Genomic DNA, 56,111 nt, shown 5'->3' with positions numbered 1-56,111 from the left:
GTATCTCCCGACACGTAGGAGCACCCGTGACCACCGCACAACCCACCCCGCCGGGCACACCACCCGCCGCCCGCACGCCCTCTCCTCAGGACTTCGTCGAGATGCAGGCCTCCCCGGAGTTCCAGCAACTCAAGAAGCGCCTGCGCGGCTTCGTCTTCCCCATGGCAGCCTTCTTCCTCATCTGGTACGCGGTGTACGTGCTGCTCGGGGCCTACGCCCACGACTTCATGGCCACCACCGTGTTCGGCAACATCAACGTCGGCCTGCTGCTCGGGCTCGCCCAGTTCGTCACGACGTTCGCGATCACCGGTATCTACGTGAAGTTCGCCAACCGTGAGCTCGACCCCCGCGCCGCGAAGATTCGCGAAGAACTCGAAGGACCCCTGACATGAGCTTCCTCGCGCAAGCCGCCCAGGCCGAGACCGTCGGCAGCCCTCTGATCAACATCTCGATCTTCGGCGTCTTCGTCCTGGTGACGATGGCCGTGGTGATCAAGGCCAGCAAGAAGAACGCCACCTCGGCGGAGTTCTTCACCGCAGGTGGCGGGTTCTCCGGCCCGCAGAACGGTGTCGCCATCGCCGGCGACTACCTCTCGGCAGCAAGCTTCCTCGGCATCGCCGGAGCAATCGCCGTCTACGGCTACGACGGCTTCCTCTACTCCATCGGCTTCCTGGTGGCGTGGCTCGTCGCGCTCCTGCTGGTCGCCGAGATGCTCAGGAACACCGGCAAGTTCACGATGGCCGACGTGCTGAGCTTCCGTCTCAAGCAGGGCCCGGTCCGCACCGCGGCCGCACTGTCGACCCTCACCGTGTCGTTCTTCTACCTGCTGGCGCAGATGGCCGGCGCCGGCGGCCTCGTCGCTCTGCTGCTCGACATCTCCGACCGCACCGGTCAGTCCATCGTCATCGCCGTCGTCGGCATCCTGATGATCGTCTACGTCCTCGTCGGCGGCATGAAGGGCACCACCTGGGTGCAGATCATCAAGGCTGCACTTCTCATTGTCGGTGCCGCCCTGATGACCGTTCTGGTGCTGGCCAAGTTCGGCTTCAACCTGTCCGAGATCCTCGGCAGCGCGCAGTCGATGGTCAGTGACTCCGCTGCGGAAACCGTTGCAGCACGCGATGTCCTGGCTCCCGGCGCCCAGTACGGCGGCTCGGCCACCTCGCAGCTGAACTTCGTCTCGCTCGGTATCGCCCTGGTGCTCGGTACGGCCGGTCTCCCGCACGTGCTGATGCGCTTCTACACCGTCCCCACCGCCAAGGAAGCTCGTCGAAGCGTCGTGTGGGCCATCGCCCTCATCGGTGCCTTCTACCTCTTCACCCTGGTGCTCGGATACGGCGCAGCGGCCATCGTCGGCCCGGACCGCATCCTCGCCGCGGCCGGTGGACAGAACTCCGCCGCACCGCTTCTCGCGTTCGAACTCGGCGGCGTGATCCTGCTGGGCATCATCTCGGCAGTGGCGTTCGCGACCATCCTCGCGGTCGTCGCGGGTCTGACGATCACCGCCTCGGCGTCGTTCGCCCACGACATCTACGCCAGCGTGATCAAGAAGGGCGAGGTGGACGACAAGAAGCAGGTCCAGGTCTCCCGGATCACCGCGGTCGTCATCGGTGTCCTCGCCATCGGCGGCGGCATCCTGGCCAACGGCCAGAACATCGCGTTCCTCGTCGCCCTGGCCTTCGCTGTGGCGGCAGCCGCGAACCTGCCGACCATCCTGTACTCGCTGTTCTGGCGTCGCTTCACCACGCGCGGTGCGCTGTGGAGCATGTACGGCGGACTGGGTTCGACGATCCTGCTCATCATCTTCTCCCCGGCCGTGTCCGGCTCGGCGACGTCGATGATCAAGGGCTCGGACTTCGCATGGTTCCCGCTGTCCAACCCCGGCATCGTCTCGATCCCGCTCGCCTTCATCCTGGGCATCGTCGGAACGTTGACGTCGAAGGACAACGAGAGCACCGACAAGGCGGCCGAGATGGAGGTGCGGTCCATGACGGGCGTCGGCGCCGAGAAGGCATCCGCTCACTGACATCTCGACCACAGTCCGATCGCGATGCGGGCCACTACGAGCACACCCACCGGCTAGTCTGACGCGGTGGCGAAACTCGAAGTGGTCCGCATCGTTCCTCTGTCCGCGGAGGTGGCCTGGAACGGCGCGTCCGACCTGACGCGATACGAGGAGTGGCTCAGCATCCACGACGGGTGGCGCGGCGAATTGCCCGAGCAGCTGACCGAGGGCACGCAGATGGCGTCCGTCGTGTCGGTCAAGGGGATGCGCAACCGCGTCCAGTGGACCGTCAAGAAGTACTCCCCGCCCCGCGAGCTCGAGCTGAAGGGCTCCGGCAAGGGCGGCGTGAAGGTGTCGCTCAAGCTGTCGGTCACGGAGAAGTCCGACGGCAGCGAGCTGAAGATGACCATCGACCTCGGCGGCGCGCCGCTGTTCGGTCCCGTCGGATCCGGTGTGGCCCGGGCACTCAAGGGTGACATCGAGAAGTCGGTCGACACGTTCGTCACCGTCTTCGCCTGAGCCTCAGGACAGGACGACGCCCGTCGCACACGCGGCGATCACCAGGACGAGGGCGACGGCGTCGGACACACCCGGCCGCCGCCGACCCGACGTGATGCTGCCGCTGCCACCCCGGACGGCGATGGCCTCGCCCATGTCCGCCGACCGGCGGATCGCGACCGACATGATGGCCGCCATGATGTCGACCAGGAACGTGTCCTGCGTCTTCCCGCTGCGCGTGGTCTTGCGGGGGCGCAGGCGTCGTGCGGCCACCAACGTGTAGACGTCGTCGACGAGCATCGGCAGTGCGCGCAGCAGCAGGGCCATCGACACGGCCCACTCGTCCACGGGCGCACCGACTCTGCGCAGGGGTGAGAGCAGCGTGGCGATGGCCGGCGCGATGTCGGCCATCGCCGTCGTCCACGCCACGGTCAATGTCGCCCACAGCAGGACGACTCCGAACAGGATGCCGCGGAAGTAGACCCACACGGCGTCCGTTCCCACCACCAGGTTGACTGCCGCGCCGAACGCGACCAGACCCCACAGCCACCACGGCGGCACCGGAACGGCGAACACGGGCACGCGGGTGACCAGTGCGGCGAGCAGCAGCACCGTCGACACGGCGGCGAGCATCGCCCACGTCGGGTACACCACCAACGATCCGCCGAGCAGCGTCACCGCTACGAGTTTCGTTCCGGCCCAGAGCTTGTGGACGGGGCTCACGGTCGGGAGTTCGCGGAGCAGCGTGCCTCTCATCGGATCACTCCGGCAGCCGACTCGACCTGCAGGGTGCCGTGGTCGAGAGTCACGGTGCGCGAGCGTACGGACGCGAGGGTGTCGACGTCGTGCGAGATGATCACCAGCGTCAGTCCTGTTCGTCGAAGATGCGCGAGCAGCGCCGTGATCTCGCGGCGCCCCGGCGGATCGAGCCCGGCCAGCGGTTCGTCGAGCACCAGGATCTCGGGCTTGCCCACCAGAAGTCCGGCCAAGGCGACTCGGCGCATCTGTCCGCCGCTCAGCTCGTCGATGCGTGCACCGGCGAGACGTCGATCCAATCCCACCTGGTCGAGCACTCGACTGACGTCGATGGTGCCCACATCGCTACCGCCGGCAGCCTCGATGTCCTCGGACACCGTGCGACGCTGCAATTGGAGACGAGCGTGCTGGAACGACAGGGCGACGGTGCCGATCGACGACGAGGTGGACTTGCCGGCCAGCTCGCACGTGCCCTCGGTCGGTGATGTCAGACCCGCCATGATCCAGGCGAGGGTCGACTTCCCCGAGCCGTTCCCGCCGATGACCAGCAGCCCCTCGCCGCGATGCACTGTCAGGTCCACGTTCTGCAGCGCCCGCGTCGCCCACGGGCCGCGGCGGTTGTAGACGTGTCCCACGCCGCGCAAGACCAGCTGCGGCGGTCCCGGAGCAGGAAACGGCGCGGTCCCGGCGAACGGCGCCGACGACATCCAGGTGGGGTCGTGCATGACGCGTCGGCCGCGGTGCAGCCGAACCACGTCGTCGGCGAGGGCGGCCTCGGTGGCCCGGTGCGTGATCAGCACGACGGCCATCGCGTGACGACGCGGAAGTGCGGCCAACAGCTCGACCAGCTCCCGTTGTCCCTGCGGGTCGATCATCGCGGTGGCCTCGTCGGCGACCAGCAGCTTCGGCTCACGTGCCAATGCGGCGGCGACGGCGAGTCGTTGCAGTTCCCCGCCGGACAGACTTCCGGTGTCCCGCAGGCCGTATTCGGCGAGTCCCACCTCGGTCAGCAGTTCCTCCACCCGCTCGGGAGTCGGACGGGACGACGTCGGCAGTCCCCAGACGACGTCGTCGGCCACGCGCGTTCCCAGGATCTGGGCTTCGGGGTGCTGCAGGATCATGGCCGTCCCGCCGACCAGCCCGAGTCCGGTGCGCCCGTACCGCTCGACCTGGCCGCCCGTCGGTTCGGCGCCCACGAGGATGCGGGCGAGAGTGGACTTGCCGGACCCGTTGGCGCCGACGACGGCCACGAAGCGGCCCGGTACGACCGTCAGATCCAGTGGCCCCAGGGCGTCGTCCTGCGCGCCGCGATAGCGGAACGTCACGCCGGTCAGGCGGACCGGAACAGGCTGCGGCGCAGTGGTATCGATGTCGACGACATCCGGAAGCTCGCCGCGGGTCTCGAGTTGGCCGAGCCTGGTGAGGGTGGCGCGCAGCACCCACCACGCGACGACGCCGCTCACGGCCGTCGAGATCATGCCCGAGACGAACACGAGAATCCACCAGTACCCCAGCGCGAACGACACGTAGTCGGCCACCGCGGTGGCCACGTCCTCGGCGGGGGCGAATGTGCCGACGATGTCCGCGCTTCCTCGGATCGAGTTCTCCAGGACGGCAAGGAACAGTTCGCGGAGACCGCTGAGAAGCAGCAACATCAGGACGGACAGCCCACCGACGACGGCCCCGGCGACCAGGGACAGAGTCAGCACGGAACCGAAGCCCCGGCCCCGCCGCACGCTGACCCCCACGATGCCCGCGAGGACAGTGGACACCGTCATGGTGAGCGCCGTGCCGAACCCGCCTGCGACGAAGGACACGAGAACGCCCGCCGTCCCGGCGACGGCCAGGGCACGGATCCGGTGCCGCTGTGCCACGACGGCAAGGGGAACGATCGCCACGATCTGCAGGGCCCCGGCGACAGGGATCAGCGAACCGATCACCGAGAACGCGACAGCGAGAGCCGTCATCACCGATCCGGTCGCCATTTCGTCCGGGTGTAGCGTGCTCCTACCGCGACCTGTGGCCGTTCTGCCTCTCACTCCTCGAGTGTGCCACCGGTGTGTCCGGTTCGTGTTCGCCGAAAGAGAGCTTCATGACGTTCGAGCCCGTCGTCGCGGCGCGTCCGCGGCGGACCCACCGCGCGTGGATCGTCGCTGCGGTGGCATTTCTGGCGCTGCTGGGTGCGGCCGGATTCCGCGCTGCTCCGTCCGTCCTGATGGTCCCCATCACCGACGAGTTCGGCTGGTCGCGCAGCGTGCTGTCCGCCGCGGTGGGCATCAACTTGTTGTTGTTCGGGCTCACCGCGCCGTTCGCCGCGGCGTTGATGGACCGCTTCGGCATCCGCACCGTGACATCCGTCGCACTGACCGTCGTAGCTCTGGGCAGCGCTCTCAGCGTCTTCGTCACGTCGCCGTGGCAGATCCTGCTCACATGGGGTCTGCTCATCGGCCTCGGGACGGGATCGATGGCCTTGGTGTTCGCGGCGATGGTGACCGACCGGTGGTTCACTCGCCGACGCGGACTGGTCTCGGGCATCCTCACGGCAGGATCCGCGACCGGGCAGCTGATCTTCCTGCCCGTCGTGGCCGTGTTGGCCGAGAACTCGGGGTGGCGTACGGCGTCACTCGTCGTCGCTGCGGGCGCGCTGGTCGTCGTCCCGTTCGTGCTGCTCTTCCTGCGGGACTCCCCGGCGGAGGTGGGGGAGCTGCCGTACGGAGCGACCGAAGCCCCCACGCCCGTGGTCGTGACCGGCAATCCGGCCGTGCGTGCTCTGAAGGCGTTGAGAGATGCGTCGTCGGTCCGTACGTTCTGGGCGCTGATGGTGGGGTTCGCGATCTGCGGCGCGACCACCAACGGCCTCGTGGGAGTGCACTTCATTCCGTCCGCCCACGATCACGGAATGCCGCAGACGACGGCGGCAGGGTTGCTGGCCGTGGTGGGAATCTTCGACATCGTGGGCACCATCGGATCGGGATGGCTCACCGATCGGGTCGATCCACGGGTGCTGCTCGGCGCGTACTACGCGTTCCGAGGAGTGGCGCTGTTGTTCCTGCCTGCGCTGCTCTCCGACGCCTTGCACCCGTCGATCGTGGTGTTCATCGTCATCTACGGACTGGATTGGGTCGCGACGGTTCCCCCGACGATCGCCCTGTGCCGCGAGGTGTTCGGCACGCAGGGACCGCTGGTGTTCGGGTGGGTGTTCGCATCCCACCAGGTCGGTGCCGGCATCGCGTCCGTCGTGGCAGGCATGGTGCGCGATGCCACCGGTGAATACACCGCCGCCTGGTTCGGCGCAGCTGGTCTCTGCGTCGTGGCGGCGGTGCTCAGCGTCGGTATCGCTCGGCGATCAGCCCCGGTAACCGGCTGATTCGCTGCGCGCGGTCTGCGGGCGGCGACGACGGCCGGAGCTCGCGGTGGAGTTGCCTGCGTGTCCGCCGCGGGTGGAGCGTCCGCGACCGGGCTGCCCCTGCTTCGGAGCCGGTGCGGTTTCCTTCGGTACGGGCTTGACGTACGCCGCCACCGCGCCGACCAGGTCCTGCACGGCGGGGGAGTCGACGGTGACACGCTGCGGTGCCGCATCGATCTTGGCCTTGCGCATCAGGACCGCCAGGTCGCGACGCTGCTCGGGCAGAACGACGGTGACGACGTCACCGGCGCTGCCTGCGCGAGCGGTACGGCCACTGCGGTGCAGGTACGCCTTGTGCTCGGCCGGCGGATCGACGTGGACGACCAGCTCGACGTTGTCGACGTGCACGCCGCGGGCTGCGACGTCCGTGGCGACGAGGACGCGTGCGTCGCCGGTCGAGAACGCGGCGAGGTTGCGGTCACGAGCAGCCTGCGACAGGTTGCCGTGCAGGTCGACCGACGGGATACCGGCTTCGGTCAGCTGACGAGCCAGCTTGCGCGCCTGGTGCTTGGTGCGCATGAACAGGATGCGGCGGCCTTCGCCGGACGCGAGGCGCTGGACGAGGGCCTTCTTGCCGTCGACACCGCCCACCTCGAAGATGTGGTGCGTCATCGCGGCAACGGGCGAGTTCTCCTCGTCCACCGAGTGCTGCACCGGGTCGGTCAGGAACTGCTTGACCAGCTTGTCGACGCCGTTGTCCAGCGTCGCGGAGAACAGCATGCGCTGACCGTGGGACGGGGTGGCCTTCATGATGCGCGTGACGCCGGGAAGGAATCCCAGGTCCGCCATGTGATCGGCCTCGTCGAGGACGGTGATCTCGATGTCGTCGAGTGTCACCAGACGCTGCTTCATCAGGTCCTCGAGGCGACCGGGGCAGGCGACGACGATGTCGACGCCGCGGTTCAGCGCCGTGACCTGACGGGCCTGCGAGACGCCACCGAAGATGGTGGTGACACGGAGGTTCGTCGCCATGGTGAGCGGCTCGAGCGCTGCAGCGATCTGAGTCGCGAGCTCACGCGTCGGAGCGAGGACGAGTCCACGCGGACGGTTGGGCTTGCGGACACCCGAGAACGTGTCGCCGAGACGCGACACCATGGGGATGGAGAACGCGAGAGTCTTTCCGCTGCCGGTCTTTCCGCGACCGAGAACGTCGCGACCCTTCAGCGTGTCGGGAAGTGTGTCGGCCTGGATGGGGAACGGTGACGCGATGCCGGCACCCGTGAGAGCGCGGACGATCCGGTCACTGACGCCGAGGTCGGCGAAGGAGAGAGAAGTCATGAAGAGTTCGAGTGCCTTTCGGGCATCTGAGCACTCCGATTGCGGAGCGCAGAATGGCGAGACTGCCGGTGGGCAGTTCCGATCGCCGTAAGAAAAATTCGTGCTGATTCCACGACGTACGCCGCGCATCGAGGCGCAGCAGCGAGACCCAGTGTAGCCGGTCGGTGGGTGTGACCGTGGTCTCGCAGTGTTCGCGGCTTGTGCTGTGGGGTGGAGTGGTTGTGGCGGAACAGGATCGGCGTGGTTGGGGTGTGTGTGCACACCCCTAGTGGTCGCTTCGTGCTGCGAATGTTGCGCTGGTTCGCGTGTGTACACCCCTTCTGGTGAGCGCACACCCCCATCCGCTGGCTGTAGGGGGTGTGCGCTTCGTGCAACCGGTGTGCGCTTCGGCCGACGGGCCCCATGTGCGGCCGGCGCTGCGCTGGTTCGCGTGTGCACACCCCCTCTGGTGAGCGAACACTCTTACCCGCTGGCTGCAATGGGCGTGCCGCGACGCCGGTGCCGCCATGTGCGGCGCTGGTTGGCGTGCGCACACCCCATCTGGTGAGCGCGCACCCTCATCCGCAGGCTGTAGGGGGTGTGCACTTCACGGAATTGGTGTGCGCTCCTGCCAATTCGCCACGAGGGCTGCCGGTGCTGCGCTGGTTCGTGTGTGCACACCCGTTCTGGTGAGCGCACACCCTTACCCGCTGGCTGCAGTGGGCGTGCCGCGACGCCGGTGCTGTCGTGTGCCGCGCTGCATCGCATTTGCACACCCCCTCTGGTGAGCGCACACCCCTACCCGCCGGCTGCAACGGGTGTGCACTTCACAGAACCCGTGTGCGCTCCGGCCGCCGGGGTCAGCCCGCGTAGGCCGCGCTTTGCGTGCGCACCAGATCGACCAGCGTCTGCTGGGGGATCGTGAGGTCGAGCAGATGCAGCCCCCATGTCGCGTTCGGCAACGTGGGAAGTGCTGCGGCGGAACCACCTTCGACCATCAGCACGTTGTCCACGTCGCACTGCGCGGTGAGGTCCGGCAGCGGGCCGGCAACCGGCGTCCGGGCGTTCGCGCCGAGCGATGCCGGGTTCGTGCAGAGAACATCGTCGCCGCCGTACCGGGAATCGGCCGGAGGAGTGCGGGAGAACGTGGAGTAGGCGACGACGCACCCCGTCTGGCTCGGGTCGGTGCACGGAACGACGGTGGTGAAGTCGGACTGCCTCAGTGTCACGCCCGGGATGATCGCGGAAACCAGCTTCGCCCGCGACGCCGGGTCGTTCTCGATGCGGTTCTGCAGGAGATTCTTCAGCATCCGCGATCCCTGGGAGTGCCCGAGCAGCACGATTCCGCGGTTCGAGTCGCGCTGCGCCAGGAAATCCGTCCAGGCCGCATCGATGTCGACGTATGCCGCGGCGAGTGCCGCATCGCGAGCCGGACCGTCCGCAGTGGCCAAGCTCAGGAGAGTTGCCTGCCGGTAGACGGGTGCCCAGACGTTGCATACGGAGTCGAAGGGTCGGGCCTGCGCAGAGGCGGCGAACATGAGCTCGGGCGACGAATCGAGATTCGCGGACTGCGCCGGTTGCAGCGATGCCGTCGGATAGACGTAGAAACAGTCGGCGGGCGCGTCGGTTCCGCCGCCGCACGGGTCGGTGGGTGCACCGGGGCGGCACAGCCACGTGGTGGACGGTGCGGCGGAGGCCGGTCCTGCCGCCACGAAGAGGGAGCCCAGTAGGGCGGCGACGAGGAGGAGGGCGCGCATCATGGTGGGAACTGTATTCGGCGAAGGGTGCCCTCGGCAGGATTCGAACCTGCGACCTACCCTTTAGGAGAGGGTTGCTCTATCCCCTGAGCTACGAGGGCCGACCCGGCGAGTACCGGCTGACGCACAGCACTCTACCGGGTCCACATGACTGTCAGGCGCTCGGCGAGATCGCTTCCAACTTGCGGGCGACCAGAGCGGCCTGCAGATGGCGCATTCCCGACGGCCGGGTGGGGTCGAAGCCGGTGAGGTGCGCGATCCGCTTGAGGCGGTAGTCGACGGTGTTGGTGTGCAGGTGCAGCTGACGCGCCGACCGCTGGCGGTTCAGATCGTGGTTGATGTGGATCTCGAGAGTTTCGAGCAGCTCGGGCGAGTTGTCCAGCGGGATCAGGACGCGCGAGAGGTAGGCGCGGCCGGGGCCGGGACGCGTGAGCTGGTACTCGAGCACCAGATCCGTCATGCGGTAGACGCCGGCGGGGCGGCGCAGCTGCTGAGCGAGGTCGAGAAGCTCGTGCACCTGGTCGGAGGCGGAGGGAACATCGTTGACCGAGCTGGTGGCGACGGTGGCGGTGACGGCGGTCTCGGCGGCGGCGGACATCCGCTCGACCAGGGTGGCCACCCATTCGTCGTCACGTTCACCGGGAACGAGGATGGTGCCGCCCTCGGCGGACAGCATCGACAGCGGGGATCGGTCGCACACGATGGCGAGCTCGGCTTGCACGCGACGAAGCTTGCGGCGAGCGGTGACGGCGCGGGGGAGCGCCGGGTTGCTCTCGTCGGGGTGAGCGGCTATGGAGACGGCGAGCACGGTGAAGGAGTCGGCGAGTTCGATGCCGGACTGCCGGGCCACCGACCGGGCGTTGTGTCCACTCAGAAGCGCGGTGACGACGGTGTGCGCGGCGGTGTGGTGCTCGCTGGCCACCGCCTGCAGCTCGTCGACGTAGCTGGACGACGCTGCTGTCGAGATGCGCTCGGACAGACCGACGAAGGCCTTGGCGACCTTGGTGAGGTGCGCGGCCCCGCCACTGGATGCGCGCTCGGACACCAGGTCCCAGCCCATCTGGATGCCCTCGTGGTAGACGCCGAGAACAGCGCGGAGCGGCACGCCCTCGCGCGCCCACTGTGCTGCACGGCCGCCGAGCTCGGCGATGTCGGCGTCGGATGCCGTGGTGGAGTCGCCTCCGACACCGACCGCCATCGACAGGCAGGTGACGGTCAATTCGGTGACGTCGGACCGTAGGCTGGCACTCAGCGAAGATGTCCGTGAAGCCGGCCCGACGGTCCGTCGTGCGACGTTCTCGAGATCTCGTGCGGACCCGGCGGGACGCCCGGCCACCAAGAGTCCGCTGGTGCTCTTCTCCATCGCAGCAGCCTGGGACGGCTGCGTGTTCTCGACACTCACGTGCTTGTTCCTTCCGGTCGGCGATCCGTTGGCCACATCGTGACGTATGTCGGTTTCTCTCGCACATACCTGCTGGAGAGGCTCATCACTCGCGCAAAACGGGGCGTAAGTACAGATTGTAGGGCAATAAAAGTTTATATGTGTAGTTTCATGCCGCGATTCGGGACACTGCTGTGATCGGATCCAGAGCCTTCGGGGGGCTCCTGCGAATGTTCCCAACATCGGCGCAAGGGTGGGTCGCTGCTCGCCGGACGGTCCTAGCGTCGGTGAGCGACGTCCGGCCAGGGCGTCCGATAGTCACGAAACATCAAGGTTCACGGGGGTAACTCATGCCACAGGCGTTGTCTCAGATCGAGTTGTTGCGCGAGCTGCAGCCGGTAGCGGAAGCCAATCTCGAACGTCACCTCGACCTCGCGAAACCGTGGAATCCTCACGATTACATCCCGTGGAGCGACGGCAAGAACTTCGCCATGCTCGGGGGTCAGGACTGGTCACCGGAGCAGTCCACCCTGTCCAAGGTGGCCAAGGCCGCCATGGTGACCAACCTCCTCACCGAGGACAACCTGCCGTCGTACCACCGCGGGCTCGCGGAGAACTTCTCGATGGACGGTGCCTGGGGAACGTGGGTCGGCCGGTGGACCGCCGAGGAGAACCGACACGGTATCGCGATGCGCGACTACCTCGTCGTCACCCGGAGCGTCGACCCCGTCGCGCTCGAGCAGGCCCGCATGGAACACATGACGGTCGGCATCGACTCGCCGATGGAGGGGGCCAACCTCCTGCACGGCGTCGCGTACGTGACCTTCCAGGAGTTGGCGACGCGCGTGTCGCACCGCAACACCGGCAAGGCCTGCAACGACCCCATCGCCGACGCGCTGTTGGCGCGTATCGCCGCGGACGAGAACCTGCACATGATCTTCTACCGGAACATGTGCTCGGCCGCGATCGACCTGGCGCCGGATCAGACGATGAAGGCCATCGCCGACGTCGTCATGAACTTCCAGATGCCCGGACTGAACCAACCCGATTTCCGACGCAATGCGGTGCTGATCGCCAAGTACGGCATCTACGACCTGCGTCAGCATCTGGACGAGGTCATCATGCCGATCCTGCGCAAGTGGAACATCTTCGAGCGCACCGACTTCGGCGCCGAGGGAGAAAAGCTGCGCGAACTGGTGGCCGACTACCTCGGCGACCTCGAGAAGCAGGCCGTGCGCTTCGAGGAATCCCGCGACCGCGCACTCGCACGTGAGCGTGAACGCGGAGAGGTCCTCAGCGTCTGAGGCTCACATCGCGACGGTGAGCAGAAAGGCGACGTCCTCGACGGCCTCCACACTGTGGCGGGCGTCGGGGACGACCAGGAGGTCACCCGCGGAGCCCTTCCAGCTGCGGTCACCGCTGACGAGCTGGAGCTGACCGCTGAGGACCAGCACCGTCGACTCGCCGTTGAGGTCGTGCTCGGCGAGGGAATTGCCGGCGGCCAGCCCCACGACGGTCTGGCGCAGGCTTCGCTGGTGCCCGCCGTAGACGGTGTGAGAGCTGCGTCCGCTGGACGCGGTCTTCGCCAACTTCAGCTGTTGCCGGGCGAGAGCTGTCAGCGATTTCTTGTCCATGGTGCTGGATTATCCGGCACGAGGACGGTGCTGCGCGGGTGATTCAGCGGGTGTACGTCACGAATCGGTAGCGGATTCCTGTGGATTCGCTGATCTGCCACGCTCCGTCCGACCGGACGAACTCGGGGGGAACCTCCGGTGCGCGGGTGTGGCCGCCGTCCACCTCGAGGTCGATCTCGGTCACCTCGACGATGTCGGCGACGGGAAGAGCCAGCCGATACACGTCGGCACCGCCGATGATCCAGGTGTCGGAGCCGTCCGCCGACAGGGCGTCCTGCACCGAGGCGACGCGAACGGCGCCGTCGGCCGACCACGACGGGTCCCGGCTCAGCACGATGTTCTCGCGTCCCGGCAAGGGGCGGAACCGGGCCGGAAGCGAATCCCACGTCCGCCGACCCATCACGACGCGACCGGTGCCCGTGACCTCGCGGAAGTGCGCCATGTCCTCGGGCACACGCCACGGGATCGTGCCGTCCTTACCGATGACGCCGCCGTGCGCCTGCGCCCACACCATGCCGACGGTCATACGGCGACGGGCGCCTTGATCGCCGGATGATGCTGGTAGTCGACGATCTCGATGTCCTCGAAGGTGTAGTCGAAGATCGACTCGCGCGGTGCGAGCCGCAGTGTGGGGGCGGGGAACGCCTCTCGCGTCAACTGCTCGCGAACTTGGTCGACGTGGTTGTCGTAGATGTGGCAGTCGCCGCCGGTCCACACGAAGTCGCCGACCTCGAGGCCCGTCTGCGCCGCCACCATGTGCGTCAGCAACGCGTAGCTCGCGATGTTGAACGGCACGCCGAGGAACATGTCGGCGCTGCGCTGGTACAGCTGGCACGAGAGCTTGCCGTCGGCGACGTAGAACTGGAAGAAGGCGTGGCACGGAGCCAGCGCCATGTCCGGGATCTCGGCGACGTTCCACGCCGAGACGATCATCCGCCGCGAATCGGGGTCGCGCCTGATGGTGTCGATGACCTGCGAGATCTGGTCGATGTGGTCGCCCGACGGTGTGGGCCACGATCGCCACTGCACGCCGTAGACCGGGCCGAGATCGCCTTCCTCGTCCGCCCACTCGTCCCAGATGGTGACGCCGTTCTCGCGGAGGTATGCCACGTTGGACTCGCCGCGCAGGAACCACAGCAACTCGTGCACGATCGATTTCAGGTGCACACGCTTGGTGGTGACCAGCGGAAATCCCTCGGACAGATCGAAGCGCATCTGATGTCCGAACAGGCTGGTGGTGCCGGTCCCGGTGCGGTCGGATTTGGCGGTGCCCTCCGCGAGCACGCGGCGGAGCAGATCCTCGTAGGGCGTCGCGACCATGGCTACACCTTAGGCTCAGCCACATGAAGACCATGCACGTGATCGGTATCGGCGCGGGTGATCCCGACCAGGTGACCGTCGCGGCGATCAAGGTGATGAACACCGTCGACGTCTTCTTCGTCATCGACAAGGGGGCGCAGAAGCAGGAGCTCGTCGACATCCGCACCCGTATTCTCGCCGAGCACGTCACGCGTGAGCATCGGATCGTCGAGTTCACCGATCCGCCGCGCGACCGCACCCCCGCCGACTACGACGGCGCCGTGGACACCTGGCACGACCTGCGCGCGCGGATGCTGGCGGACCTGATCGCGGCGGAGTCGGCCGACTCGGTGGGAGCGATGCTGGTGTGGGGCGACCCGTCGCTCTACGACAGCACCCTGCGCGTCGTCGAACGGGTCCGCGCGGTCCTGGACGAGCCGTTCGAGGTGTCCGTCGTTCCGGGCGTGACCAGCCCGTCCGCGCTCGCCGCCGCGCACCGCATCGTGCTGAACAGGATCGGCGAGCCGGTGCTGACCACCACGGGTCGCCAGCTGCGCGAGTCCGGCCTTCCCGACGGAGTCGGCGCGGCCGTGGTGATGCTCGACTCCGACTGCAGCTTCCGGTCTCTGCCCGGCTGGCACGTCTGGTGGGGCGCGAACCTGGGGACGCCCGACGAGGTGATCCTGGCAGGCCCCGTCGACGAGGTGAGCGACGAGATCGTGGAGCGACGAGCGGCCCTCCGAGAACGCGCCGGGTGGGTGATGGACACCTATCTCGTCCATCGGCCGTGACTTCCGATTAGGCTCGAGGAGTGCCGGAATTACCCGAGGTCGAGGCTCTCGCGGGCTTCCTGCGTGAGCATGCGCTGGGAGCGGTGATCGGACGTATCGACGTCGCCGCGCTGAGTGTGCTGAAAACGTTCGATCCGCCGGTGACGGACATGCAGGGCAAGGACATCACCGCGGCCGCCCGATTCGGCAAGCACCTCGGCATCGAAGCCGGTGGGCTCTGGCTGATCACTCACCTCTCCCGCGGCGGATGGCTGCGCTGGGCCGACAAACCGTCGTCGGCACCCCCGAAGCCGGGCAAAGGTCCGCTCGCACTCCGTGTCCACCTGTTCACGCCCGAAGGACTCACGCCGGCGTTCGACCTCACCGAGGCCGGCACACGCAAACGGCTCGCGGTGTGGGTCGTGCGGGACCCGCAGGACGTTCCCGGCATCGCCCGTCTGGGCCCCGATGCGCTCGCCGTGACGGAGCCGGAATTCGCAGAGATACTCTCGCGCAGGAGCTCTCGGCTCAAGACAGCGTTGGTGGACCAGCAGCTGCTCGCCGGTATCGGCAACGCCTACAGCGACGAGATCCTGCACACCGCGAAACTCTCACCGTTCGCCACCACCGCCTCGCTCACCCCTGAGTCTGTGACCATGCTGTGGAACACCATGCGCACCGTGCTTCTCGACGCCGTCGCCAGGTCCGAGGGCCAGGATGCGGCACGTCTGAAGGGCGAGAAGCGGTCCGGCATGCGGGTGCATGCTCGCACCGGCATGCCGTGCCCCGTCTGCGGCGACACGGTGCGCGAGGTGTCGTACGTCGATCGGTCGTTCCAGTACTGCCCGACGTGTCAGACCGGCGGCCGCATCCTCGCCGACCGCCGGCTGTCACGCCTGGTGAAGTAGCTACCGCTCCGTGCCGGTGCGGAAGTCCTGCGACGACTCCGCCGACGGGGCGTCGTAGCCGGTGTACCCGTCCCAGGCAGCGCGGCGTGCGCCGAGCGGGTCGTTTTCCATACGGGTCGTGGCGTCGAAGATGCGCGTCGCCCGGGTCGGAAGTTCGTACCGGCCCCAGTCCGACTCCGGCGCACCGGTTGTGGCGAAGGCCAGCCACTGGCGCTGAACCTCGTCCGTGACCCTGGCCGCGCCGCCTCGGTCCCCCAGGAGGGAGAAGAACTTGCCGACCCGCGAGCGGTAGACACCGAAGACGGCGAACAGTTCCGAGCCGTGCGTGGCGTAGAGCTTCAGCAGGTCGAACAGGCGCGGGGAGTAGTCGTATCGGTAGACGTACGTGGGTGCGTACTCGGTGTGCGCGTCCGCGATCTCGAGGGACGGCCGCCAGAATGTGAAGTCCCCGCCGAAGTCGATGGCGGACAGGCCCTTCGGGTATCCCGGGTACTGCGCGAGAATGCGGTCCTTGGCCGACGGGTCGGTGTCCGCGAACAGACGGTCGATGCGCGCGGCGTCGGTCGGCAGCGCGTCGAGCCACTTGGGGAACAAGGTGCCCTCGTGTTCGTTGCTGCCGATGATCATCGGCACGGCCTGCGCGGCGCCGGAGCGGTACGCCTCGAGCGGTGCCTCGGGCACCAGGTCGCCGTCGACGCTCGGTCCGAACGGAATCAGCCCCGGTGTCTCTCGCAAGACCTTGCCGCCCAACCGTTTCGCGGCTTTCAGCAGTGCCCCGGTGTCGGCGGTCGCCAGGGTGTCGGCGGCGGTCGCCGGGGTCGCGCCGAGGAGGCGGACGAACTCCGCGCCCCACGTCGCACTCCGATCCGACGTCGCGACCATGCCGGGTGCCGAACTCTGGGAGATGGCGCGGTGGAACAGTCCCGTCGTCGCGGGAATCGAGGTCAGCGTGGTGACCGCGTTACCGCCGGCCGACTCGCCGAAGATGGTGACGTTGTCGGGATCCCCGCCGAACGCGGCGATGTTGCGCTGGACCCACTGCAGTGCCGCGATCTGGTCCCGCAGGCCGAGGTTGCTGTCGAACGTCCGCTCCGGCGTCGAGAACTGACGGAAGTCCAGGTATCCGAGTGCTCCGAGCCGGTAGTTGAGCGAGACGTAGACGATGTCGCCGCGTCGCACGAGGGAGGTGCCCGAGTACATGGACGTCGCCGACGTCCCGAGTGTGTAGGCGCCACCGTGGATGAACACCATGACCGCGCGCGGAGTCGCGGACGGTGTGGCCGGTGCGCACACGTTCAGCGTCAGGCAGTCCTCGCTGCTGGCCTGTCCGCGCACCGGTCCGATGGGGGAGCGCGCCGTGTCCTGGACGGCGGCGTCACCCCACGAGGTGGCATCGCGGACGCCTTCCCACGGTGACAGCGGCTGCGGCGCGCGCAGACGCAACGGCCCGACCGGCGGCTGCGCGTACGGGATGCCCCGCCATTGCGCGATGCCCCGCCGGACGAATCCGCGGACCCGCCCGTCGGACGTCGTGATCTCGGTATCGGTGTTCTGTTCTCCCTGCCCCATGCGGAAGGACTATACGGACGGTCCATTAGCCTCGACGGCACAATGACCTTCACCTATCCCATCGAGATAGTGCAGCTTCTCGTGTCGCCGTCACATGCATATTTCGGTCGTAGCAAGGACGGCCCCGCCGACGTATCCACGCGGATGCCGTCGTCCGTCGACGTGGTGACCGGAAAGGGCATCCGGGGCGACCGGTTCTTCGGCGTGAAGGCGCACACCGAGGCGGCGATCACGTTCCTCGCCGCCGAGGCCTGGGACGCGGCGCTGCACCAGGCGGTCGATGACGGTGATCCCTGGGACGGGGACATCTCGGTCGCGCGTCGCAACGTCGTCGTCCGGGGTCTCGAACTCGACCCGCTCCGCGGCGAGGAGTTCGTCATCGACACCGGGGACGGGCCGGTGCTGCTGCGCGGTGGGCGGCCCGCCCATCCGTGCGCGTGGATGGACCGCATGGTCGTCGACGGTATGCGGAAGGCTCTGATCGGCCGCGGCGGTCTACGGACCGAACCGGTCAGTTCCGGGACGCTGCGCGTCGGCACCGGTGTCGTGATCTCACCGGTGCCTCTCGACGCGTCGCGTGCCGCGGACTCCGTGCGGCGTGCCCAACCGATTCGTGACTAGTCCCTGGCAGCCTCGAGCAGACGCAGCCACACCTCGCTCATCGTCGGATACGACGGGACCGCGTGCCACAGGGTGTCGAGCGGGACGGCCCCGACCACCGCGATGGTTGCCGCGTGCAGTAGTTCCGACACACCCTGTCCGACGAGGGTGAATCCGACGATCACGTTCCGTGACGTGTCGAGCACCATCGAGGCACGCCCGGCGAAGTCGTCCTGACGCAACGAGCTGCCGGCGACCGCGATGTCCATCGCGACGACGCGAACGGCGATCTTCGCGGCTCGTGCCTGCTTCTCGGTCAGTCCGACCGACGCCACCTCGGGTGTCGTGAACACGACCTGCGGCACCTGACCGTGGTCGGCGAGGGCGAGGAACCGGGTGCCGTCCAACGGTCGTCCCTCGGCGCGCGCCGCGATGACGTCGCCGCAGATGCGGCCCTGGTACTTGCCCATGTGGGTCAGCAGAGCGCGTCCGTTGACGTCGCCGACGGCGTACAGCCACTCGTCGACCGCGCTCAGGTGGTCGTCGACGGTGATGGATTCACCGGGTGTCGGTCCGCCCGGCAGGATGTCCAGTCCCAGGTCTCTCGTCGCGGGACGACGACCGGCGGCGACCAGGATCTCGTCCACCTCGAGGGTGTCGTCACCGACGGTCACCGAGGCCGGACCCCCGTGGATACGGCCGTATCCGGTATCGCTCGCATCGGGTCGCGACACCGTGGACACCTGCGATTCGAACAGGATGCGCGCACCCGCGGCGGTCAGGGCGTCGGCGACCGCCGTGCCGGCGAACGGCTCCGACCCGGCGAGCAGGGACGTGCCGCGGACGATCATGGTCACCTGGGCCCCGAGCGCGAGCAGCCAGGTCGTGGCCTCGCACGCGACGACGCCGCCGCCGATGACGATGATCCGTTCCGGAACCTCGTGCAGATTGGTCGCATCGCGAGACGTCCACGGAAGGGCTTCGCGCAGTCCGGGAATGGGCGGCACGGTCGCCGTCGTACCCGTCGCCACGACCACCGCGTGACGGGCACGCAGAGTCCGGTCGCCCACGCTCACCTGCTTCTCGCCGGACAGTCGGCCGTGGCCACGCACGACGTCGATCCCGGCGGTCTCGGCCCAGTGCGCCTGCGAGGAGTCGTCCAGAGAGTGGGTGTAGCTCTCCCGTCGCGCGAGGACGGCATCGACGTCGAGTGAGGAATCGCCGACGAGTTCGCGGACACCCGGCATCGACCGAGCCTGGTTCAGGACCGATCCCGGCAGCAGCAGCGCCTTGCTGGGCATGCACGCCCAGTACGAACACTCCCCGCCGATCAGTTCGTGCTCGACGATCACCGCTGTGCGATCGCTTCCCTGGATGGCGTACTGCGCGGCGTTCTCGCCGACGGGACCGCCCCCGATGACGATGACGTCGTACTCGTCGATGTTCGGATGGGTCACTGTTCCTCCGGGATTAGGGTGTGCGGAATGGGGAGACAGAAGATCGTGATCACCGGGGCGAGTTCCGGTCTCGGCGAGGAGATGGCGCGCCGGTTCGCCGCCCTGGGCCGCGACGTCGGGTTGTGCGCGCGCCGGACGGACAGGTTGGAGAGCTTGCGCGCCGAACTGGTCGCCGCCAACCCGGGCATCGTGGTGGCCGTGGCAGCCATGGACGTGACCGACCACGAGTCGGTGGTGGACGGCATCGCATCGCTCCGCGCGGACCTCGGCGGCATCGACCGCGTCGTCGTCAACGCCGGTCTGGGTAAGGGGGCCACGTTGGGCACGGGCCGCGCCGACGCCAACCTCGAGACGGCCCGCACGAACTTCGTCGGCGTGGTCTCGCAGATCGAGGCGGCGCTGGCGGTGTTCCGGGAGCAGAACGCCGGCCACCTGGTGCTGGTCTCCTCGATCAGCGCGGGCCGCGGACTGCCCGGGTCCAAGGCCGTGTACGCCGCGTCGAAAGCCGGGGTGTCCTCACTGGGAGAAGCCCTGGCGGCGGAACTGCGCCCCACACCCATCGCCGTCACCACCCTGCTCCCCGGATACGTGGCCACCGACATGTCCTCCCGCGCGGGTGACACCGGCTCGCTGATGTCGTCTCTCGACGACGGAGTGTCGGCGATGGTGTCGGCGATCGAGAAGGAAGTGACTCGATCGGCGCTCCCCGGCGCCAGGTGGAAAGCCATCGACATGGTGCTGCGCTTCCTGCCGCGGAGACTGACCGACCGCCTCGTCTGAGCTACTGGAGGTAGTTCTCGACCTGGTTCACCGGCTGCGCCTCGGCGTCGTCGGGGGACAGGCCCGCATCGCGCTTCGCGCGACGCTGACGCAGCAGATCCCAGCACTGGTCGAGTGCCTTCTCGAGCTGATCGAGTTGCGCGCGTTCCTCGCTGGGATCGATCTCGCCGGCTTCGGTGCGCGAGCGCAACTCGTGCTCCGTGTCCACCAGGGACTTGATACGTGCGTAGATGTCGGACTCGCTCATCGCGGTGTTCCCTTCGACGGTCGTGCTGATGCAGATCTTCACGGTACTCACCAGAAGTCGGGTTCGAGCGAGTGCCGCGACAATGCGGCGGTCATCTGCTCGCGTATCTCGTCCCGGGTATGAGCGGCCGCGGGGTCCGTGACGACGAGGGACAGGGTGTACACCTCGCCGACTCGGCACAGGTATGCGGAGAGCACGGTCGGCGACGCCGCGGCCTGCTCGTGCCGCAGACCCGGATGGATCGCGCGTGTGGCGACGCGCAGCGCGCGGCGGCCGCCGATGGTGCGGACGGCGTCGGGAAGCGGTCCGATGTTGGAGCACAACGCATCTCGCAGACCCGTCGACGGGGCGAGGACCGCGGCCGCACGCTCGGGGATCACGTGCAGCAACTCGTCGGGGAACCCTGCGGGCCCGGTCAGCGGGCTTCGGTACGCCGTCTTCGCGAGTGCTCTGATGTCGGCGAGGGAGGACTCCGGACCGATATGGACCGCGGTCACCGACAGGGCGTTCGCGCCCCCGGTCGGTACCTTCATCGGCACTCCGAGCAGAACGGTCTCGGCCCCGCACGGTGTCCGGACCGCAGCTACGATCGCCGCGACCACCGACAGGAACAGAACGTTCGGAGTCCCCTGACCGGCCGCGGCTACTCGGTCCCACTGCGCTGCCGGGACATCGGCCGTGACGGACACCTGTTCCCAGGCCGCGGGGCGCACGGCGGTGGTCGTCGTCGGTGTCCTGGATGCCCGCAGATAACCACGGAGCTCGGTGCGCCGGGAACGGCTGTACACCAACGCGGACAGGGCGAGGGTCGTCCGCCCGACGACCGTCGACACCGTCGAGACCGCATCGGCCAGATCGCTCGACCGGTCGTCCTCGACGACGTCCGAGTCGGCGCCCGACACCGCTGCTGCCGCTGCGTCGATCAGTCCACGCGCATCGGCGATGACGTGCGAGCACACGATCGACACGGCCGTGCCGGATCCGTACGGTGCCGCGCTCAGCCGCCAGCCCGGCCCGTACTCCGGATCGAGTGGGATGTCCGCGCACGAGTCCGCCCACGACAACGGGTCGTCGGTGCGCTCGGACCAGGTCACTCCGGGGCGTACGGTGGCCCGGACCCATCGCCGGCGCGCACCGGGAATCGTCGGCGAGACGATCCTCAGGCCCAGCGGACCCGATGCCACCCTGCGGTCGACCAGATCGAGGGCGTCTTCGCTCACGGGTTCCTCGGTGATCCAGATGCCCTGCATGGCAACGGGAATGCCGAAACCACGGTGGGTGCGAAGGAAGATCTCGTCGACGACGGACAACCTCGTCACTCGCGCGGCGCCCCGTGACGGCCTGCGCCGGCCGCGAACTGGCGGGCTCCGTCGAGCGCCTCGACCACCGATGCCGCACCGTGGCGGAACTCGTTGGCCATGGCCGCTCGGTGTTCGAGGCCTTCCTGCTCGAGGGCGGAGAGTCGGTCACCGCGCATGCAGGCCTGTGGGAACGTCGACAGTGTCGCGGCGAGTTCCTCGGCCGCCTCCCGGCATGTGCCCGACGGCACCACCCGGTTGGCCAACCCCATCGACAGGGCTTCCTGCGCGTCCACCGCTCGGCCGGTCAGGATCATGTCCATCGCCCGCGAACTTCCGACGGCGCGTGGCAACCGCACGGTCCCGCCGTCGATGAGCGGCACACCCCACCGGCGACAGAACACTCCGAACACCGCGTCGTCGTCCGCGACTCGAAGGTCGCACCACAGCGCGAGTTCGAGACCACCGGCGACGGCGTGACCGGACACGGCCGCGATGACCGGCTTGGACAGCTCCATCCGCGTCGGGCCCATCGGACCGTCCCCGTGTTCGGTGGCGACGTTCGACCGCTCGGTGCCCAGTGCCTTCAGATCGGCTCCGGCGCAGAAGGTGCCGCCGTCGCCCCACAGCACGGCCACCGACGCGCTCGGATCGGCGTCGAAGTCCTCGAATGCCTCGACAAGCGCTGCTGCCGTCGGGCCGTCGACGGCGTTGCGCGCCTCGGGTCGGTGGAGGATCACCGTGACCACCGGACCGCTGCGTTCGATCCGAACGTTCATGGTTCGACCGTACCGCGCGCGGCCACCGTTGTGGTTGTTCACCGAACCATGATGTTCGCGCCGTCGTCGGGGGAAGTTTTCCCGGTGTGTAACGCCGGGACGGGTTGCGGCGACATGGTGTGTGAGACCGTGCCGGTCCGTCAGACCCCCGACCCGACGGACCGGCACGGTCTCGCTGTCGTTCGAGTCAGGACCGCCCGCGCTCGCCTCGGTACCAGCTGATCAGAGCGGCGGTCGACGAGTCCAGATCCGCGCCGGGACCGGCGTCGTCCGTCAGCACGGGAGTCAACTCCTGGGCCTGAGTCTTCCCCAGCTCGACACCCCACTGGTCGAACGAGTCGATCCCGAAGACGACACCTTCGACGAACACCTGATGCTCGTAGAGGGCGATCAACTGACCCACGACCGACGGCGTGAGCTTCGGCGCGAGGATCGACGTGGACGGCCTGTTACCGGGCATCACCTTGTGCGGCACGATGTCCGCGTCCGTACCCTCCTCGGCGATCTCCTCGGCGGTCTTGCCGAAGGCCAGCACCTTCGTCTGGGCGAAGTAGTTGCTCATCAACAGGTCGTGCATGCTGCCGGTACCGTCCGCGGTGGGCAGGTCGTCCGTCGGCTCGGCGAAGCCGATGAAGTCCGCCGGCACCAGGCGCGTTCCCTGGTGCAACAGTTGGTAGAAGGCATGTTGGCCGTTGGTTCCCGGCTCGCCCCAGAAGATCTCACCCGTCGCCGTCGTGACGGGGGATCCGTCCGCACGCACCGATTTGCCGTTGGACTCCATCGTCAGCTGCTGCAGGTACGCCGCGAACCTGTTCAGATCGTTCGAGTACGGCAACACCGCGCGCGACTGTGCGCCGAAGAAGCTCGAGTACCAGACGCCCAGGGTTCCCAGCAGCACCGGCGCGTTGGCCTCGAGAGGCGCCTCGCGGAAGTGCTGATCGATCAGGTGGAAACCGGCGAGGAAGTCGGCGAACGCGTCGCGTCCGACGGTGATCATCACCGACAGGCCGATGGCGGAGTCCACCGAGTAGCGGCCACCCACCCAGTCCCAGAACCCGAACATGTTGGCCGTGTCGATGCCGAAGTTCGACACCTTCTCCGCATTGGTCGACACCGCGACGAAGTGCTGGGCCACCGCGTCGTCACCCAGCGCGGCGGTCAGCCAGCGGCGTGCGGCGGTGGCATTCGTGAGGGTCTCGAGGGTGCCGAAGGTCTTGGACGCGACGATGAACAGCGTCGACGCCGGGTCGAGGTCGGCCAGCGCGCCGGTCAGGTCGGCGGGGTCGACGTTCGAGACGAACCTCGCCGAGATGCCGGCGTCCGCGTAGTGGCGCAGTGCCTGGTAGACCATCACCGGTCCGAGGTCGGAACCGCCGATGCCGATGTTGACGACGGTGCGGATCTTCTCACCGGTCGCGCCCGTCCATTCGCCGGACCGCACGCGGTCGGTGAAGTCGCCCATGCGCCCCAGAACCTCGTGTACGTCGGACACCACGTCCTGCCCGTCGACCTCGAGCGTCGCGTCCGCGGGCAGGCGCAGAGCGGTGTGCAGGACCGCCCGGTTCTCGGACGTGTTGATGTGTTCTCCGGCGAACATCGCGTAACGACGGCCCGTGACATCCGCGGCGCGGGCCAGGTCGAGCAGCAGCTCCAGCGTCTCCCGCTCCACTCGATGCTTGCTGTAGTCGATGTAGAGGTCACCGGCCGTCACCGTCAGTTCGGTTCCGCGCGAGGGGTCGTCGGCGAAGAACTGACGGAGGTGACGGTCGGCCACCGTCCGGTGATGGGCTTCGAGCTTGCTCCAGGCCTCGGTGCGTGTGATGTCGGCGCTCATGGTTGTCGACACTAATCGCTGGACGATGCTGCCGTGCGGGTGTGCGTGACGATCCGGTGAGGTCGGGGTAGACACACATCAGGAGCGACGTCGGCCCGATCGGGCGACGCGCCGCGATCGAAAGGGTGACACACATGGCGCAGCCGAACGAACAGCCTGCCGGAACCACGAAGGAGAAGGACCTGATCGCGTCGGTCCCCACGAAGTTGTGGATCGGTGGCAAGCAGGTCGACGCCGAGAACGGGGCGACGTTCGCCGTGCGTGACCCGTCGACGGGCGAGGTGCTCACCGAGGTGTCCGACGCGAGTCCCGCGGACGCGGCCCGCGCACTCGACGAGGCCGTCGCGGCGCAGAAGTCCTGGGCGGCGACGCCGGCACGGCAGCGAGGGGAGATCCTGCGGGCGGTGTTCGAGTCCATCACCGAGAACGCGGACGACATCGCGTTGCTGATGACCCTCGAGATGGGCAAGGCGTTCGCGGAGAGTCAGGCCGAGGTGAAGTACGGCGGTGAATTCTTCCGCTGGTTCTCGGAGGAGGCCGTGCGCATCGCCGGGCGGTACACCCCGGCTCCGGCGGGCAACGGGCGGATCCTGGTGACCAAGCAACCTGTCGGACCGGTCCTGGCGATCACACCGTGGAACTTCCCCCTCGCGATGGGCACGCGCAAGATCGGCCCGGCGCTGGCGGCCGGGTGCACGATCCTGGTGAAGCCGGCGTCGGAAACCCCACTGACCATGCTGTATCTGGCCAAGCTGATCTCCGAGGCGGGACTGCCCGAGGGTGTTCTCTCGGTGTTGCCGACGTCCAAGTCCAGCGCTGTGACCGGGCCGCTGATCGAGGACCCACGTCTGCGAAAGCTGACCTTCACCGGCTCCACCGAGGTGGGTCGGATGCTCGTGGAGAAGTCGTCGAAGCATCTGCTGCGCACGTCCATGGAGCTCGGTGGCAACGCGCCGTTCGTCGTCTTCGACGACGCCGACATCGACGCGGCCGTCGAGGGCGCCATGTTGGCGAAGATGCGCAACGGCGGTGAGGCCTGCACCGCGGCGAACCGCTTCCACGTGCAGAACTCGGTGAAGGACGAGTTCGTCGCCAAGGTCACGGAGAAGATGAAGACCATGACTCTCGGCCGTGGCAGCGATCCCGCGACCAAGCTGGGACCGTTGATCAACTCGGACCAGCGCGACACGGTCGCGGAACTGGTGGACGACGCGGCATCGAAGGGCGCCACCGTGGCGCTCGGTGGACAGGCGGAGGACGGTCCGGGGTGGTTCTACCCGGCGACGGTGCTCAGCGACCTGCCGGCGGACGCGCGCATTCTCAGCGAGGAAGTGTTCGGACCGGTTCTCGCCGTGCGCGGATTCGAGACGGAACAGGACGGCATCGATGCGGCGAACGACACGGAATTCGGCCTGGCTGCCTACATCTTCACTCGGGACCTCGACCGTGCGCTCCGCGTGGCGGAGTCGCTGGAGACCGGAATGGTGGGCGTCAATCGCGGGGTGATCTCCGACGCGGCCGCACCGTTCGGTGGGATCAAGGCGTCGGGATTCGGGCGAGAGGGCGGAAGCGAGGGGATCGAGGAATACCTCGAGACCAAGTACATCGCCCTTCAGTGACACTCACGGGAACCGCCCGATGCGGGCGGTTCCCGGTGGTGGTTCAGTGACCGAGGCGGCCACGGCCGAGGCGGAGCAGGAGCATGGCCAGAGTGTGGCCCTCCTGGCCGAGCTCGCTGAAGCGCTGGAGCACCTTCATCTCACGGCTGTGCACGAGGCGAGGCCCACCCTGTGCCATGCGGGTCTGGCCGATCGCTCGGGAGATCTCCGAGCGTCGCTTGACTGCCGCGAGGATCTCGGCGTCGAGGCGATCGATCTCCTTGCGGAGTTCGTCGATCTCGGCCTCCGACGTCGGCAGATCGGCCGTCGGGCGGTCCGCGTCGTCCGCGGAGGTCTTCGACTCGGTCGATGCTGCTCCGGCGTCGCGGTTGGTGTCCACTGCTGCGCTCATATCAACTCCTCGTGTCGAAACGTGTGTCGTTCCGATGCCACGTTCCGTTACGTAGATTCCGAATATTGTCTTCTCGGGTCGTGAAATCCCTGGTCGTCGTCATGCAGGACCACTGACGCAGCACGTCCCGCGAAGAGAGCCTCGCAACACTATGCCCGGTCCGGCCGTCGGTAAAGAACCGAAGGTCCCGTGCACTGCGCCTCGACCGTGCATTCACGAGGTCCTGCGGGGCTCACCTCAGGGATTCGGTGCAGGCGTCCCGGGTGATGGTGCTGCCCGCCCTGCGATGTCGGTGTGGTTCTGTCGGGGTGCGCCGGTAACCTGGACAGACGATGAACACTCAGTCACCCGCGCGCGCCACTCGACCCTCTGACCAGCTTCTCGAGGGGCTCAACCCTCAGCAGCGGGAGGCGGTGATGCACTCCGGGTCACCGTTGCTCATCGTCGCGGGAGCGGGGTCGGGCAAGACGGCGGTGCTGACGCGTCGGATCGCCTATCTGCTCGCGGAGAGAGATGTCACACCCGGCCAGATTCTCGCGATCACGTTCACCAACAAAGCTGCCGCAGAAATGCGGGAGCGCGTCGTGGGACTCGTCGGTCCGCGAGCCAATTTCATGTGGGTCAGTACATTCCACTCGAGTTGTGTCCGCATTCTTCGGAGCCAGGCTGCCCTGCTGCCGGGGCTCAACTCCAACTTCTCGATCTACGACGCGGACGATTCACGCCGTCTGCTGACGATGATCGGCAAGGACTTGCAGCTCGATCCCAAGAAGTTCTCGTCGAGGCTGCTCGCCACCCAGATCTCCAACCTGAAGAACGAGCTGATCGATCCGGATCAGGCCGTGTCCGACGCGGAGAAGGATCCGGCGGAGCTTCCGGCGATCATCGCCAAGGTGTACGGGCACTACCAGCAGCGCCTGCGCGCGGCCAACGCCTTCGACTTCGACGATCTGATCGGTGAGACCGTCGCGCTGCTGCAGAGTCATCCCGACGTCGCGGAGTACTACCGGCGCCGCTTCCGCCATGTCCTCGTCGACGAGTACCAGGACACCAACCACGCCCAGTACATGCTGGTGCGTGAGCTGGTGGGGACCGACTCGGAAGCGGGCGCCGTCCCGCCGAGCGAGCTGTGCGTGGTGGGTGACGCGGACCAGTCCATCTATGCGTTCCGCGGCGCCACGATCCGCAACATCGAGGAATTCGAACGCGACTATCCCGATGCCCGCACCATCCTGCTCGAGCAGAACTACCGCTCGACGCAGACGATCCTGGCTGCCGCCAACGCGGTGATCGCCCGCAACACCAACCGTCGTGACAAGCGCCTGTGGACCGACACCGGGGACGGCGATCCCATCATCGGTTACGTCGCCGACAACGAGCACGACGAGGCCAAGTTCGTCGCGTCGGAGATCGACCGACTGGTCGACGGCACGGACTACAAGTACTCCGACGTGGCGGTGTTCTACCGGACGAACAATTCGTCCCGCGCTCTCGAGGAGATCTTCATCCGACTCGGCCTGCCGTACAAGGTCGTCGGCGGTGTCCGCTTCTACGAGCGCAAGGAAGTTCGGGACATCGTCGCGTACCTCAGGGTGCTGGCCAACCCCGACGACACGGTCAGCATGAGGCGCATCCTGAACACGCCGCGCCGCGGTATCGGTGACCGCGCCGAAGCGTGCGTCGCGGTCCATGCGGAGCGGAAGAACATCAGCTTCAACGCCGCGTTGCTCGATGCCGCCGCCGGCACTGTCTCGTTGCTCAACACGCGCGCGCAGAACGCGATCGCTTCGTTCATGGAGATGATCGACGAACTGCGCGCGACGATGACGGCCACCGATGCCGACGGCAACGACGTCGCGGACATCGGCGACATCGTCGAGGCAGTCCTCGACCGCACGCGGTACCGCGCCGAACTCGAAGCCAGCTCCGATCCCCAGGACGGCGCCAGGCTCGACAACCTGAACGAACTCGTCAGCGTCGCACGGGAATTCAGTGCCGACGCGCGCAATCTGCAGGGGCTCGAGGAGTCCGACATCAACGCCGATCTCGACGAGGACGACGGGCAGGACACCGACGGCATCGCCGAACCCGGATCGCTCGCGGCCTTCCTCGAACGCGTGTCCCTCGTTGCCGACACGGACCAGATCCCGGACAACGGCGACGGCGTCGTCACGCTGATGACGCTGCACACCGCCAAGGGCCTCGAATTTCCGGTCGTGTTCGTCACCGGCTGGGAGGACGGTCAGTTCCCGCACATGCGTGCGCTGGGAGACCCTGCCGAACTGTCCGAGGAACGCCGCCTCGCCTATGTGGGAATCACCCGCGCCCGGCACCGCCTGTATCTGACGCGCGCCATCATGCGATCCGCGTGGGGTCAGCCGATCAACAACCCGGAATCCCGCTTCCTGCAGGAGGTTCCGCAGCATCTCATCGACTGGAAGCGCGAGGATCCCGGCGTCGGCAGCGGTGGATTCGGGTCCAGCGGTGGCTCCGGGTCGTCGCGTCAGCGCGACTGGACGTCCAATCCGCGCGGCGGATGGTCCGGCGGATCGTCACCCTCTGCGACACCCACGCCGAGCTTCGGCAAGGCGCGGACCAACAACACCCTCGTGCTGGCTGTGGGTGACCGCGTGAGCCACGACAAGTACGGACTGGGCACGGTCGTGGAGTCGGAAGGGTCCGGTCAGCGTGCGATGGTGCTCATCGACTTCGGGACGTCCGGGCGCGTGAAGATGATGCTCATCGGCGGAGTGCCGATGACGAAGCTGTAGGAAGAGGAAAGGGCCGGGCGCGAGAAACTAGTCGCGCTCGGCGCCGAGGCTGATGCCGCGCGAGGCCAGCCACGGGAGCGGGTCGATCTTGCTGTCGCCCGCGAGGTGAACTTCGAAGTGCAGGTGGGGTCCGGTGGACTGGCCACGGTTACCCATCTTCGCGATCTCGTCGCCGGCCATGACGGTCTGACCGACCTGGACCTCGGACGAGTCGATGTGTCCGTAGACGGTGATCGTGCCGTCGGCGTGCTGCAACCGGATCCAGAGACCGAAGCCGGCCGCGGGGCCGGAGTCGATGACGGTTCCGTCCGCCACTGCGTGGACGGGCGTGCCGATGGCGTTGGCGATGTCGACGCCGGCGTGCAGCGTTCCCCATCGTGAGCCGAAGCCGGAGGTGTAGGTGCCGATGGCGGGGAGAGCGAACAGGGGGCGCCGTGCGGCTGCCTCGCGAGCTTCGCGTTCCTCGCTGAACCGCTGTCCCTTGGCCAGCAACTCGGAGAACTGTCCGAGGTCGACCGGGGTGGCGATGTTGAGGATCTGGGGTGCTGCCGACGTGGACGGCGCGGTGACCGGCGCTCCGGTGGAGGTGGCCGTCGGGATGGAGTCGACGTGGGACGTGTCGGTGACGATGCCGGCGGTCGATGCTGCGGGAACGGCGGCGATCGCTGCTGCGGGAGCTTGCCCTGCAGCCAGTGCGTACTCCGATGTCTCGGAACGCTCGGCCGGCTGCGCGTTGTCGACGGCTGCCTGGCCGGCTGCGACGACGGCACCGGCTGCGACGGCGACGACCGCCACGCGGCCTTTGAGGGCCGACGGGGGAGCGGGGATGCGGTGAGCTCCGGTGCGCTTGACGGTCGTCTCGTCGACGATGGTCGCTGCAACCGGGGGAGTCACGAGGAACGTGGTGGCGGGAACCGAGCGCCGCTGACGCCGGTCGGCCTCGGACGAGGCGACGTAGGCAGGGGCACTGGCTGCGTAGTCGTCCGATTCGTGTGTGCGGTCCCACGGTGACGACGGAAGGTCGTCGGCAGCGCTGCCGAGGCTGACGATGTCCAGCGAACCTGTGTCGACGAGGTGCCCGTTGCCTGCAGCCGGGGTGAACACGGTGCGGTCGGCGGAGAAGCTGTTGTCTGCGGAGTCGTCTGCGACGAAGCGAGATCGTGTGAAGGGGGTGCGGTGGTGCTGCAAGACCTACCGTCCTCCTAATTCGTGACCTGCCCGTGATGTGGAACCTCGTGGACGGTAACGAAACGGTTGCGGGCGGCGCAAGCCAAACGGGACCTGGCCACTGATTTGTGAGGTGGCTCACAGTTTGTCCTGGCGAAACTCGAGGAAGTGTCCCGACGACGAAGCGGCGCGGATGTCCATCGAGCTGTGATCGGGCCGAGACCCGTTACCGTCGATCATCGTGACACAGCCGACACAGTTCGTATCCCGTGCGCGGGTCACGGTCCCCGTCGCCCTCACCGTGATCGCGGCTGCCGCGGTATCGCTCGCGCCCGTGATCGGGGTCGTGAGCAGTTCCGACGGCAGTGCAGTCGGTGGGCCCGGCACCGCGGCCGCGCTCACATCGGCGCTCGTGTGGATCCTGGTCGCCGTCGTCGCGCTCTTCGCGCTCGCCCGAGGCAGAACCCTCCTTGCCGGGGCAGTGGTCACCGCTGTGGGTGCCATGTCGTTGGGCATGGCGGTCGCCGACGTCCAACTCTTCGCGTCCGCGATCGACGCGGATCGGCTCGAATTGTTCCGTCCGGTCACTGCCGCCGAGTTGTCACCCGGTCCGGGCTCGGTCGCGGTCCTCCTCGGCCATCTCGTGGTCGTCGCCGCGGGAGTCCTCGCCATGGTCGCGGCATCGAGGTCGGACGACGCTCCGTTCGACGACGGCCGGCCGGCATCTGCCTCCGCAGTGGCACTGGGCATCGCCGGCGCGTTGGCCGTCGCCGCGTCGTTCGTGCTGCCGTCCTTCGTCAGCAGCGATCCGGTGTTCCTTGCTCCTGCGTTGGTGGCCGGTCCGATTCTTCTCGCCGTCGGCGGCGCACTGTGTGCGGTGACAGCACTGGTGGCGTGCGCGGTGGCGCTGACATCGTCGAGTCGTGAGGTGGCGGCCGGGGTTCTGGCGGGGACAGCACTGGCCGCCGCGTCCGTCGCCCTGGTGCGGGTGGTCGGTGCGGGCGGCGCCGGTGACCGCATCGGCATCGCTCCGGGCCCGGTGGTGGGCGTCGTGGGTGTTCTCGCCCTGGCCCTGGCGGCGCTCGTCGTCGCGCGATCCGGCGGGGCGGTCGAGTCCGCAGCGCCACGGGTCGCCCGCGCTGTCGTCAGTATCTCGCGCCGACACGTGATCGCCGGGGCGGCGACCGTCGTCACGGGCCTGGTCCTGGGTGCGAGCGCGCTGCTGCCGCTGCTCACCGCCCCCGGCGGACGTCAGCCCGCCGTGGCCGGTGAGCGACCGGTACTGCTGTTCGCTCTGGTGACCGTCGTCGTCGGCGTGGTGCTGTTCTTCTCCGAGTTCGCCCCGGCGGTACGGCCCGCCGCGGCGCTGATCGTCGTCGGCCACCTCGCACTGTCCTTCGCGGTGCTGCAGGCCGTGGTGTTGGGCGTCGGCATCGACGGGGTGGGCGTCGGGTCCGGCGGATGGTTGCTGCTGCTCGGCGTCGCGACGGGTGTGCTCGCCGTGATCTCGATCGGAGTGGCGGGCGCCTCGGAACGTGACGGCGTCGATACGAGCGACGTGGAACCCGCAGCGCGCGGGGTGGCCGTGGCAGCGGGTATCGCCGCAGCCGTGTCCGTCGTCGGGTTGCTTCTCCCCGTGTACGACATCGACGGTGACGCGGCCGGGTGGATCGGTTCACTGCCCTGGGGATGGGACGTGTGGGGCCGGCTGGTGTTGGCCGTCGCGGTGGGCGTCGCCGCCGTGGTCGTGACGCGGGCGCGACCGGCACGTGGCGCGGCACTCGAGGTTGGAGCCGGAATTGCCCTGGCCGCGGTCGCATGCAGCGCTCTCGTCGGCGATGCGGACGCAGCGATCACCCCCTCGTCGGGTGCGCTCGTCTGCGGGGTCGGCGCTGTGGCGTCCGCGCTGGTAGGCGGCCTGCTGTTTCGTACTGGCGAGTAGGTCCGATCGGCGACCGGTGATCTGAACCACAAGATGTACGGGGCGCCGATATCGACATATCCGGGAAAGTTACAGTCGCAAGTCGGACCCGCTCCTACCCCTCGAGCGGGCGTCAACGCAGACGAGATGGTGAGCTGATGGATCTCTTCGAATACCAGGCGAAGGAACTCTTCGCCAAGCACGAGGTTCCGACGTCGGCAGGACGTGTCACCGACACGGTTGCCGGTGCACGACAGATTGCCGAAGAAATCGGCAAGCCCGTCATGGTCAAGGCCCAGGTGAAGGTCGGCGGCCGCGGCAAGGCCGGCGGCGTGAAGTACTCCAAGGACGTCGCCGAGGCCGAGGCGAACGCGGAAGCGATCCTCGGACTCGACATCAAGGGCCACGTCGTCAAGAAGCTTCTCGTCGCGGAAGCCAGCGACATCGCGGAGGAGTACTACATCTCCTTCCTGCTCGACCGCACGAACCGCACCTACCTCGCGATGTGTTCCGTCGAGGGTGGTGTCGAGATCGAGGTGACCGCCGAGGAGAACCCCGACGCGCTCGCCCGCATCCCCGTCGACGCCGTCAAGGGTGTCGACCTCGCCTTCGCGCGCCAGATCGCCGAAGCCGGCAAGCTTCCCGCCGAGGTGCTCGACGCCGCGGCCAACACGATCCAGAAGCTGTGGGAAGTCTTCATCAACGAAGACGCCCTCCTCGTCGAGGTGAACCCCCTGGTTCGTACCCCGAACGACGAGATCCTGGCGCTCGACGGCAAGGTCACGCTGGACGCCAACGCGGACTTCCGTCAGAAGGGCCACGCCGAGTTCGAGGACGCCGACGCGGCGGACCCACTCGAAGCGAAGGCCAAGGAGAACGACCTCAACTACGTCAAGCTCGACGGACAGGTCGGCATCATCGGAAATGGTGCCGGACTGGTCATGTCGACCCTCGACGTCGTCGCCTACGCCGGTGAGGCGCACGGCGGAGTCAAGCCCGCCAACTTCCTCGACATCGGCGGCGGCGCCTCGGCCGAGGTCATGGCCGCAGGGCTCGACGTCATCCTCGGCGACGAGCAGGTCAAGAGCGTGTTCGTCAACGTCTTCGGCGGAATCACCTCGTGCGACGCGGTTGCCAACGGCATCGTCGGCGCTCTGAAGACGCTGGGCGACACCGCCTCCAAGCCGCTGGTCGTCCGCCTGGACGGCAACAAGGTCGAAGAAGGCCGGAAGATTCTCGCCGATGCTGCGCACCCGTTGGTGACACTGGCCGAGACCATGGACGAAGGCGCCGACAAGGCCGCCGAGCTGGCTGCGAAGTAGAGGGCACCGAAACTATGTCTATTTTCCTGAACAAGAACAACAAGGTCATCGTCCAGGGCATCACCGGCGGCGAGGGCACGAAGCACACCGCCCTGATGCTCAAGGCCGGCACCCAGGTCGTCGGCGGCGTCAACGCTCGCAAGGCCGGAACCACGGTCAAGCACACCGCAGCCGACGGTTCCGACGTCGAGCTGCCCGTGTTCGCCAGCGTTGCCGAGGCCATGGAGAAGACCGGAGCCGACGTGTCCATCGCGTTCGTGCCGCCGGCATTCTCCAAGGACGCCATCGTCGAGGCCATCGACGCCGAGATCCCGCTGCTCGTCGTCATCACCGAGGGAATCCCGGTGCAGGACAGCGCGTACGCGTGGGCCTACAACGTCGAGAAGGGCAAGAAGACCCGCATCATCGGGCCGAACTGCCCCGGCATCATCACGCCCGGCGAGGCTCTGGTCGGCATCACGCCCGCCAACATCGCCGGCAAGGGACCCATCGGCCTCGTCTCGAAGTCGGGCACCCTGACCTACCAGATGATGTTCGAGCTCCGTGACTTCGGTTTCTCCACCGCCATCGGCATCGGCGGCGACCCGGTCATCGGCACCACGCACATCGATGCCATCGAGGCGTTCGAGAACGATCCCGACACCGAGATCATCGTCATGATCGGTGAGATCGGTGGCGACGCCGAAGAGCGTGCGGCCGACTACATCAAGGCGCACGTCACCAAGCCCGTCGTCGGATACGTCGCCGGCTTCACCGCTCCCGAGGGCAAGACCATGGGCCACGCCGGCGCCATCGTCTCCGGCTCGCTGGGAACGGCGCAGGCCAAGAAGGACGCCCTCGAGGCGGCCGGTGTCAAGGTCGGCAAGACGCCGTCCGAGACCGCTGCCCTCGCGCGCGAGATCCTCGAGAAGAAGTAGTCACTTCATCTCTCACACGAGGGAGGCCGGTTTCCCGCTCGGGAAGCTTGCCTCCCTCGTGTCGTTCCGGGGGACTACCGTCGAGGTATGAGCATTCCCGCGACTCACTCTGCCATCGTCTCCACGGAACCCGGCTCCGTCGACGCCGACTCGTCGTTCGTGCAGATCGAGCGAGAGACACCCTCTCCCACCGGCTTCGACATCCTCGTGCGTGTCGACGCGGTGTCCGTCAATCCGGTGGACACGAAGGTTCGCTCGTCCTTCGAACCGTCCGACGGCCCGAAAGTCCTCGGTTTCGACGCCGTCGGTGAGGTCGTCGCGGTCGGTGCCGACGCTCGGGTGTACGTGCCGGGCGATCGAGTGTTCTACGCGGGATCCATCGCTCGGGACGGCAGCAACGCCGAGTACCAACTCGTCGACGAGCGGATCGTCGGCCACGCGCCGTCGTCATTGTCCGCTGCGGACGCCGCGGCCGTGCCGCTGACCGCCATCACCGCCTGGGAATCGCTGTTCGTCCGGCTCGGGCTCGGAAAAGACAGCACCGGAACGCTTCTCGTGATGGGAGCCGCCGGAGGTACCGGGTCGATGGTCATCCAGCTCGCCCGGGCACTGACCTCGCTCACCGTCGTGGCCGCGGCATCCCGCGGTGAGTCCCGCGACTGGGCAACGGACATGGGCGCACATCACGTCGTGGATCGGCACTCGCTCGTGGACGAGGTCGGTGCCCTGGCGCCGGACGGCGTCGAGTACGTGTTCTCCCCGTTCTCCGATGGCAATGTCGACGCCTACGCCGCGGTGATGGCGGTGCACGGTCAGGTCGTCGCGATCGACGACCCGGTCGGCCTCGACCTGATGCCGTTGAAGGCGAAAAGCCAGACCTGGCACTGGGAACTGATGTTCACGGTGCCGTTGTCATTGCCCGAGAGCACATCTCAGCGCGCCATCCTCGACGAGGTCTCGCGCCTCATCGACGATGGGACGTTGCGAAGCACCCGCACCACCACGCTGTCGCCTCTCGACGTGGACACCCTGCGGGACGCGCACCGACGGGTGGAAAGCGGCGGCACCATCGGCAAGGTGGTCGTCGTTCGGTAGATCAGTCGACCGGGGAGACCCTGACGAGATTGCCGTCGGGGTCGGAGACCACGAATGTGCGGCCGAAGACAGCGTCATGCGGCTTCTCGACGACACGGACTCCTTTCGAGACCCAGTTCGCGAAGACCTCGTCGACGGCAGACCCTGATCCCGGCACCATCAGTCCGACCTCGGTCGTGCGCGGGGTGTCCGGGGCCACGTGTTCGCCGTAGCCGGTCCACAGTGCGAACAAGACGCCAGGAGCTACATGGAAAGCGACATATCGAGGGCTGGTGAAGGTCGGTTCGATCTCGAACAGGTCGCTGTAGAAACTGGTGGCGGCCTCGGCGTCGCGGACGCCGATCAAGAACAGGTTCGGTGCGGGCATGGAGCGCTCCTCGATTTGGTGAATTCTCGGTACCGCCACAGTTCACCGACTTATCACGACAGAACCTGTCACCTTTTCTGTGAAGATCGGACGCATGAAGGCTTCCCGGTTGCTGCATCTCTTGTTGTTACTGCAGACCCGCCAGCGCACCACCACAACCGAGCTCGCCGCGCGACTGGAAGTATCGCGCCGGACGGTGCTGCGGGACGTCGAGGCCCTGTCGGCAGCAGGAGTGCCTGTGTATGCCGAACGTGGCCGCAGCGGTGGGATCGTCCTGCTCCCCGGTGCGCGGCTCAACGCATCCCATCTGGAACCACCGGAGTTGGAAGCCCTCTCCCTGGCGGGTCTGGACAGCGCACAACGTGAGCGCATGGGCGTGTCGGCGATGTGGGAGTCGGCAGCACGCAAGATCGCCGCCCGCCAGGCCGCAACACCCACGGGCACCTGCCCGCTGCGACTGGCGGACCTCGTGGTGGTGGACAGCGCCCCGTGGTTCGCCGATTCGGAAACAGCGGTCGACGTCGCCGATCTGGCATCGGCCCTGCGGCACCGCCGCCGACTGCGAATCCGATACCGGCGTAGCGCCGAGAGTGAAGCCTCGACGCGTGTGGTCGACCCGTACGGGATCGTGGCGAAGTCCGGCCGCTGGTATCTCGTCGCCGACTACCGAGGAGATGGCCGGCTGTTCGCTCTGGACCGACTATCGGCCTTCGAACTACTCGACGCGCCAGTCTCTCTCCCACCTGACGAAACCCTCCGTTCCAGATGGGCCGCGTTGAAGGAACGCACCGAGGGGCGAGGTCGTGTCAGCGTGACCTTTCGACTGCCGGAAGACCGTCTCGACCTGGCGCGGCGCATCCTCGGTACCCGCATCCACGACGTATCCGATCCGGAAAACGGAACATGCACCGTCGTTGTCGGCTACCCCGACATCGAGTCGGTGCGTCAACTGCTCCAGTTCGGCGACCACATCGACATCCTCGCCCCGGAGGCAGCCCGCGTACGCATCAGCCAACTCGCGAGAATCCTGGCCGAAAGGCTCTCGGCCTCATCCAGTTGACCGCCGATCGACATGCCGCGAGCTGGAGCGCACCCGACTGCGTGACCCGAAAGTATGTCGGTGGGTTGGGTTACTGTGTGGTCAGGTCGTCGGGGGGCGGCCTGATCGGGCATCACCGGGGGGTGAATTCGTGTACGACGCAACAGTTTCCGTCGATGTGCTGGTGTCGGCGAAGGTCGACGCCCAGGCTTCGTTCGCTCGTACCGTCGCCGCGTCGTGCTCCTACGTTCACGAGGAGTCGCGGCGCCCCGCGGTGCTCGGGCCCGGTGGGGTGTTCGACGCCGATGCCGCCGAGGCGTGCGCGGTGGCGGAGGTCGCGTCGGCATTGTCGGTGTCCACGGGCACGGTCACCGAGTGGCTGTTCCTGATTCGTACGGCTCGGCCGGCGGTGCAGGAAGCGTTCGCTGCGGGCCGGTTGGCGTACGCGGCGTTCCGCACGGTGTGCCGATCCCTTGCCGGGGTCCCGAACGCCACCGAAGCATTACTGCAACGGGTGATTGCTGCCGCATCGAGGTGCACTCCGGGTGCGGTGGCGGCGGCGATCGACCGGATCCTCGCCGAGTTCGACGCGGAGTGGCACCGGGTCGTCCGTGAGCGGGCTGCGCTGGAGCGGGCGGCGACGGTGCGGAAACTGCCTCGCGGTGAGGCGGAGCTGATCCTTCGTGGTCCGGCGGAGAAGGTCGCCGGGATGTGGCGGAACATCGCCGCTGCTGCTGCGCGGGGGGTGACGGATCCGACGTCGTTGCGGGCTCGGTTGTTCGACGCCGCGCACGCACTTCTGACCGGGGCCGTGCCGAATGAACCGGCCAACCATGCGGTCATCGTTCTCGACGCCGCCACCGCAGCAGGGTTGGCGGGGGAACCCGGTCACCTCGTCGGCTGGGGACCGGTCCCGGCGGATGCGGCCCGGAGAATTGCCGAAGATGCGACGTGGCAAGCACTCATCACCGCCGCGCAGGACAGCGAACACCACCCACCAGACCCGGAGCACGATCCACCGGTTCCGGTCGACGGCAGGGAAGTTCGCCGCACCCGCCGCATGCCAGCAGGCTGGACCCCGACCACGGGGAAACTGGGAAGCACGAAAGCCAGGAAGGTGAGGGAGCAGGTCGAGTACCTCCGCACGCTCCCACCATCAGCGTTGGACCGTGCCGTCGACAACCCGGACGGCCACGGGGGCTTCGCCGTGCCTCCGGACGGAGCACTGGCATACCGGCCGTCCGAGGCGGTCGCAGCACTGGTGACAGCGCTGTATTCGACGTGCGTACATCCGGGGTGCGCCGTACCGAGTGAAGACTGCGACCTCGACCACGTCGTCCCGTTCGATCACACCGAACCACGCAAGGGCGGCTGGACCGTCACCGGCAACCTCGAACCCCTGTGTCGCCGGCACCACGGACTGAAAACCCGCCGGCAGTGGCATTACCGCATGCTGCGGGACGGCATCGTCCACATCCGCGATTCCCACGGCAACGACTACCTCACCGCACCCGGCGAGTGAACCAACTGTTCGAATCACCCCGAGTGCAACGGTGGTTCAGCCGCGAGGTGGACGGTTCACTTCCCGTCATGACGATCACTGACAATCGCCCCGCCGGCGTCGCCACCGAACCGCGCTGGACCACCGTCCCCACCACCTCCGCAGAGTGGATCGAGCGAGCGCACGAGGTCGCCGCAATCCTGGCTGTCGACGCCGTCGCACGCGACCGGGCAACCGAAGCGCCTCATGCCGAGGTGGCGTTGCTCAAGGAATCCGGTCTGGTGACGATTCTCGGTCCTACCGAGTTCGGAGGCGGCGGACAGACGTGGGAGACCGCCTACCAGGTCATTCGCGCGGTAGCGGCCGCCGACGGTTCTATCGGTCAGCTTCTCGGATATCACCTGCTGTGGTTCTGGGCGGCACGGCTGGTCGGGACGAAGGAGCAGATCGCTGCGGTCGAGCAGGCTGCCACCGAGAACGCCTGGTTCTTCGGCGGTGCCGTCAACCCGCGTGACAACGACGTGGAGATCACCGACGAGGGTGACTCGATCGTCTACCACGGCGCCAAGACCTTCTCCACGGGCAGCCGAGTCTCCGACGTCACTGTCCTCGAAGGTGTCCTCGCGGGCACCGATACCCACGTGTTCGCGATCGTGCCGTCCGACTCGGACGGCCTGACCTTCCACGACGACTGGGACAACATCGGCCAGCGTCGCACCGAAAGCGGCAGTGTCACCATCGATCACGTGCGTACCGACTGGAGCTCGGCCGCCGGCTTCCGGGACAAGGCCTTCGAGCCGCGCGTCTACAACACGCTGAACGTTCCGATCATCCAGCTCGTGTTCGTGAACTTCTACCTCGGCATCGCCCGCGGCGCCCTCGACACCGCTGCCGACTACACCCGCACCACGACCCGGGCCTGGTTGCACAGCACTGTCGACAACGCGCTCGACGAGCCGTACATCATCGATCTCTACGGTGATCTGACCGCGAAGCTCTGGGCCGCAGAGGCTCTCGCCGATGCGGTGGCGGCGGAGCAGCAGCGGATCCACGACAATGCCTGGACCGTTACCGAGCACGAGCGGGGCGAGCACGAGGTGCGCGTGGCCGCGGCGAAGGCGCGGGCCACCGAGGTCGCGCTCGAGATCACCTCCGGCATCTTCGAAGGACTCGGCGCACGCGCAACGGCGTCCAGCCATGGCTTCGACCGGTTCTGGCGCAACGTGCGCACGCACACCCTGCACGACCCGGTCGCCTACAAGCGCCGCGAGGTGGGGCGCCACGTCCTCACCGGTGAGCTTCCGCAGCCTACCTGGTACTCCTGAAACTACATGTCGCGCAACATCATCGAACCGAGGACTGCATGAGTACCGAAGGAATTTCCGACGAGATCAAGTTCGCCTACTGGGTGCCCAACGTCAGTGGCGGGCTGGTCACCAGTGACATCGAGCAGCGCACCAGCTGGGAGTTCGAATACAACAAGAAGCTCGCTCGGACGGCGGAGAACAACGGCTTCGAGTACGCGCTGAGTCAGGTCCGGTACGAGGCCAGCTACGGCGCCGAATTCCAGCACGAGTCCACGAGCTTCAGCCTCGCACTGCTTCTCGCGACCGAACGCCTCAAGGTGATCGCCGCCGTACACCCCGGGCTGTGGCAGCCGGCGGTCCTGGCGAAACTAGGTGCGACAGCGGACCATCTGTCCAACGGCCGATTCGCCGTCAACGTCGTGAGTGGATGGTTCAAGGACGAGTTCACCCACCTCGGTGAGCCGTGGCTCGAACACGACGAGCGGTACCGTCGAAGCGCCGAATTCCTTCAGGTCCTGCGGAAGATCTGGACCGAGGACGACGTCGACTTCCGGGGCGACTTCTACCGCATCCACGACTTCACGTTGAAGCCCAAGCCGTTGAACACGGCCGAGCGTCCGAATCCGGAACTCTTCCAGGGTGGTAATTCGGCTGCGGCACAGCAGAACGCGGGCAAGTACTCCGACTGGTACTTCTCCAACGGCAAGGACTTCGACGGAGTCACCGGCCAGCTCGACAACATCCGTACCGTCGCGCGTGCGCACCAGCGGGAAGTGAAGTTCGGACTCAACGGCTTCGTGATCGCACGCGACAGCGAGAAGGAAGCACGCGACACGCTTCGCGAAATCATCGAGAAGGCCAACAAGCCGGCTGTGGAGGGGTTCCGAGGTGCAGTGCAGCAGGCGGGCAACTCGACCGCCGACAAGCAGGGCATGTGGGCGGACTCGACGTTCGAGGACCTGGTGCAGTACAACGACGGCTTCAAGACGCAGCTGATCGGCACCCCGGAGCAGGTGGCCACTCGCATCGTCGACTACCGCGACCGTGGCGTCGACTTGATCCTGGGCGGTTTCCTCCACTTCCAGGAGGAGATCGAGTACTTCGGGGAGAAGGTTCTGCCCCTCGTCCGCGAGATCGAGGCGTCGCGGTCGAAGGACCGGGAGCCTGTCGGGGTGTCCTGAGACTCGGTCGATCGGCCGATCCCACCGTCCGTACTGTGAAGGGTCGAACGCGAAGAGAACCGAGGAAGAGGAATCGAGATGACCTTCTCACCCGAGGGAACCGACCCCCGCATGCAGTCGGCGGAGGCGGGCGGCGACAGCACCACGGACCGATCGGCCCTTGTCGCTCCCGCTCCCGAGTCGACGGATCCGACGTCGGGAGACACGGAATCGTCGACGAACGAGCGCGTCGCCGCGAGAACGAAGCAGGTAGGCCGAATCGCCTCGTATGTCGTCATCGGCACGGGCGTGCTGGCCTTCCTTCTCGGCCTGTCCGCGCAGTTCGCGCTCGGTGGGGATTCCTCGAACTTCTTCGAGCGTGAACTCGGGGACCCCACCGCCGTCGCGCTGTTGCTGCTCGCGGCGCTGGTCACCGCCGGGGGACTGCTACCCAAGCAGAAGGCCTCCGCGGTCCTGGTGGCAGCGCTGTCCATGACCGCGCTGTTCACGCTGATCTTCCAGCTGTTCAACCGGGGCGCCGCCTTCACGGCGTTCGGTGACGCGGTGCGTGTCGGGGTCGGAATCGGGTCGATCCTGGTTCTGATTCTCGCGGTACTGCAGGTCGTGGCGTCGGTCGGCTCGTTGCTGATCGAGTCCGGTGTCGTCACGGTGCCGGCGCCGCGTGAAGCTCGTCCCGCCCAGCCGTTCGGACAGCCGCAGGGCTACAACCAGCCCCAGGGTTACGGCCAGCAGGGATACGGACAGCAGCCCTACGGCCAGCCGCAACCGGGTGCGTACTCCCAGCAGGGCTACGGCCAGCCCCAGGGGTACAACCAGCCGCAGGGGTACGGCCAGCCCCAGGGGTACGGCCAGCCCCAGGGGTACGGACAGCCGCAGGGATACGGCCAGCCCTACGGTCAGCAGGGCTACGGCCAGCCACAGGGATACGGATCTCCCTACGGTGCGCCGACCGAGCGGTACGGACAGCCTGTCGGTTCCGCGCCCGTGAACACCGCACCCGCGCACGCAGCGCCACAGACAGATGCAGCGCCCCGGACCGATCCAGCGCCCCAGACCGATCCATCACCGCAGGCGCCGCCGAGCGACCAGGGTCAGTCCGACGATCGAGCACAGTCCGAGCCCGACGGCGCCGCACCCGAGGCCACGCGAGCCCTCGACTTCGGTCAGCGCCCGGACGACCGCACCTGATCGGTTCGGCGCGCCTCGGTCCGGAGGTCGGTGTCCGGTGAGAACCTGATCGGTGATGACGTCTCTCCTCGACCGCGAACCTCACGCGCACGGCCGTTTCGGGCCGAGTCCCGACGAGGCCCGGATGCTGCTGCAGGTGGCATTCCGGCCCGTCGGTACGTTGCTGGCCCTTGTCACGGCCGTCGTGCTGGTGACGCTCGTATCCGCCAACAGTGATCTCACCGGCACGTTCGGTGCCCTGGCAGCCGTCTGGCTCGCGGTGCACCAGGTTCCTCTGGGCATCGCCGGCGCCACGCTGTCGGTACTTCCGCTGCTCGCCACGGCGCTCCTGGTGCGTGCCGTAGCGACCATCGTGGCCAAATCGGTCGACGAGTCGTCGACACGCCGCGACATCGCATGGGTAGTCGGCGCAGGTCTCGCGGGCCCGCTCGCCATGTCCGCGGTGATGCTCGCGATGATTCACGACGCGTCCACCGTCATCGCTCTGAGCACGCCCGACGCGCTCGCGACGTTCGGCTGGGTGCTCCTCGTGCACGGCATCGGCGTGCTGATCGGATGCATCCGCGGCACCTGGCCGTCGGTGATCCGTCTGGTCGACCTTCCGCCGTGGCTGGCAGCGTCGTTCGCGCCGGCAGCGCGCGCAGCCGCAGTGCTGCTCGCCGGTGGGAGTGTGCTGGTGGTTGCGTCGCTGATCATGTCGACGTCCACCCTCGGCACACTGATCGACTCGGGCGGCGGCATCGGGGGAGCGCTGGGGCTCACGGCAGTGTCCGTGCTCTACCTTCCCAACGTCGTCGTCGCGGCCGCCGCGGTCGTGACCGGCTCGGCAGCCCATGTCGGGGCGGCCACGGTGTCCCTGTTCGACACCGTCGGCGGCGAGATGCCGGCAGTACCGGTGCTGGCCGTCATGCCGGAGTCGGTGGCGCAGGCCTGGTGGCCGGTCATGCTCGTCGTTCCGGCCCTGGCCGCCGCCGTTCTCGGCCGGGCTGCGGCTCGTGCGACCACGTCCCTGGGTGACGCGCTGCGCTCCGCGGCCGCGGCGTCCGTCCTCGTCAGCGTCGGCTGTGTCGTCATCGGTGTGCTCGCAGGCGGAACCGTGGGAACGTTCGGTCATCTCGGCCTCGACGCCCCGCTGTTCGGCGTGACGGCCTTCGCGTGGAGCGTCGTCGTCGGCACCGGTGTCGCCGCCGTGGTCGCCTACCGGATGCGTCGCCACGACGAACACGGCTGGGACCGTGACCACGACGACGATGACCACGAAACCGGCTCGGACGCGGTCACCCTGGCAGAGCCGGCCGCACTGACCGCCGCACCGGCTGTCGCCGAGGACTCCGCGGACATCGTCGACGCAGAGGCAGACACTCCCGAAACCCCCGCTGCTCCCGAAACCCCCGCAGCTCCCGAAACCCCCGCCACTCCCGAAACCCCCGCTGCTCCCGAAACCCCCGAGTCTGCGGACGACGTCGTGGACGCCGAAATAGTCGAGCTGCCGACCGACGGCAAAGCCTGAGGAGCCGAGCCCGCTCGAGGCTCCGACAAGCGGCGGTCTAGGCTTCATCCCGTCCACGACCCGCTCGATCAGCCGAGGAGAAGCACGCTGTCTGCCCCGCGTTCGACGTCCACGCGGGACCTCCCGGCTCGTGTCGTCGTTCTCGCGTCGGGAATCGGTTCTCTGCTCCGCTCGCTCGTGGACGCCGCATCATCGCCCGAATACCCGGCCGACGTCGTCGCTGTCGTGGTCGACCGCCCGTGCGGCGCGGAATCGGTCGGCGTGCCGTGCAGCCGGATCGCGCCGGCCGACTACGACGACCGTGGTGCGTGGGACGTCGCTCTGGCCGATGCGGTCGCCGTCCATGAACCGGACCTCGTCGTCAGTGCGGGCTTCATGCGCATCCTCGGGCCCGCGTTCCTCTCCCGCTTCGGTGGTCGCGTCGTGAACACACACCCGGCGCTGTTGCCGTCGTTCCCTGGAGCGCACGCCGTCGCCGATGCTCTGGCGCACGGCGTCAAGGTCGCCGGGTCCACCGTGCACCTGGTGGACCACGGCGTCGACACCGGTCCCATTCTGGCGCAGGAAGCAGTGCCGGTGCTCGACGGCGACGACGAAGAGTCGCTGCACGAGCGCATCAAGATCGTCGAACGACGGCTGCTGATCGATGTGGTCGCAGCTGTCGCCGCACGTGGAGTCATCACCGATGGACGAAAGGCTCAGATCCCCAGTGAATAGCCCAGTGAATCAGCGAGCAGTCACGCGCGCTCTGGTCAGCGTGTACGACAAGACCGGGCTCGAGGAGCTCGCCGTGGGACTCCATGCTGCGGGAGTCGAGATCGTGTCCACCGGGTCGACGGCCGCCAAGATCGCTGCTGCCGGAGTGCCGGTGACGCGCGTGGAGGACCTGACTGGCTTCCCGGAGACTCTCGACGGCCGCGTGAAGACGCTGCACCCGCGCGTCCATGCCGGCGTTCTGGCGGACACGCGCAAGCCGGAGCACCTCGCTCAGCTCGAGGAATTGGGCGTCGCGCCGTTCGAACTGGTCGTCGTCAATCTGTATCCGTTCACCGACACCGTCGCATCGGGTGCATCCCCCGACGAGTGCGTCGAGCAGATCGACATCGGTGGCCCGTCGATGGTGCGTGCCGCGGCCAAGAACCACCCGTCGGTCGCCGTGGTCGTCGACCCCGCCCGCTACGACGACGTCCTGACTGCCGTCTCGGCCGGTGGCTTCTCGCTGGACGAACGTATCGCCCTCGCCGCGAACGCTTTCCAGCACACGGCGGCGTACGACGTGGCGGTGGCGTCCTGGATGACCGACGTGCTCGTCGCCGACGACTCCGAGCACTTCCCGGCGTGGATGGGCGCCACCTACGACCGCGCGTCGGTGCTGCGCTACGGCGAGAACCCGCACCAGGCCGGCGCACTGTACGTCGACCCGTCGGCCCCCGCCGGAATCGCGCGCGCCGAGCAGGTGCACGGCAAGGAGATGTCCTACAACAACTTCACCGACGGTGACGCCGCGTGGCGCGCCGCGTACGACCACGAGTTGCCGTGCGTCGCCATCATCAAGCACGCCAACCCGTGCGGGATCGCCGTCTCGACCACGGACTCCATCGCGGAGGCTCACCGCAAGGCGCACGCGTGCGACCCGGTCAGCGCCTACGGCGGCGTCATCGCCTCCAACCGCGAGATCACCGTCGAGATGGCCGAACAGGTCGCGGAGATCTTCACCGAGGTCATCATCGCGCCGTCCTACGCGGACGGTGCCCTGGGAGTTCTGCAGCGTAAGAAGAACATCCGTGTGCTGATCTGCGAGCCGCCCCAGCCGACGCCGGAGATCAAGCAGATCTCTGGCGGACTCCTGCTCCAGGATCGCGACCTTCTCGACGCCGAGGGCGACGACCCGTCGGGGTGGACTCTGGCGGTCGGTGAGCCCGCCGACGAGGCAACTCTGGCGGACCTGCAGTTCGCGTGGCGTGCGTGCCGCGCCGTCAAGTCCAACGCCATCCTCATCGCCGCCGACGGTGCCTCGGTCGGAGTCGGGATGGGACAGGTCAACCGAGTCGATTCAGCGGAGTTGGCAGTGCGCCGCGCCGGGGACCGCACCACCGGTGCGGTCGCCGCGTCCGACGCTTTCTTCCCGTTCCCGGACGGATTCCAGATCCTCGCCGCCGCGGGTGTGGCCGCCGTCGTGCAGCCCGGTGGGTCGATCCGGGACAACGAGGTCGTGGACGCCGCGCGCGAGGCCGGCGTGACGATGTACCTCACCGGCTCGCGCCACTTCGCCCACTGACCTCTCGCGAGGACCGAACGGTCAGGACCCGCCGAGGACCTTCTCGATGGGCTTGGCCAGCTTCTCCGGCTTGGTGGTCGGCCCGAAACGGTCGACCACTTGGCCGTCGGCGTCGACGAGGAACTTGGTGAAGTTCCACTTGATGCGGCTGCCGAGCATGCCCGACTTCTGTTCACGCAACCACTTGTACAGCGGATGCGCGCCGTCTCCGTTGACCTCGATCTTCTCGTGCAGCGGGAAGGTGACGTCGTAGCGCAGGGAGCAGAAGTTCTTGATCTCCTCCGCGTCACCCGGCTCCTGGTGTCCGAACTGGTCGCACGGGAAACCGAGGATGACCAGGCCCTTCGGTGCGTACGTCTTGTTCAGGACCTCGAGTCCCTCGTACTGCGGGGTGAACCCACACTGCGATGCGGTGTTGACGATCAGAAGGGGCTTGCCCTTGTAGTCGGCGAGGTCGACGGGCTCGCCGTCGATGGTCGTGGCGGTGAAGTCGTATGCACTGGTCTGGGTCACCTCTCGACGTTACCGAGTTTTCCCGGGAATCGGGTACGAGGGAGTTTGGTCCGTTCCCAGCGAGGGTAGACGCGGGCCATGACAGATCGGCACCGTGACAGCCAGGCCAGCGGCGACCCGGATGGTGGAGTCAAGGAAGGCAGCTCCGAACGGGAGCCGCGCGACGAGGAGCGCACCTTCCGCGCGCACGCCGGTGAGGCCATCGCGGATGCGCGGAACTGGCCGGGGTACTTCTTGATCGCCCTCGGACTCGGCGCTCTCGGCCTCGGACTCACCGCGGCCGGCGGCGGCTTCGAAGGATGGGCGATGATCTGCTTCCCGGCGGCTGTCGTGCTGTGGGCCGCCGGTCTCGCCGTCGTGCTGCTCGAACGCAAACGGGTCAAGAACGCCGAGGGCAAGAGTCTGACGGACCCTTCCGGGCACTGACCGGCAGGAGAACGTGCCGAAACGCGTGGAGGCTCGTACGTTGGAGAGGTGACTTCGTCTTCAGAATCCCGCCCGACCACGCTCGGTGAACTCCGCGCCTCGGGACACGTTCAGAAATCCGTCAAGAACGAACTCCGCGACAACCTCCTCGACGCCCTGCGGGAGGGCCGGGACGCCTGGCCCGGCATCCTCGGCTTCGAGAACACGGTGCTCCCGCAACTCGAACGAGCCCTTCTCGCACAACACGACGTCGTCCTCCTCGGTGAAAGAGGACAGGGCAAGACCCGCCTGCTCCGAACCCTCGCGACGCTGCTCGACGAGTGGACCCCCGTCATCGACGGCTCGGAGCTCGGCGAGCATCCCTACGACCCCATCACTCCGGCCTCGATCCGGCGCGCGGCGGAACTGGGAGACGACCTCCCGGTCGCGTGGCGGCACCGCTCGGAGCGGTACTCCGAGAAGCTGGCCACCCCCGACACGTCCGTGGCGGACCTCGTCGGCGACGTCGATCCCGTGAAGGTCGCGGAGGGGCGCAGCCTGGGGGACCCGGAGACCATCCACTTCGGCCTCGTTCCCCGCACCCACCGCGGCATCGTCGCGATCAACGAACTCCCCGACCTCGCCGAACGCATCCAGGTCTCGCTCCTGAACGTCATGGAGGAGCGGGACATCCAGATCCGTGGCTACACCGTGCGGCTGCCGCTCGACGTGCTGCTCGTCGCCAGCGCCAACCCCGAGGACTACACCAACCGCGGGCGCATCATCACCCCGCTCAAGGACCGGTTCGGCGCAGAGATCCGTACGCATTACCCCATCCTGCTGGCGGACGAGATCGCAGTCATCGAGCAGGAAGCCGACCTGACGGCCACCGTTCCGGGACACGTTCTCGAAGTGCTCGCCCGGTTCACCCGGTTGCTGCGCGAATCCGCATCGGTCGATCAGCGCTCCGGAGTCTCCGCTCGTTTCGCCGTCGCCGCTGCCGAGACCGTCGGCGCCGCAGCCGTTCACCGCGCTGCGGTCCTCGGCGAAGCCGATCCGGTGGCCCGTCCCGTGGACACGCAGACGATCGTCGACGTGCTGCGCGGCAAGGTCGAGTTCGAGTCCGGTGAGGAAGGCCGAGAGATCGAGGTGTTGAACCACCTGCTGCGACGTGCGACCGCGGACACCGCCCGCGATCTGCTGGGTGGCATCGACCTGAGTTCGTTGGTCACCGCCGTCGAGCAGGGCGAGCCCGTCGTGACGGGTGACCGTGTGACCGCCAAGGTCCTTCTCGACGAGCTGCCGGATCTCCCTGTGCTCGACGAGCTTTCGGAGCGACTCGGGGCGACGTCCGACGGTGAGCGCGCCGCGGCGGTCGAGCTGGCACTCGAAGGTCTGTACCTTGCCCGGCGCATCGGAAAGGACACCGGGGACGACGGGCAGACGGTGTACAGCTGATGGCAGGTAACTCCCGGTACGGCCCCTATGTCGACGGTCCGGACCCACTCGCGCCGCCGGTCGATCTCCGCGAAGCGCTCGACGCGATCGGGCAGGACGTACTGGAGGGCTCGTCTCCTCGTCGCGCCCTGCAGGAGATGCTGCGTCGCGGCACGAAGAACATGACGGGTCTCGACGACCTGGCGGCGCGGGCGAACCGGCGTCGTCGCGAACTGCTGAAGAACAAGAATCTCGACGGCACGTTGCAGGAGGTTCGAGAACTGCTGGACAAGGCCGTGCTCGAGGAGCGCAAGACGCTGGCGCGCGCGCTCGACGACGATGCCCGGTTCCAGGAGATGCAGATCGCGGAACTTCCACCGTCGACGGCGCAGGCCGTGCAGGAACTGTCCGACTACGACTGGCGCAGCAGCGAGGCTCGCGAGAACTTCGAGAAGATCAAGGATCTGCTCGGACGCGAGGTTCTCGACCAACGCTTCAAGGGTATGAAGCAGGCGCTCGAAGGAGCGACCGAGGAAGATCGTGCCGCCGTCGCAAAGATGTTGTCGGACCTCAACGATCTGCTCGACGCTCACGGCCGTGGTGAGAACACGGACGAGCAGTTCGAGAAGTTCATGCAGGAGCACGGGCAGCACTTCCCGGAGAATCCGGAGACGATCGACGATCTGATCGATGCGCTGGCCGAGCGTTCCGCGGCGGCTCAGCGGCTGCGGAACTCGCTGTCGCCCGACCAGCGGGCGGAGCTCGATGCGTTGGCGCAGCAGGCTTTCGGCAGCCAGGAGCTGATGAATCAGCTGGCCCGCCTGGATCAGAACCTCCAGTCGGCACGCCCCGGTGAGGACTGGGACGGAGCGCAGAAGTTCCGTGGCCAGGAGGGCATGGGACTCGGTGACGGTACCGGCGTCCTGCAGGACATCGCCGAACTGGAGGAACTGGGAGATCAGTTGTCCCAGCAGTACAACGGTGCGGCGCTGGACGACATCGATGCCGACGCCCTGCTGCGTCAGCTGGGACCGGAGGCGGCGGCCGACGCTCGCACGTTGGCCGATCTCGAGAAGGCGTTGCAGCGCGAAGGTTTCCTCGACAAGGGCGCCGACGGGCAGTGGCGGTTGTCGCCGAAAGCCATGCGGCAGTTGGGACAGTCGGCGCTGAAGGATGTCGCCGGCAGTATCGCGTCCCGACGGGGCGAGCGGGACACGCGTCGGGCCGGCGCGATGGGCGAACCGACAGGTGCGTCGCGCACGTGGGAATTCGGCGACACCGAGCCGTGGGACGTCGTGCGGACGGTGACCAATGCGGTGCTGCGGACCGCCGCCGATCCCGCGATGGACAGCAGTGCGGGGGTCCGTCTGGCGGTCACCGATGTCGAGATCAGCGAGACCGAGCAACGGTCACAGGCGGCGGTCGCGCTGTTGGTGGACACGTCGTTCTCGATGGTCATGGAGGGTCGGTGGGTGCCGATGAAGCGCACCGCGCTCGCGCTTAACCACCTCGTGAGCACCCGCTTTCGCGGGGACGACCTGACGATGATCGGCTTCGGGCGCCACGCGCAGACACTGACGCCGTCGGAACTCGCCGGTCTCGACGGGGCGTGGGACCAGGGAACCAACCTGCACCACGCGTTGATGTTGGCGGTCAAGCATCTTCGGCGGAATCCGAACGCGCAGCCGGTGGTCCTGATCGTCACCGACGGTGAGCCGACGGCACACCTCGAGCCCGACGGCCACGCGTTCTTCGACTACCCGCCACACCCCCGCACGCTGGGGTTGACGGTGCGCGAACTCGACACGCTGGCCAAGATCGGCGCCCAGGTGACCATCTTCCGGTTGGGTGACGATCCGGGTCTGGCCCGCGTCGTCGATCGGATGGCGCATCGTGTAGGCGGCAGGGTCATCGCGCCGGACCTCGACGGTCTCGGTGCCGCCGTGGTCAGCGACTACCTCACGGCCCGGAGGAAGCGCTGATCACATTCCGTTGAGGACGGTGCGTGTGCCGACGGGTGCGGCGAGTTGCAGCTCCATCGTTCCGTAGACGGCGATCATGATGCAGGACTTGTTCTTCGCCGATTCGAGGGTGCCGGTGCGCACCGTGACGGTGACCGATTCTTCGGTCTCCACCACGGTCGCATCGGCGCCGTAGCACTCGGGAGTACCGGTGACGAAGTGCACGGCGATGCGGTTGCCGGGCAACGGTGTCCACGCCTCGAACGGAGTGGACTGCGCCATGATGAGGGATGCGCCCGGGGTGAACGAGGTGCCGACCTGGTCGGCGGCGACCTGGTGGGGGACCGGAGGTGACCCGGGAACGGGTACCAGATCGGTCGGCGTGGCCGCCCCCGTCTCGATGTCGGTGGGCTCGGTGGAGTCGGAGGATCCGCAGCCGCCGAGTGCGAGACACATCAGCAACCCCAACGCGAACGACCTCATGGCCTCCACGGTAGCGCGGTTTCCGGACTAGGCGAGCAGCGCGGCGACGACGGCGATGACCGGGATGGACACGATCGTGGTGACGAAGGCCGTGTCGCGCGCCAGGACCGTGCCCCGGCCGTAGCGGGTGGCGTAGACGAAGACGTTCTGCGCGGTGGGCAGAGCGGCGATCACGACGACGGCGAACAGGTCGTGCCCGTCCAGGTTCCAGCCCCATCGCGCCAGCGCGTAGGTCAGCACCGGCAGGACCGCCATCTTGAGGAACGACGCGAGCGCGACGTCCCGACGAGGGCCGGCACCACGCTCGAGGACCTTGACGCCGTACAGCGACATCCCGAATGCCAGCAGTGCCCCCGGCACGCTGGCGCCACCGAGCAGCGTGAACGGCTGCATGACGGGATCGGGGAGGGTGAACCCGGTGATCGCGAGGGCGAGGCCCGCCAATCCGGCGAGGACGATCGGATTCTTGAACGGCGCTGCGACTATCCCGAGGAACGACGCGTCCTTCGACGACGTCGACACGTCGAGAACCGTCAGCGCCAGCGGCGAATAGATCATGATCTGGAACAGCAGCAGCGGCGCGACGAACGAGGCGTCGCCCAGCACGTACACGGCGATGGGTATGCCGAGGTTGGCCGCGTTGACGTACGACGCGGCGAGGGCCCCGATGGTCGCCTCGGGGAGTCCGCGCTTGGTCACCGTCAGAGCGATGACCAGGGAGATCGCGCCCACGATCAAGGCCCCCACCGCGGTGATGGCCAAGGTGGGGGAGAAGATCACCGACAGGTCGGCGCGCGCGAGAGTGTCGAACAGCAGGGCGGGTGTGGCGACGAAGAACACCATCCGCCCTAGAACGAGACCGCCGGACTCACCGAGCACGTGGGTACGTGCGACGACGTAGCCGATGAAGATGACCACGAAGATGACGGTGAATCCGGCGAGAACTCCTGACACGGAAGGGCCTCAGCCCCTACCGGCCTGCACTCAGCGAGTGGTGAACGGGAGGAGCGCCATCTCACGTGCGTTGCGCACGGCGGTGGCGACCTGACGCTGCTGCTGCGGGGTGAGTCCGGTGACGCGACGGCTACGGATCTTGCCGCGGTCGGAGATGAACTGACGGAGCAGGTTCACATCCTTGTAGTCGACCTCGGTGATACCTGCCGCGATCAGCGGGTTCTTCTTGGGCTTGCGATTCGCATCGTCCTTGCCCTTCTTGGACGGGGCCCTCTTCACTGCCATGTTCTCTCCACTCTTTCACCAGCTGCTCTTGTGGACGCCGGGTAGTTCCCCGCGATGTGCTCGTTCTCGAACGCCGATGCGGGACAGTCCGAATTTCCGGAGATACCCGCGCGGTCGTCCGTCCGCAGCGTCTCGATTGCGCAATCTTACCGGACTCGCATCGCGCGGTAGACGCTGGAGAGCCCGGAGGGCTGCTTCGCGGTCCGCGGCGCTCGTCGAGGGCCGACGGATCAGCTCCTTCAGCTCGTGTCGTCTGCTCGCCCAGCGAGCGACGACGACGGCTCGCTGGTCGTTCCGCGCGATCTTCGACTTCTTGGCCATCAGCGTTCCTCCCGGAAATCGACGTGTCGTCGGACGACCGGGTCGTACTTCTTCAGGACGAGGCGGTCGGGGTCGTTGCGACGGTTCTTGCGGGTCACGTAGGTGTAGCCGGTGCCGGCAGTGGACTTCAGTTTCACGATCGGCCGGACATCGGTGCTTTTCGACGCCATGTCAGAACGTCCTTCCTGCGGCGCGCAGCCGCGTGATCACCGAGTCGATGCCGTCACGGTCGATGGTCTTGATGCCCTTCGCCGACACGGTGAGTCGGACGCGTCGACCGAGGCTGGGCACGTAGTAGGTCTTCTTCTGGATGTTGGGATCCCATCGCCGACTCGTGCGGTGGTGGGAATGCGACACGGTCTTCCCGAAGCTCGGTACCCGGCCGGTGACATCGCAGTGCGCGGACATCGCGGTCCTTCCTGTTGGCAATCGCCTTGTTGATAATCGTTTTCGACAAGCGCTGCGTCGGACTGTACGCTCGGACACCGGTAAGTGAAAATCATTGTCGAAAAAGAACGTGAGGGGGATCGCTGACCATGGCGACCGACAGAAGGACTCCATTGGTCCTGGTGTGCGGACCGGCGGACCCGGGAGCAGCAGTGACCGCGTCGCTGCACGACGAGGGCACGCTGGTCCTGCATCACGACCTCTCGGACGCATCCGTCGGTGTCGTCCGCCGCCGAACCGTCCGAGTGGGCGACGACGGTGCAGTGACCACCCGCGTGGTCGATCTCGCCGGGCTGGGGTGCTGTGTGTCGTGCCTGCTGCGCGAGGATCTGCTGCCGCTGCTGCGGTCGACGTCCACCGATTCGTCGGTCCGCCGCATCGTCGTGCGAGTAGACCCGTCACTCGACGTCGAGGCGATCTGCTGGGCCGTGGAAAACACCGTCGTCACCGGCATGGTGGGACGCGTCGACGCGCCCGCATCGCACGACGTGCGGATCGAGGCGGTCATCGGCTGTGTCGACAGCGCCAGCTGGTTGTCGGACGCCACGGGTGACGAGCTGGTCGGCGAGCGCGCATTTCCCGACGGGACGGTCGATCTGTTGGACGACCGCACCGTGGCCCAGGTGGCGGTGGGGAACGTCCGCAGCGCCGACCTCCTGGTCGTCGCCGACACCGGGGTCGACCGATGGGAGGCGGCGCGACTCGCCGCCGTGCTCGAAAGGCTGTCTCCGCGGGCTCCGACGGTGTGGATCCTGCGAGGGGAGACGCCGCGCGGACTCCTGTCCCGCGTTCCCGCGACGGCTCGTCGCGGCGCCGTCGACGACGCGCATGCGCCGTTGCTCGACGGTCAACCTCCCCTGTCGTCCGAATGCGGCGTCACGCTCGTGGAGTTCTCGGATCGACGCCCGTTCCATCCCGGTCGACTGCACGCGGCGGTCGACGTACTTCTCGACGGCGTCGTCGCCACGCGTGGGCGGATGTGGGTGGCCACCCAACCCGACGCCGTGTTGTGGCTGGAATCGGCCGGCGGGGGACTCCGGGTCGCCTCGGCAGGATCGTGGCTCGCGGCGATGACGCCGGACGAGTACGAGGAGGTGCCGACGGCGCGGCGGGCTCTCGCGGCACTCGGATGGGACGACGACTTCGGTGACCGTGCGCAGTCCCTGGTCGTGCTCGTCCACGAGGCCGATCCCGAGCACGTCCACGCGACGTTGTCGGACGCACTGCTGACCGACGACGAGCTGCGACACTCCGAGCGGTGGTGCACCTGGGCCGACCCGTTCGGTCAGTACCACCAGGATCCCTGCGACACGGACGTCCATGCCGTGTCGGACATAGAGAGAAAGGCATCGGAATGAAGCACGGCGTACATCCCGACTACCACCCCGTGGTCTTCCAGGACTCGGGCACGGGATCGATGTTCCTGACCAGGTCCACAATCACCAGTGACCGCACGGTCGAGTACACCGACGGACACAGCTACCCCTTGATCGTCGTCGACGTCACCAACGAGTCGCATCCGTTCTGGACCGGGGCCGCGCGTGTGATGGACACCCAGGGGCGCGTGGAGAAGTTCGAGCGTCGGTACGGCAAGCGAGACGTATCGGCCCGAGCCGGGAAGGTCTGAGCCGTGGCCGTTCCGAAGCGGAAGATGTCCCGGTCGAACACGCGCAGCCGACGCGCGCAGTGGAAGGCCACACCGCCCGATCTGGTGCCCGTCACGGTGGCGGGAGTCGTCCACAAGGTGCCCCGTCGGCTGGTGAAGGCCGTCCAGCTCGGCGTTCTCGATCCGAAGTCGCTCTGAGCGGATACCGGGTTAGCATCACCGCATGAACGTCGACGTCACCCTGCTCCCCGGCATCGGGGTGCGCAAGGATTTCGCGTTGTCCACCGGACGACGCATCGGTGTCATCACGCGCAAGGACGGCACGAACGAGCTCATCGTGTCGAAGAAGAACGACCCGGATTCGACACAGGCTTCGATCACGCTGAGCAACGAGGAGGCCGCGGCGCTGGGCAACCTGCTGGGCACGCCGCAGCTCGTCGCGCAGCTGGGCGAGGAGCATCGCGATCTGCCGGGGATCAGGACCCGTCAGTTGCCGATCCGCGAGGGCTCCCGTTTCGACGGGCGGCAACTGGGCGACACGGCGATGCGCACCAAGACCGGTGTCTCCATCGTCGCCGTCATGCGGGCCGGTCAGGTGCAGCCGTCACCGACGCCGGACTTCACACTGGTCTCGGGCGATCTCCTGGTCGTCGTCGGCACCAGCGACGGACTCGATCACGCAGCAAAGATCCTGGGCAGCTGACGAGTGGGAGAAACAGCGCTCGAACTCACCGAGTTGGGTGCTGTCTTCTTCGCACTCGGGCTGCTCGCACGGCTGGCATCGCGGATCGGGATGTCGCCCATCCCGTTCTATCTCCTCGCGGGTCTGGCCTTCGGCAACGGCGGACTGGTCGAGCTCGACGGGATCGACGACTTCACGCACCTCGCCAGCGAGATCGGCGTGGTGCTGCTCCTTCTGCTCCTCGGTCTCGAGTACACGGCGAACGAGTTGGTCACCGGTCTGCGGAGATCCTGGACCGCAGGCCTTCTCGACCTGGTGCTGAATTTCGTTCCGGGGGCCGTGGTCGCGCTGATCCTGGGGTGGGGCCTGATCGGCGCGATCGTCCTCGGCGGCGTCACCTACATCTCCTCGTCCGGCATCGTGGCGAAGGTCCTGAGCGATCTGGGTCGCCTGGGCAACCGCGAGACCCCCGTCGTGTTGTCGATCCTGGTGTTCGAAGACCTGATGATGGCGTTGTACCTACCGATCCTCACGGCTGTGCTCGGCGGGGTCAGCCTTCTCGGCGGCGCAGAAGCAGTGGGCATCTCTCTGCTGGTGGTGACCGTGGTGCTCCTTGTCGCGCTGCGCTACGGCTGGGTGGTCTCGGCCATCGTCGACAGCAAGGACCGGGAGGTGGTGCTGCTGAAGGTGTTCGGCGCGGCACTGCTGGTGGCCGGTGTCGCGTCGGCGATGCAGGTCTCCGCGGCGGTCGGTGCGTTCCTGCTGGGGATCGCGATCTCGGGGTCCACCGCGCAAGCGGCGACGCGCGTGCTCGAACCGCTCCGTGACCTGTTCGCCGCGGTCTTCTTCGTCGTGTTCGGGTTCAACACCGATCCGCGATCCATCCCTCCCGTGCTGGGGTACGCGATCGTCCTGGCGCTCATCACCGCCACGACGAAGGTGGCGACCGGAGCGTGGGCCGCCCGCCGCATCGGTGTGGGGCAGCTCGGCCGGATGCGTGCCGGCGCCGCGCTGATCGCGCGCGGCGAATTCTCCATCGTCATCGCGGGTCTGGCCGTGGCCGCCGGGGCGGTGGAGGACGAACTGGCCGCGCTGGCCACGGCCTATGTGCTCATCATGGCCGTCGTCGGCCCCATCGCAGCCCGCGTCGTCGAGCCGGTGACTCAGCGGGTGATGGACGCACGGGCTCGTTGAGCGCAGCTTTCGCA

Annotated in this window: 55 protein-coding genes and 1 tRNA gene; 31 read left to right on the top strand and 25 right to left on the bottom strand. The window is 67.5% G+C overall.

The genetic code is table 11. From position 1 onward, the window contains the following. The first annotated feature begins 26 nt into the window (after nt 1-26). The 3 genes from RU01_RS14955 to RU01_RS14945 all read left to right on the top strand — a co-directional run bounded on the left by RU01_RS14955 (nt 27) and on the right by RU01_RS14945 (nt 2,524). Entirely contained in the window at nt 27-392 is a 366-nt protein-coding gene (locus RU01_RS14955) for a DUF485 domain-containing protein (RefSeq protein ID WP_042575363.1), read from the top strand. Beyond that, nucleotides 389-2,026, top strand: a complete 1,638-nt coding sequence (locus tag RU01_RS14950) for a solute symporter family protein (RefSeq protein WP_042575362.1) — start codon at nt 389-391, stop codon at nt 2,024-2,026. Before RU01_RS14955 ends, RU01_RS14950 begins: the two co-directional genes overlap by 4 nt. A gap of 66 nt (nt 2,027-2,092) precedes the next feature. Further along, nucleotides 2,093-2,524, top strand: a complete 432-nt coding sequence (locus tag RU01_RS14945) for a type II toxin-antitoxin system Rv0910 family toxin (RefSeq protein ID WP_042575361.1) — start codon at nt 2,093-2,095, stop codon at nt 2,522-2,524. A gap of 3 nt (nt 2,525-2,527) precedes the next feature. Here the strand turns inward: RU01_RS14945 and RU01_RS14940 are convergent, their stop codons facing one another. Both RU01_RS14940 and RU01_RS14935 read right to left on the bottom strand, forming a co-directional pair. Further along, a complete protein-coding gene (locus tag RU01_RS14940) occupies nt 2,528-3,259 on the bottom strand; it encodes an energy-coupling factor transporter transmembrane component T family protein (protein WP_042575360.1) in 732 nt (243 codons plus the stop codon). Beyond that, nucleotides 3,256-5,244: an ATP-binding cassette domain-containing protein gene (locus RU01_RS14935; protein WP_197074786.1), complete on the bottom strand. Its 1,989-nt coding sequence runs from the start codon at nt 5,242-5,244 to the stop codon at nt 3,256-3,258. The genes RU01_RS14940 and RU01_RS14935 overlap by 4 nt, the downstream gene beginning before the upstream one ends. 107 nt (nt 5,245-5,351) lie before the next feature. On the opposite strand from RU01_RS14935, the gene RU01_RS14930 reads away from it, so the two are divergent. After that, nucleotides 5,352-6,626 carry an MFS transporter gene (locus RU01_RS14930; protein WP_042575359.1) on the top strand — a complete coding sequence of 425 codons (1,275 nt, stop codon included), beginning with the start codon at nt 5,352-5,354 and terminating at the stop codon, nt 6,624-6,626. On the opposite strand, the gene RU01_RS14925 is transcribed toward RU01_RS14930, so the two are convergent. From RU01_RS14925 to RU01_RS14910, 4 genes are all read right to left on the bottom strand, one after another. Then, a complete protein-coding gene (locus RU01_RS14925) occupies nt 6,606-7,943 on the bottom strand; it encodes a DEAD/DEAH box helicase (RefSeq protein ID WP_042575380.1) in 1,338 nt (445 codons plus the stop codon). The two genes, RU01_RS14930 and RU01_RS14925, sit on opposite strands and share 21 nt — an antisense overlap. A gap of 839 nt (nt 7,944-8,782) precedes the next feature. After that, the gene (locus RU01_RS14920) at nt 8,783-9,682 is read right to left on the bottom strand and encodes a DUF3089 domain-containing protein (RefSeq protein ID WP_042575358.1); all 900 of its coding nucleotides are present in this window, start codon (nt 9,680-9,682) and stop codon (nt 8,783-8,785) included. A 25-nt stretch (nt 9,683-9,707) separates the two neighbouring features. After that, nucleotides 9,708-9,780: transfer RNA gene (locus RU01_RS14915), tRNA-Arg, on the bottom strand. A 53-nt stretch (nt 9,781-9,833) separates the two neighbouring features. Further along, the gene (locus RU01_RS14910) at nt 9,834-11,042 is read right to left on the bottom strand and encodes a PucR family transcriptional regulator (RefSeq protein WP_042575379.1); all 1,209 of its coding nucleotides are present in this window, start codon (nt 11,040-11,042) and stop codon (nt 9,834-9,836) included. Nucleotides 11,043-11,410: 368 nt separating this feature from the next. On the opposite strand from RU01_RS14910, the gene RU01_RS14905 reads away from it, so the two are divergent. After that, entirely contained in the window at nt 11,411-12,364 is a 954-nt protein-coding gene (locus tag RU01_RS14905; RefSeq protein ID WP_042575357.1) for an acyl-ACP desaturase, read from the top strand. Between the two features lie 3 nt (nt 12,365-12,367). Here RU01_RS14905 and RU01_RS14900 read toward each other — a convergent pair whose 3' ends face one another. From RU01_RS14900 to RU01_RS14890, 3 genes are read right to left on the bottom strand one after another with little or no spacing between them, the layout of a single operon-like run. Next, nucleotides 12,368-12,694 carry a cupin domain-containing protein gene (locus RU01_RS14900; protein ID WP_042575356.1) on the bottom strand — a complete coding sequence of 109 codons (327 nt, stop codon included), beginning with the start codon at nt 12,692-12,694 and terminating at the stop codon, nt 12,368-12,370. 43 nt (nt 12,695-12,737) lie between these two features. Beyond that, nucleotides 12,738-13,220: a dihydrofolate reductase gene (locus RU01_RS14895; RefSeq protein ID WP_042575355.1), complete on the bottom strand. Its 483-nt coding sequence runs from the start codon at nt 13,218-13,220 to the stop codon at nt 12,738-12,740. After that, the gene (locus RU01_RS14890) at nt 13,217-14,014 is read right to left on the bottom strand and encodes a thymidylate synthase (protein WP_042575354.1); all 798 of its coding nucleotides are present in this window, start codon (nt 14,012-14,014) and stop codon (nt 13,217-13,219) included. The genes RU01_RS14895 and RU01_RS14890 overlap by 4 nt, the downstream gene beginning before the upstream one ends. Before the next feature lie 23 nt (nt 14,015-14,037). On the opposite strand from RU01_RS14890, the gene cobF reads away from it, so the two are divergent. Together cobF and RU01_RS14880 are read left to right on the top strand one after the other, a co-directional pair. Then, on the top strand, nt 14,038-14,784 hold the full coding sequence (gene cobF, locus RU01_RS14885) for a precorrin-6A synthase (deacetylating) (RefSeq protein WP_042575353.1): 747 nt from the start codon (nt 14,038-14,040) through the stop codon (nt 14,782-14,784). 20 nt (nt 14,785-14,804) lie between these two features. Next, nucleotides 14,805-15,671: an Fpg/Nei family DNA glycosylase gene (locus RU01_RS14880; RefSeq protein WP_042575352.1), complete on the top strand. Its 867-nt coding sequence runs from the start codon at nt 14,805-14,807 to the stop codon at nt 15,669-15,671. On the opposite strand, the gene RU01_RS14875 is transcribed toward RU01_RS14880, so the two are convergent. After that, nucleotides 15,672-17,240 (bottom strand): carboxylesterase/lipase family protein, encoded by a 1,569-nt coding sequence (locus RU01_RS14875; protein WP_042575351.1) that lies wholly within the window; start codon nt 17,238-17,240, stop codon nt 15,672-15,674. It abuts the gene before it with no gap. A 42-nt stretch (nt 17,241-17,282) separates the two neighbouring features. Here RU01_RS14875 and RU01_RS14870 point away from each other — a divergent pair, with 42 nt between their 5' ends. Continuing rightward, nucleotides 17,283-17,861 carry a hypothetical protein gene (locus tag RU01_RS14870; RefSeq protein ID WP_042575350.1) on the top strand — a complete coding sequence of 193 codons (579 nt, stop codon included), beginning with the start codon at nt 17,283-17,285 and terminating at the stop codon, nt 17,859-17,861. Here RU01_RS14870 and RU01_RS14865 read toward each other — a convergent pair. Then, a complete protein-coding gene (locus RU01_RS14865; protein ID WP_042575349.1) occupies nt 17,858-19,297 on the bottom strand; it encodes a dihydrolipoyl dehydrogenase family protein in 1,440 nt (479 codons plus the stop codon). The genes RU01_RS14870 and RU01_RS14865 overlap by 4 nt on opposite strands. A gap of 27 nt (nt 19,298-19,324) precedes the next feature. On the opposite strand from RU01_RS14865, the gene RU01_RS14860 reads away from it, so the two are divergent. After that, nucleotides 19,325-20,077, top strand: a complete 753-nt coding sequence (locus RU01_RS14860; protein ID WP_042575378.1) for an SDR family oxidoreductase — start codon at nt 19,325-19,327, stop codon at nt 20,075-20,077. 1 nt (nt 20,078) lies between these two features. Here the strand turns inward: RU01_RS14860 and RU01_RS14855 are convergent, their stop codons facing one another. The 4 genes from RU01_RS14855 to pgi form a co-directional block, all read right to left on the bottom strand. Continuing rightward, entirely contained in the window at nt 20,079-20,324 is a 246-nt protein-coding gene (locus tag RU01_RS14855; RefSeq protein WP_042575377.1) for a DUF2630 family protein, read from the bottom strand. Between the two features lie 47 nt (nt 20,325-20,371). Next, nucleotides 20,372-21,643, bottom strand: a complete 1,272-nt coding sequence (locus RU01_RS14850) for a hypothetical protein (protein WP_042575348.1) — start codon at nt 21,641-21,643, stop codon at nt 20,372-20,374. Then, a complete protein-coding gene (locus RU01_RS14845) occupies nt 21,640-22,401 on the bottom strand; it encodes a crotonase/enoyl-CoA hydratase family protein (RefSeq protein ID WP_042575376.1) in 762 nt (253 codons plus the stop codon). Before RU01_RS14845 ends, RU01_RS14850 begins: the two co-directional genes overlap by 4 nt. 187 nt (nt 22,402-22,588) lie before the next feature. Continuing rightward, nucleotides 22,589-24,235: a glucose-6-phosphate isomerase gene (gene pgi, locus RU01_RS14840; RefSeq protein WP_042575347.1), complete on the bottom strand. Its 1,647-nt coding sequence runs from the start codon at nt 24,233-24,235 to the stop codon at nt 22,589-22,591. A gap of 134 nt (nt 24,236-24,369) precedes the next feature. On the opposite strand from pgi, the gene RU01_RS14835 reads away from it, so the two are divergent. Beyond that, nucleotides 24,370-25,854, top strand: a complete 1,485-nt coding sequence (locus RU01_RS14835) for an NAD-dependent succinate-semialdehyde dehydrogenase (RefSeq protein WP_042575346.1) — start codon at nt 24,370-24,372, stop codon at nt 25,852-25,854. A gap of 43 nt (nt 25,855-25,897) precedes the next feature. Here the strand turns inward: RU01_RS14835 and RU01_RS14830 are convergent, their stop codons facing one another. Further along, the gene (locus RU01_RS14830; RefSeq protein WP_042575345.1) at nt 25,898-26,245 is read right to left on the bottom strand and encodes a chorismate mutase; all 348 of its coding nucleotides are present in this window, start codon (nt 26,243-26,245) and stop codon (nt 25,898-25,900) included. Between the two features lie 332 nt (nt 26,246-26,577). On the opposite strand from RU01_RS14830, the gene pcrA reads away from it, so the two are divergent. After that, entirely contained in the window at nt 26,578-29,016 is a 2,439-nt protein-coding gene (pcrA, locus tag RU01_RS14825) for a DNA helicase PcrA (protein WP_042575344.1), read from the top strand. A gap of 27 nt (nt 29,017-29,043) precedes the next feature. On the opposite strand, the gene RU01_RS14820 is transcribed toward pcrA, so the two are convergent. Then, entirely contained in the window at nt 29,044-30,204 is a 1,161-nt protein-coding gene (locus tag RU01_RS14820) for a M23 family metallopeptidase (RefSeq protein ID WP_231568729.1), read from the bottom strand. A 220-nt stretch (nt 30,205-30,424) separates the two neighbouring features. On the opposite strand from RU01_RS14820, the gene RU01_RS14815 reads away from it, so the two are divergent. The 4 genes from RU01_RS14815 (at nt 30,425) to RU01_RS14800 (ending at nt 35,438) form a co-directional block, all read left to right on the top strand. Next, a complete protein-coding gene (locus tag RU01_RS14815) occupies nt 30,425-32,125 on the top strand; it encodes a hypothetical protein (protein ID WP_052493300.1) in 1,701 nt (566 codons plus the stop codon). Nucleotides 32,126-32,262: 137 nt separating this feature from the next. Then, on the top strand, nt 32,263-33,426 hold the full coding sequence (gene sucC / locus RU01_RS14810) for an ADP-forming succinate--CoA ligase subunit beta (RefSeq protein WP_042575343.1): 1,164 nt from the start codon (nt 32,263-32,265) through the stop codon (nt 33,424-33,426). Nucleotides 33,427-33,440: 14 nt separating this feature from the next. Next, complete coding sequence (sucD, locus tag RU01_RS14805) at nt 33,441-34,343, top strand: succinate--CoA ligase subunit alpha (RefSeq protein WP_027504157.1); 903 nt, start codon at nt 33,441-33,443, stop codon at nt 34,341-34,343. Nucleotides 34,344-34,430: 87 nt separating this feature from the next. Continuing rightward, on the top strand, nt 34,431-35,438 hold the full coding sequence (locus tag RU01_RS14800; protein ID WP_042575342.1) for a zinc-binding alcohol dehydrogenase family protein: 1,008 nt from the start codon (nt 34,431-34,433) through the stop codon (nt 35,436-35,438). A 1-nt stretch (nt 35,439) separates the two neighbouring features. Here the strand turns inward: RU01_RS14800 and RU01_RS14795 are convergent, their stop codons facing one another. Further along, a complete protein-coding gene (locus RU01_RS14795) occupies nt 35,440-35,805 on the bottom strand; it encodes a VOC family protein (protein ID WP_042575341.1) in 366 nt (121 codons plus the stop codon). A 94-nt stretch (nt 35,806-35,899) separates the two neighbouring features. On the opposite strand from RU01_RS14795, the gene RU01_RS14790 reads away from it, so the two are divergent. The 8 genes from RU01_RS14790 to purH all read left to right on the top strand — a co-directional run bounded on the left by RU01_RS14790 (nt 35,900) and on the right by purH (nt 45,809). After that, nucleotides 35,900-36,865: a helix-turn-helix transcriptional regulator gene (locus RU01_RS14790; RefSeq protein WP_042575373.1), complete on the top strand. Its 966-nt coding sequence runs from the start codon at nt 35,900-35,902 to the stop codon at nt 36,863-36,865. A 130-nt stretch (nt 36,866-36,995) separates the two neighbouring features. Further along, nucleotides 36,996-38,366, top strand: a complete 1,371-nt coding sequence (locus RU01_RS14785; RefSeq protein ID WP_156148932.1) for an HNH endonuclease signature motif containing protein — start codon at nt 36,996-36,998, stop codon at nt 38,364-38,366. Nucleotides 38,367-38,434: 68 nt separating this feature from the next. After that, nucleotides 38,435-39,670, top strand: coding sequence for an acyl-CoA dehydrogenase family protein (locus tag RU01_RS14780; protein WP_042575372.1), 1,236 nt, complete (start codon nt 38,435-38,437; stop codon nt 39,668-39,670). Nucleotides 39,671-39,708: 38 nt separating this feature from the next. Further along, on the top strand, nt 39,709-40,833 hold the full coding sequence (sfnG, locus tag RU01_RS14775; RefSeq protein WP_042575339.1) for a dimethylsulfone monooxygenase SfnG: 1,125 nt from the start codon (nt 39,709-39,711) through the stop codon (nt 40,831-40,833). A gap of 78 nt (nt 40,834-40,911) precedes the next feature. Continuing rightward, entirely contained in the window at nt 40,912-42,021 is a 1,110-nt protein-coding gene (locus RU01_RS23205) for a DUF5336 domain-containing protein (protein ID WP_052493299.1), read from the top strand. Between the two features lie 55 nt (nt 42,022-42,076). Beyond that, on the top strand, nt 42,077-43,531 hold the full coding sequence (locus RU01_RS23200; protein WP_052493298.1) for a cell division protein PerM: 1,455 nt from the start codon (nt 42,077-42,079) through the stop codon (nt 43,529-43,531). An 87-nt stretch (nt 43,532-43,618) separates the two neighbouring features. Next, entirely contained in the window at nt 43,619-44,248 is a 630-nt protein-coding gene (gene purN, locus RU01_RS14760) for a phosphoribosylglycinamide formyltransferase (protein WP_042575338.1), read from the top strand. A 4-nt stretch (nt 44,249-44,252) separates the two neighbouring features. Further along, complete coding sequence (purH, locus tag RU01_RS14755; protein WP_442970530.1) at nt 44,253-45,809, top strand: bifunctional phosphoribosylaminoimidazolecarboxamide formyltransferase/inosine monophosphate cyclohydrolase; 1,557 nt, start codon at nt 44,253-44,255, stop codon at nt 45,807-45,809. Between the two features lie 21 nt (nt 45,810-45,830). Here the strand turns inward: purH and RU01_RS14750 are convergent, their stop codons facing one another. Next, the gene (locus RU01_RS14750) at nt 45,831-46,322 is read right to left on the bottom strand and encodes a glutathione peroxidase (protein WP_042575336.1); all 492 of its coding nucleotides are present in this window, start codon (nt 46,320-46,322) and stop codon (nt 45,831-45,833) included. A 78-nt stretch (nt 46,323-46,400) separates the two neighbouring features. Here RU01_RS14750 and RU01_RS14745 point away from each other — a divergent pair, with 78 nt between their 5' ends. Genes RU01_RS14745 through RU01_RS14735 form a run of 3 tightly spaced genes read left to right on the top strand, consistent with a single transcriptional unit; the run spans nt 46,401 to nt 50,146 of the window. After that, complete coding sequence (locus tag RU01_RS14745) at nt 46,401-46,748, top strand: hypothetical protein (protein WP_042575335.1); 348 nt, start codon at nt 46,401-46,403, stop codon at nt 46,746-46,748. Nucleotides 46,749-46,796: 48 nt separating this feature from the next. Beyond that, nucleotides 46,797-48,185: a sigma 54-interacting transcriptional regulator gene (locus RU01_RS14740; protein WP_042575334.1), complete on the top strand. Its 1,389-nt coding sequence runs from the start codon at nt 46,797-46,799 to the stop codon at nt 48,183-48,185. Further along, the gene (locus tag RU01_RS14735) at nt 48,185-50,146 is read left to right on the top strand and encodes a vWA domain-containing protein (RefSeq protein WP_042575333.1); all 1,962 of its coding nucleotides are present in this window, start codon (nt 48,185-48,187) and stop codon (nt 50,144-50,146) included. The genes RU01_RS14740 and RU01_RS14735 overlap by 1 nt, the downstream gene beginning before the upstream one ends. On the opposite strand, the gene RU01_RS14730 is transcribed toward RU01_RS14735, so the two are convergent. The 6 genes from RU01_RS14730 to rpmB are packed head-to-tail and all read right to left on the bottom strand — an operon-like array spanning nt 50,147 to nt 52,576. Further along, nucleotides 50,147-50,608, bottom strand: a complete 462-nt coding sequence (locus RU01_RS14730; RefSeq protein ID WP_042575369.1) for a hypothetical protein — start codon at nt 50,606-50,608, stop codon at nt 50,147-50,149. A 27-nt stretch (nt 50,609-50,635) separates the two neighbouring features. Next, nucleotides 50,636-51,562 carry an AEC family transporter gene (locus tag RU01_RS14725; protein WP_042575332.1) on the bottom strand — a complete coding sequence of 309 codons (927 nt, stop codon included), beginning with the start codon at nt 51,560-51,562 and terminating at the stop codon, nt 50,636-50,638. A gap of 30 nt (nt 51,563-51,592) precedes the next feature. After that, nucleotides 51,593-51,847 (bottom strand): 30S ribosomal protein S18, encoded by a 255-nt coding sequence (rpsR, locus tag RU01_RS14720; RefSeq protein WP_042575331.1) that lies wholly within the window; start codon nt 51,845-51,847, stop codon nt 51,593-51,595. A 15-nt stretch (nt 51,848-51,862) separates the two neighbouring features. Next, a complete protein-coding gene (rpsN, locus tag RU01_RS14715; protein ID WP_042575330.1) occupies nt 51,863-52,168 on the bottom strand; it encodes a 30S ribosomal protein S14 in 306 nt (101 codons plus the stop codon). Then, entirely contained in the window at nt 52,168-52,338 is a 171-nt protein-coding gene (gene rpmG / locus RU01_RS14710; protein ID WP_042575329.1) for a 50S ribosomal protein L33, read from the bottom strand. The genes rpsN and rpmG overlap by 1 nt, the downstream gene beginning before the upstream one ends. A 1-nt stretch (nt 52,339) precedes the next feature. Beyond that, nucleotides 52,340-52,576 carry a 50S ribosomal protein L28 gene (gene rpmB, locus RU01_RS14705; protein ID WP_042575328.1) on the bottom strand — a complete coding sequence of 79 codons (237 nt, stop codon included), beginning with the start codon at nt 52,574-52,576 and terminating at the stop codon, nt 52,340-52,342. 128 nt (nt 52,577-52,704) lie between these two features. Here rpmB and mrf point away from each other — a divergent pair, with 128 nt between their 5' ends. From mrf to RU01_RS14680, 5 genes are read left to right on the top strand one after another with little or no spacing between them, the layout of a single operon-like run. Then, nucleotides 52,705-53,973 (top strand): ribosome hibernation factor-recruiting GTPase MRF, encoded by a 1,269-nt coding sequence (mrf, locus tag RU01_RS14700; protein ID WP_042575327.1) that lies wholly within the window; start codon nt 52,705-52,707, stop codon nt 53,971-53,973. Further along, nucleotides 53,970-54,242 (top strand): type B 50S ribosomal protein L31, encoded by a 273-nt coding sequence (locus tag RU01_RS14695; RefSeq protein WP_042575326.1) that lies wholly within the window; start codon nt 53,970-53,972, stop codon nt 54,240-54,242. Before mrf ends, RU01_RS14695 begins: the two co-directional genes overlap by 4 nt. Nucleotides 54,243-54,245: 3 nt before the next feature. After that, nucleotides 54,246-54,419, top strand: coding sequence for a 50S ribosomal protein L32 (rpmF, locus tag RU01_RS14690; RefSeq protein WP_042575325.1), 174 nt, complete (start codon nt 54,246-54,248; stop codon nt 54,417-54,419). A 25-nt stretch (nt 54,420-54,444) separates the two neighbouring features. Further along, nucleotides 54,445-54,924, top strand: coding sequence for a cation:proton antiporter regulatory subunit (locus RU01_RS14685; protein WP_042575324.1), 480 nt, complete (start codon nt 54,445-54,447; stop codon nt 54,922-54,924). A 3-nt stretch (nt 54,925-54,927) separates the two neighbouring features. After that, on the top strand, nt 54,928-56,097 hold the full coding sequence (locus tag RU01_RS14680; RefSeq protein ID WP_042575323.1) for a cation:proton antiporter: 1,170 nt from the start codon (nt 54,928-54,930) through the stop codon (nt 56,095-56,097). Nucleotides 56,098-56,111 lie beyond the last annotated feature (14 nt).

The organism is Rhodococcus sp. MEB064 (assembly GCF_000834565.1).
Taxonomy (GTDB): Bacteria; Actinomycetota; Actinomycetes; order Mycobacteriales; family Mycobacteriaceae; genus Rhodococcoides.
This window is presented reverse-complemented; position numbering and strand designations above follow the sequence as displayed.

What these genes read in the sequence shown, in the direction of transcription:
- pcrA (WP_042575344.1), top strand. Translation starts at nt 26,578, where the DNA reads ATGAACACTCAGTCACCCGCGCGCGCCACTCGACCCTCTGACCAGCTT.
- mrf (WP_042575327.1), top strand. Translation starts at nt 52,705, where the DNA reads ATGGCGACCGACAGAAGGACTCCATTGGTCCTGGTGTGCGGACCGGCG.
- RU01_RS14930 (WP_042575359.1), top strand. Translation starts at nt 5,352, where the DNA reads ATGACGTTCGAGCCCGTCGTCGCGGCGCGTCCGCGGCGGACCCACCGC.
- RU01_RS14780 (WP_042575372.1), top strand. Translation starts at nt 38,435, where the DNA reads ATGACGATCACTGACAATCGCCCCGCCGGCGTCGCCACCGAACCGCGC.
- sfnG (WP_042575339.1), top strand. Translation starts at nt 39,709, where the DNA reads ATGAGTACCGAAGGAATTTCCGACGAGATCAAGTTCGCCTACTGGGTG.
- RU01_RS14935 (WP_197074786.1), bottom strand. Translation starts at nt 5,244, where the DNA reads ATGGCGACCGGATCGGTGATGACGGCTCTCGCTGTCGCGTTCTCGGTG.
- RU01_RS14890 (WP_042575354.1), bottom strand. Translation starts at nt 14,014, where the DNA reads ATGGTCGCGACGCCCTACGAGGATCTGCTCCGCCGCGTGCTCGCGGAG.
- sucC (WP_042575343.1), top strand. Translation starts at nt 32,263, where the DNA reads ATGGATCTCTTCGAATACCAGGCGAAGGAACTCTTCGCCAAGCACGAG.
- rpsR (WP_042575331.1), bottom strand. Translation starts at nt 51,847, where the DNA reads ATGGCAGTGAAGAGGGCCCCGTCCAAGAAGGGCAAGGACGATGCGAAT.
- rpmG (WP_042575329.1), bottom strand. Translation starts at nt 52,338, where the DNA reads ATGGCGTCGAAAAGCACCGATGTCCGGCCGATCGTGAAACTGAAGTCC.
- pgi (WP_042575347.1), bottom strand. Translation starts at nt 24,235, where the DNA reads ATGAGCGCCGACATCACACGCACCGAGGCCTGGAGCAAGCTCGAAGCC.
- RU01_RS14875 (WP_042575351.1), bottom strand. Translation starts at nt 17,240, where the DNA reads ATGGGGCAGGGAGAACAGAACACCGATACCGAGATCACGACGTCCGAC.
- RU01_RS14895 (WP_042575355.1), bottom strand. Translation starts at nt 13,220, where the DNA reads ATGACCGTCGGCATGGTGTGGGCGCAGGCGCACGGCGGCGTCATCGGT.
- RU01_RS14920 (WP_042575358.1), bottom strand. Translation starts at nt 9,682, where the DNA reads ATGATGCGCGCCCTCCTCCTCGTCGCCGCCCTACTGGGCTCCCTCTTC.
- RU01_RS23205 (WP_052493299.1), top strand. Translation starts at nt 40,912, where the DNA reads ATGACCTTCTCACCCGAGGGAACCGACCCCCGCATGCAGTCGGCGGAG.
- RU01_RS14845 (WP_042575376.1), bottom strand. Translation starts at nt 22,401, where the DNA reads ATGAACGTTCGGATCGAACGCAGCGGTCCGGTGGTCACGGTGATCCTC.
- RU01_RS14685 (WP_042575324.1), top strand. Translation starts at nt 54,445, where the DNA reads ATGAACGTCGACGTCACCCTGCTCCCCGGCATCGGGGTGCGCAAGGAT.
- RU01_RS14940 (WP_042575360.1), bottom strand. Translation starts at nt 3,259, where the DNA reads ATGAGAGGCACGCTGCTCCGCGAACTCCCGACCGTGAGCCCCGTCCAC.
- rpsN (WP_042575330.1), bottom strand. Translation starts at nt 52,168, where the DNA reads ATGGCCAAGAAGTCGAAGATCGCGCGGAACGACCAGCGAGCCGTCGTC.
- RU01_RS14835 (WP_042575346.1), top strand. Translation starts at nt 24,370, where the DNA reads ATGGCGCAGCCGAACGAACAGCCTGCCGGAACCACGAAGGAGAAGGAC.
- RU01_RS14900 (WP_042575356.1), bottom strand. Translation starts at nt 12,694, where the DNA reads ATGGACAAGAAATCGCTGACAGCTCTCGCCCGGCAACAGCTGAAGTTG.
- RU01_RS14855 (WP_042575377.1), bottom strand. Translation starts at nt 20,324, where the DNA reads ATGAGCGAGTCCGACATCTACGCACGTATCAAGTCCCTGGTGGACACG.
- RU01_RS23200 (WP_052493298.1), top strand. Translation starts at nt 42,077, where the DNA reads ATGACGTCTCTCCTCGACCGCGAACCTCACGCGCACGGCCGTTTCGGG.
- RU01_RS14745 (WP_042575335.1), top strand. Translation starts at nt 46,401, where the DNA reads ATGACAGATCGGCACCGTGACAGCCAGGCCAGCGGCGACCCGGATGGT.
- RU01_RS14950 (WP_042575362.1), top strand. Translation starts at nt 389, where the DNA reads ATGAGCTTCCTCGCGCAAGCCGCCCAGGCCGAGACCGTCGGCAGCCCT.
- RU01_RS14830 (WP_042575345.1), bottom strand. Translation starts at nt 26,245, where the DNA reads ATGAGCGCAGCAGTGGACACCAACCGCGACGCCGGAGCAGCATCGACC.
- RU01_RS14790 (WP_042575373.1), top strand. Translation starts at nt 35,900, where the DNA reads ATGAAGGCTTCCCGGTTGCTGCATCTCTTGTTGTTACTGCAGACCCGC.
- RU01_RS14695 (WP_042575326.1), top strand. Translation starts at nt 53,970, where the DNA reads ATGAAGCACGGCGTACATCCCGACTACCACCCCGTGGTCTTCCAGGAC.
- RU01_RS14735 (WP_042575333.1), top strand. Translation starts at nt 48,185, where the DNA reads ATGGCAGGTAACTCCCGGTACGGCCCCTATGTCGACGGTCCGGACCCA.
- RU01_RS14925 (WP_042575380.1), bottom strand. Translation starts at nt 7,943, where the DNA reads ATGACTTCTCTCTCCTTCGCCGACCTCGGCGTCAGTGACCGGATCGTC.
- RU01_RS14910 (WP_042575379.1), bottom strand. Translation starts at nt 11,042, where the DNA reads ATGGAGAAGAGCACCAGCGGACTCTTGGTGGCCGGGCGTCCCGCCGGG.
- RU01_RS14905 (WP_042575357.1), top strand. Translation starts at nt 11,411, where the DNA reads ATGCCACAGGCGTTGTCTCAGATCGAGTTGTTGCGCGAGCTGCAGCCG.
- rpmB (WP_042575328.1), bottom strand. Translation starts at nt 52,576, where the DNA reads ATGTCCGCGCACTGCGATGTCACCGGCCGGGTACCGAGCTTCGGGAAG.
- RU01_RS14800 (WP_042575342.1), top strand. Translation starts at nt 34,431, where the DNA reads ATGAGCATTCCCGCGACTCACTCTGCCATCGTCTCCACGGAACCCGGC.
- sucD (WP_027504157.1), top strand. Translation starts at nt 33,441, where the DNA reads ATGTCTATTTTCCTGAACAAGAACAACAAGGTCATCGTCCAGGGCATC.
- RU01_RS14860 (WP_042575378.1), top strand. Translation starts at nt 19,325, where the DNA reads ATGGGGAGACAGAAGATCGTGATCACCGGGGCGAGTTCCGGTCTCGGC.
- cobF (WP_042575353.1), top strand. Translation starts at nt 14,038, where the DNA reads ATGAAGACCATGCACGTGATCGGTATCGGCGCGGGTGATCCCGACCAG.
- RU01_RS14795 (WP_042575341.1), bottom strand. Translation starts at nt 35,805, where the DNA reads ATGCCCGCACCGAACCTGTTCTTGATCGGCGTCCGCGACGCCGAGGCC.
- RU01_RS14870 (WP_042575350.1), top strand. Translation starts at nt 17,283, where the DNA reads ATGACCTTCACCTATCCCATCGAGATAGTGCAGCTTCTCGTGTCGCCG.
- RU01_RS14730 (WP_042575369.1), bottom strand. Translation starts at nt 50,608, where the DNA reads ATGAGGTCGTTCGCGTTGGGGTTGCTGATGTGTCTCGCACTCGGCGGC.